This window comes from Sphingomonas fucosidasi, from assembly GCF_036663855.1.
In the GTDB taxonomy this organism is placed as follows: Bacteria; Pseudomonadota; Alphaproteobacteria; order Sphingomonadales; family Sphingomonadaceae; genus Sphingomonas; species Sphingomonas faeni_B.
This window is the reverse complement of the sequence record NZ_JAXOJR010000006.1, coordinates 282,844-339,377: the sequence shown is the minus strand read 5'-3', so window position 1 is coordinate 339,377 and position 56,534 is coordinate 282,844. Positions and strand designations below refer to the sequence as shown.

The 56,534-nt window shown below is 66.5% G+C and carries 57 protein-coding genes (1 of these 57 running past the window's edge); 26 read left to right on the top strand and 31 right to left on the bottom strand.

Annotated features, from left to right (window positions below):
* From U1737_RS13260 to U1737_RS13250, 3 genes are all read right to left on the bottom strand, one after another.
* Positions 1-1,685, bottom strand: the 5' portion of a protein-coding gene (locus U1737_RS13260) for a histidine kinase dimerization/phosphoacceptor domain -containing protein (RefSeq protein ID WP_332797080.1). 475 nt of this gene lie to the left of the window's left edge; 1,685 of the gene's 2,160 nt are visible here — the first part of the coding sequence; the start codon lies at positions 1,683-1,685; the stop codon falls past the left edge of the window.
* Positions 1,686-1,773: 88 nt separating this feature from the next.
* The gene (locus U1737_RS13255; RefSeq protein WP_432715095.1) at positions 1,774-2,748 is read right to left on the bottom strand and encodes a bile acid:sodium symporter family protein; all 975 of its coding nucleotides are present in this window, start codon (positions 2,746-2,748) and stop codon (positions 1,774-1,776) included.
* The gene (locus U1737_RS13250) at positions 2,748-3,758 is read right to left on the bottom strand and encodes an adenosine deaminase (RefSeq protein ID WP_332797079.1); all 1,011 of its coding nucleotides are present in this window, start codon (positions 3,756-3,758) and stop codon (positions 2,748-2,750) included. The genes U1737_RS13255 and U1737_RS13250 overlap by 1 nt, the downstream gene beginning before the upstream one ends.
* Positions 3,759-3,906: 148 nt before the next feature.
* Here U1737_RS13250 and U1737_RS13245 point away from each other — a divergent pair, with 148 nt between their 5' ends.
* The 3 genes from U1737_RS13245 to ppa all read left to right on the top strand — a co-directional run bounded on the left by U1737_RS13245 (position 3,907) and on the right by ppa (position 7,541).
* Positions 3,907-4,842: a DUF808 domain-containing protein gene (locus U1737_RS13245; RefSeq protein WP_332797078.1), complete on the top strand. Its 936-nt coding sequence runs from the start codon at positions 3,907-3,909 to the stop codon at positions 4,840-4,842.
* Positions 4,843-4,962: 120 nt separating this feature from the next.
* A complete protein-coding gene (locus U1737_RS13240) occupies positions 4,963-6,888 on the top strand; it encodes a M61 family metallopeptidase (RefSeq protein ID WP_332797077.1) in 1,926 nt (641 codons plus the stop codon).
* Between the two features lie 74 nt (positions 6,889-6,962).
* A complete protein-coding gene (ppa, locus tag U1737_RS13235; RefSeq protein ID WP_332797076.1) occupies positions 6,963-7,541 on the top strand; it encodes an inorganic diphosphatase in 579 nt (192 codons plus the stop codon).
* Between the two features lie 175 nt (positions 7,542-7,716).
* On the opposite strand, the gene U1737_RS13230 is transcribed toward ppa, so the two are convergent.
* The 3 genes from U1737_RS13230 to ispG all read right to left on the bottom strand — a co-directional run bounded on the left by U1737_RS13230 (position 7,717) and on the right by ispG (position 10,575).
* Positions 7,717-8,193, bottom strand: coding sequence for a GNAT family N-acetyltransferase (locus U1737_RS13230; RefSeq protein ID WP_248523984.1), 477 nt, complete (start codon positions 8,191-8,193; stop codon positions 7,717-7,719).
* Complete coding sequence (locus tag U1737_RS13225) at positions 8,190-9,092, bottom strand: DMT family transporter (protein ID WP_332797075.1); 903 nt, start codon at positions 9,090-9,092, stop codon at positions 8,190-8,192. The genes U1737_RS13230 and U1737_RS13225 overlap by 4 nt, the downstream gene beginning before the upstream one ends.
* 346 nt (positions 9,093-9,438) lie before the next feature.
* Entirely contained in the window at positions 9,439-10,575 is a 1,137-nt protein-coding gene (gene ispG, locus U1737_RS13220) for a flavodoxin-dependent (E)-4-hydroxy-3-methylbut-2-enyl-diphosphate synthase (protein ID WP_332797074.1), read from the bottom strand.
* A 130-nt stretch (positions 10,576-10,705) separates the two neighbouring features.
* Here ispG and U1737_RS13215 point away from each other — a divergent pair, with 130 nt between their 5' ends.
* The 4 genes from U1737_RS13215 to U1737_RS13200 all read left to right on the top strand — a co-directional run bounded on the left by U1737_RS13215 (position 10,706) and on the right by U1737_RS13200 (position 14,381).
* The gene (locus U1737_RS13215) at positions 10,706-11,227 is read left to right on the top strand and encodes a DUF1993 domain-containing protein (protein WP_248523978.1); all 522 of its coding nucleotides are present in this window, start codon (positions 10,706-10,708) and stop codon (positions 11,225-11,227) included.
* Positions 11,228-11,464: 237 nt separating this feature from the next.
* A complete protein-coding gene (locus U1737_RS13210) occupies positions 11,465-12,604 on the top strand; it encodes an acyltransferase family protein (protein ID WP_248523976.1) in 1,140 nt (379 codons plus the stop codon).
* A complete protein-coding gene (locus tag U1737_RS13205) occupies positions 12,601-13,521 on the top strand; it encodes an isoaspartyl peptidase/L-asparaginase family protein (RefSeq protein ID WP_332797073.1) in 921 nt (306 codons plus the stop codon). The genes U1737_RS13210 and U1737_RS13205 overlap by 4 nt, the downstream gene beginning before the upstream one ends.
* Positions 13,518-14,381: a S1/P1 nuclease gene (locus tag U1737_RS13200; protein WP_332797072.1), complete on the top strand. Its 864-nt coding sequence runs from the start codon at positions 13,518-13,520 to the stop codon at positions 14,379-14,381. Before U1737_RS13205 ends, U1737_RS13200 begins: the two co-directional genes overlap by 4 nt.
* A gap of 192 nt (positions 14,382-14,573) precedes the next feature.
* Here the strand turns inward: U1737_RS13200 and pal are convergent, their stop codons facing one another.
* The 9 genes from pal to U1737_RS13155 all read right to left on the bottom strand — a co-directional run bounded on the left by pal (position 14,574) and on the right by U1737_RS13155 (position 23,426).
* Positions 14,574-15,101: a peptidoglycan-associated lipoprotein Pal gene (gene pal, locus U1737_RS13195; protein ID WP_332797071.1), complete on the bottom strand. Its 528-nt coding sequence runs from the start codon at positions 15,099-15,101 to the stop codon at positions 14,574-14,576.
* A gap of 51 nt (positions 15,102-15,152) precedes the next feature.
* A complete protein-coding gene (tolB, locus tag U1737_RS13190; RefSeq protein ID WP_248523968.1) occupies positions 15,153-16,640 on the bottom strand; it encodes a Tol-Pal system beta propeller repeat protein TolB in 1,488 nt (495 codons plus the stop codon).
* Between the two features lie 131 nt (positions 16,641-16,771).
* Positions 16,772-17,806, bottom strand: a complete 1,035-nt coding sequence (gene tolA, locus U1737_RS13185) for a cell envelope integrity protein TolA (protein ID WP_248523966.1) — start codon at positions 17,804-17,806, stop codon at positions 16,772-16,774.
* A gap of 10 nt (positions 17,807-17,816) precedes the next feature.
* A complete protein-coding gene (gene tolR / locus U1737_RS13180) occupies positions 17,817-18,254 on the bottom strand; it encodes a protein TolR (protein ID WP_248523964.1) in 438 nt (145 codons plus the stop codon).
* A 183-nt stretch (positions 18,255-18,437) separates the two neighbouring features.
* Positions 18,438-19,130, bottom strand: coding sequence for a protein TolQ (gene tolQ / locus U1737_RS13175; RefSeq protein WP_332797070.1), 693 nt, complete (start codon positions 19,128-19,130; stop codon positions 18,438-18,440).
* Positions 19,127-19,585, bottom strand: a complete 459-nt coding sequence (locus tag U1737_RS13170; RefSeq protein ID WP_332797069.1) for a YbgC/FadM family acyl-CoA thioesterase — start codon at positions 19,583-19,585, stop codon at positions 19,127-19,129. Before U1737_RS13170 ends, tolQ begins: the two co-directional genes overlap by 4 nt.
* Before the next feature lie 111 nt (positions 19,586-19,696).
* On the bottom strand, positions 19,697-20,455 hold the full coding sequence (locus U1737_RS13165) for a hypothetical protein (protein ID WP_248523958.1): 759 nt from the start codon (positions 20,453-20,455) through the stop codon (positions 19,697-19,699).
* A gap of 420 nt (positions 20,456-20,875) precedes the next feature.
* Positions 20,876-21,895 (bottom strand): NAD(P)H-dependent flavin oxidoreductase, encoded by a 1,020-nt coding sequence (locus U1737_RS13160; protein ID WP_332797068.1) that lies wholly within the window; start codon positions 21,893-21,895, stop codon positions 20,876-20,878.
* A gap of 277 nt (positions 21,896-22,172) precedes the next feature.
* Positions 22,173-23,426 (bottom strand): aspartate kinase, encoded by a 1,254-nt coding sequence (locus tag U1737_RS13155; RefSeq protein ID WP_332797067.1) that lies wholly within the window; start codon positions 23,424-23,426, stop codon positions 22,173-22,175.
* A gap of 52 nt (positions 23,427-23,478) precedes the next feature.
* Between U1737_RS13155 and ubiG the strand changes: the two genes are divergently transcribed.
* Complete coding sequence (gene ubiG / locus U1737_RS13150; RefSeq protein WP_332797066.1) at positions 23,479-24,219, top strand: bifunctional 2-polyprenyl-6-hydroxyphenol methylase/3-demethylubiquinol 3-O-methyltransferase UbiG; 741 nt, start codon at positions 23,479-23,481, stop codon at positions 24,217-24,219.
* Between the two features lie 234 nt (positions 24,220-24,453).
* Positions 24,454-25,878, top strand: coding sequence for a DUF2029 domain-containing protein (locus U1737_RS13145; RefSeq protein ID WP_332797065.1), 1,425 nt, complete (start codon positions 24,454-24,456; stop codon positions 25,876-25,878).
* Here the strand turns inward: U1737_RS13145 and U1737_RS13140 are convergent.
* The 3 genes from U1737_RS13140 to U1737_RS13130 are packed head-to-tail and all read right to left on the bottom strand — an operon-like array spanning position 25,820 to position 28,491.
* The gene (locus tag U1737_RS13140; protein WP_332797064.1) at positions 25,820-27,004 is read right to left on the bottom strand and encodes a glycosyltransferase; all 1,185 of its coding nucleotides are present in this window, start codon (positions 27,002-27,004) and stop codon (positions 25,820-25,822) included. The genes U1737_RS13145 and U1737_RS13140 overlap by 59 nt on opposite strands.
* 51 nt (positions 27,005-27,055) lie before the next feature.
* Complete coding sequence (locus tag U1737_RS13135; protein ID WP_248523945.1) at positions 27,056-27,571, bottom strand: DUF2141 domain-containing protein; 516 nt, start codon at positions 27,569-27,571, stop codon at positions 27,056-27,058.
* Complete coding sequence (locus tag U1737_RS13130) at positions 27,568-28,491, bottom strand: hypothetical protein (RefSeq protein WP_248524043.1); 924 nt, start codon at positions 28,489-28,491, stop codon at positions 27,568-27,570. The genes U1737_RS13135 and U1737_RS13130 overlap by 4 nt, the downstream gene beginning before the upstream one ends.
* A gap of 159 nt (positions 28,492-28,650) precedes the next feature.
* Here U1737_RS13130 and U1737_RS13125 point away from each other — a divergent pair, with 159 nt between their 5' ends.
* Positions 28,651-29,715, top strand: a complete 1,065-nt coding sequence (locus U1737_RS13125; protein ID WP_332797063.1) for a glycosyltransferase — start codon at positions 28,651-28,653, stop codon at positions 29,713-29,715.
* A gap of 146 nt (positions 29,716-29,861) precedes the next feature.
* Here the strand turns inward: U1737_RS13125 and U1737_RS13120 are convergent, their stop codons facing one another.
* The 5 genes from U1737_RS13120 to pyrE form a co-directional block, all read right to left on the bottom strand.
* Positions 29,862-30,893: an AI-2E family transporter gene (locus U1737_RS13120; RefSeq protein WP_332797101.1), complete on the bottom strand. Its 1,032-nt coding sequence runs from the start codon at positions 30,891-30,893 to the stop codon at positions 29,862-29,864.
* Between the two features lie 43 nt (positions 30,894-30,936).
* Positions 30,937-31,932, bottom strand: coding sequence for a signal peptidase I (gene lepB / locus U1737_RS13115; RefSeq protein WP_332797062.1), 996 nt, complete (start codon positions 31,930-31,932; stop codon positions 30,937-30,939).
* Complete coding sequence (acpS, locus tag U1737_RS13110; RefSeq protein WP_332797061.1) at positions 31,929-32,363, bottom strand: holo-ACP synthase; 435 nt, start codon at positions 32,361-32,363, stop codon at positions 31,929-31,931. Before acpS ends, lepB begins: the two co-directional genes overlap by 4 nt.
* A 108-nt stretch (positions 32,364-32,471) precedes the next feature.
* On the bottom strand, positions 32,472-33,212 hold the full coding sequence (locus U1737_RS13105) for a pyridoxine 5'-phosphate synthase (protein WP_332797060.1): 741 nt from the start codon (positions 33,210-33,212) through the stop codon (positions 32,472-32,474).
* The gene (gene pyrE / locus U1737_RS13100) at positions 33,209-33,793 is read right to left on the bottom strand and encodes an orotate phosphoribosyltransferase (protein ID WP_248523934.1); all 585 of its coding nucleotides are present in this window, start codon (positions 33,791-33,793) and stop codon (positions 33,209-33,211) included. Before pyrE ends, U1737_RS13105 begins: the two co-directional genes overlap by 4 nt.
* Before the next feature lie 462 nt (positions 33,794-34,255).
* On the opposite strand from pyrE, the gene coxB reads away from it, so the two are divergent.
* The 10 genes from coxB to U1737_RS13050 all read left to right on the top strand — a co-directional run bounded on the left by coxB (position 34,256) and on the right by U1737_RS13050 (position 43,913).
* Complete coding sequence (gene coxB, locus U1737_RS13095) at positions 34,256-35,419, top strand: cytochrome c oxidase subunit II (protein ID WP_332797059.1); 1,164 nt, start codon at positions 34,256-34,258, stop codon at positions 35,417-35,419.
* A gap of 1 nt (position 35,420) precedes the next feature.
* The gene (gene ctaD / locus U1737_RS13090; protein ID WP_248523930.1) at positions 35,421-37,085 is read left to right on the top strand and encodes a cytochrome c oxidase subunit I; all 1,665 of its coding nucleotides are present in this window, start codon (positions 35,421-35,423) and stop codon (positions 37,083-37,085) included.
* A gap of 538 nt (positions 37,086-37,623) precedes the next feature.
* Positions 37,624-38,523 (top strand): heme o synthase, encoded by a 900-nt coding sequence (locus U1737_RS13085; protein ID WP_332797058.1) that lies wholly within the window; start codon positions 37,624-37,626, stop codon positions 38,521-38,523.
* Positions 38,520-38,669 (top strand): cytochrome c oxidase system small membrane protein, encoded by a 150-nt coding sequence (locus U1737_RS13080; RefSeq protein WP_248523927.1) that lies wholly within the window; start codon positions 38,520-38,522, stop codon positions 38,667-38,669. The genes U1737_RS13085 and U1737_RS13080 overlap by 4 nt, the downstream gene beginning before the upstream one ends.
* Entirely contained in the window at positions 38,669-39,220 is a 552-nt protein-coding gene (locus U1737_RS13075) for a cytochrome c oxidase assembly protein (RefSeq protein ID WP_248523925.1), read from the top strand. The genes U1737_RS13080 and U1737_RS13075 overlap by 1 nt, the downstream gene beginning before the upstream one ends.
* Positions 39,221-39,250: 30 nt before the next feature.
* Positions 39,251-40,177 carry a cytochrome c oxidase subunit 3 gene (locus U1737_RS13070; RefSeq protein WP_248523923.1) on the top strand — a complete coding sequence of 309 codons (927 nt, stop codon included), beginning with the start codon at positions 39,251-39,253 and terminating at the stop codon, positions 40,175-40,177.
* Positions 40,178-40,426: 249 nt separating this feature from the next.
* Positions 40,427-40,810 carry a DUF983 domain-containing protein gene (locus U1737_RS13065; RefSeq protein ID WP_248523921.1) on the top strand — a complete coding sequence of 128 codons (384 nt, stop codon included), beginning with the start codon at positions 40,427-40,429 and terminating at the stop codon, positions 40,808-40,810.
* Entirely contained in the window at positions 40,807-41,427 is a 621-nt protein-coding gene (locus U1737_RS13060) for an SURF1 family cytochrome oxidase biogenesis protein (RefSeq protein WP_332797057.1), read from the top strand. Before U1737_RS13065 ends, U1737_RS13060 begins: the two co-directional genes overlap by 4 nt.
* A 219-nt stretch (positions 41,428-41,646) precedes the next feature.
* A complete protein-coding gene (gene thrC / locus U1737_RS13055; protein ID WP_248523919.1) occupies positions 41,647-43,047 on the top strand; it encodes a threonine synthase in 1,401 nt (466 codons plus the stop codon).
* Positions 43,044-43,913 (top strand): class I SAM-dependent methyltransferase, encoded by an 870-nt coding sequence (locus tag U1737_RS13050; protein WP_248523917.1) that lies wholly within the window; start codon positions 43,044-43,046, stop codon positions 43,911-43,913. The genes thrC and U1737_RS13050 overlap by 4 nt, the downstream gene beginning before the upstream one ends.
* A gap of 244 nt (positions 43,914-44,157) precedes the next feature.
* Here U1737_RS13050 and U1737_RS13045 read toward each other — a convergent pair whose 3' ends face one another.
* On the bottom strand, positions 44,158-45,123 hold the full coding sequence (locus tag U1737_RS13045; RefSeq protein ID WP_332797056.1) for an agmatine deiminase family protein: 966 nt from the start codon (positions 45,121-45,123) through the stop codon (positions 44,158-44,160).
* A 1-nt stretch (position 45,124) separates the two neighbouring features.
* Positions 45,125-46,768 carry a M28 family metallopeptidase gene (locus U1737_RS13040; RefSeq protein ID WP_332797055.1) on the bottom strand — a complete coding sequence of 548 codons (1,644 nt, stop codon included), beginning with the start codon at positions 46,766-46,768 and terminating at the stop codon, positions 45,125-45,127.
* A gap of 178 nt (positions 46,769-46,946) precedes the next feature.
* On the opposite strand from U1737_RS13040, the gene U1737_RS13035 reads away from it, so the two are divergent.
* Positions 46,947-48,899 carry an alpha/beta hydrolase family protein gene (locus U1737_RS13035; RefSeq protein WP_332797054.1) on the top strand — a complete coding sequence of 651 codons (1,953 nt, stop codon included), beginning with the start codon at positions 46,947-46,949 and terminating at the stop codon, positions 48,897-48,899.
* A gap of 116 nt (positions 48,900-49,015) precedes the next feature.
* Here the strand turns inward: U1737_RS13035 and rpsD are convergent, their stop codons facing one another.
* Positions 49,016-49,630, bottom strand: a complete 615-nt coding sequence (gene rpsD, locus U1737_RS13030) for a 30S ribosomal protein S4 (RefSeq protein WP_056017869.1) — start codon at positions 49,628-49,630, stop codon at positions 49,016-49,018.
* A gap of 207 nt (positions 49,631-49,837) precedes the next feature.
* Between rpsD and U1737_RS13025 the strand changes: the two genes are divergently transcribed.
* The gene (locus tag U1737_RS13025; RefSeq protein WP_248523911.1) at positions 49,838-50,137 is read left to right on the top strand and encodes a chorismate mutase; all 300 of its coding nucleotides are present in this window, start codon (positions 49,838-49,840) and stop codon (positions 50,135-50,137) included.
* Positions 50,138-50,270: 133 nt separating this feature from the next.
* Here the strand turns inward: U1737_RS13025 and U1737_RS13020 are convergent, their stop codons facing one another.
* From U1737_RS13020 to rpiB, 5 genes are all read right to left on the bottom strand, one after another.
* Positions 50,271-51,503, bottom strand: coding sequence for a TrmH family RNA methyltransferase (locus tag U1737_RS13020; RefSeq protein ID WP_248523909.1), 1,233 nt, complete (start codon positions 51,501-51,503; stop codon positions 50,271-50,273).
* A 196-nt stretch (positions 51,504-51,699) separates the two neighbouring features.
* Entirely contained in the window at positions 51,700-52,164 is a 465-nt protein-coding gene (gene nrdR / locus U1737_RS13015) for a transcriptional regulator NrdR (protein ID WP_248523907.1), read from the bottom strand.
* Positions 52,165-52,344: a hypothetical protein gene (locus tag U1737_RS13010; protein ID WP_031394946.1), complete on the bottom strand. Its 180-nt coding sequence runs from the start codon at positions 52,342-52,344 to the stop codon at positions 52,165-52,167.
* 3 nt (positions 52,345-52,347) lie between these two features.
* Positions 52,348-53,670, bottom strand: a complete 1,323-nt coding sequence (glyA, locus tag U1737_RS13005; protein ID WP_248523905.1) for a serine hydroxymethyltransferase — start codon at positions 53,668-53,670, stop codon at positions 52,348-52,350.
* Complete coding sequence (gene rpiB / locus U1737_RS13000; RefSeq protein WP_332797053.1) at positions 53,667-54,101, bottom strand: ribose 5-phosphate isomerase B; 435 nt, start codon at positions 54,099-54,101, stop codon at positions 53,667-53,669. The genes glyA and rpiB overlap by 4 nt, the downstream gene beginning before the upstream one ends.
* Before the next feature lie 215 nt (positions 54,102-54,316).
* On the opposite strand from rpiB, the gene U1737_RS12995 reads away from it, so the two are divergent.
* From U1737_RS12995 to U1737_RS12980, 4 genes are read left to right on the top strand one after another with little or no spacing between them, the layout of a single operon-like run.
* Entirely contained in the window at positions 54,317-54,739 is a 423-nt protein-coding gene (locus U1737_RS12995; RefSeq protein ID WP_332797052.1) for a hypothetical protein, read from the top strand.
* A 10-nt stretch (positions 54,740-54,749) separates the two neighbouring features.
* On the top strand, positions 54,750-55,319 hold the full coding sequence (locus U1737_RS12990) for a sigma-70 family RNA polymerase sigma factor (RefSeq protein ID WP_332797051.1): 570 nt from the start codon (positions 54,750-54,752) through the stop codon (positions 55,317-55,319).
* A complete protein-coding gene (locus U1737_RS12985; RefSeq protein ID WP_332797050.1) occupies positions 55,312-56,034 on the top strand; it encodes an anti-sigma factor in 723 nt (240 codons plus the stop codon). The genes U1737_RS12990 and U1737_RS12985 overlap by 8 nt, the downstream gene beginning before the upstream one ends.
* Positions 56,035-56,044: 10 nt before the next feature.
* Positions 56,045-56,509, top strand: coding sequence for a DUF3429 domain-containing protein (locus U1737_RS12980; protein ID WP_332797049.1), 465 nt, complete (start codon positions 56,045-56,047; stop codon positions 56,507-56,509).
* Positions 56,510-56,534: the final 25 nt, after the last annotated feature.

Here is a 56,534-nt window from a genome sequence, read left to right as displayed (position 1 = left end):
AGATGCTCCTTCACCTTGGCATCCTCGGACGCCTTGGCCTGGAGCGACAGGAACGCGGCGACCAGCTGGAGGCTGTTCTGAACGCGGTGATTGACCTCCTTCATCAGGACGTCCTTCTGCGCGATCAACACGTCCTTGTCGGCAAGCGTCCGCTGAAGATCGGCATTGAGGAGCCGGAGCCGCTGGTTGATATGGGCGTCGTGGAACGCGCGGCGCAGGCGGTGTGCGGCCTCGATCTCTTCCAGCGTCCAGCGACGCGAGCGTCCGGACACGGCCTGCGTCCACGAGTCGAACGACGTGCGCGGGGTCAGTACCGCGGTCGGATCGAGCGACACCGCCTTGTGCGGATTGCCCGCCCACTCGACCTCCTCGGCCTGTTCGGCGCGGAACCAGAACAGGATCGCGCCATCGTCGATCAGCGGCATCGCGAGCACGCCGCTGGCACAGGCGCGATAGGCGTCCGCACGCGGCAGCAGCGACGGCAGCTCATGCGTGGCAAGCGGCTCGATCCCGCTGCGTGCGCAAACCCAGGCGGCAAGGTCGCGGATCTCGTCATGCGCCGGGCAGACCCCGTCGGTGTCGACGATCGTCCCCTGCACGAACGCGAACCCGTCGCCGTCGAGCATCCGCCGCAGATCGTCGCGCAGCGTCACGATGATGCTGCGCGGGGCGGGTTCGGCCGCGAGCTTGGGAATCACCGCGTCCTCGGCACCGCGCAGCCGGAGCCGTTCGCGGTAGATCTCGGCCTCTTCCTTCGCGCGGATCTGGCGCGCCAGACCGCTTGCCAGCGTCGCCGACGCGGCACGGATGTCGGGGTTCAGCCTGCGCGGCGTCCGGTGATGGCAGGCGATCAGGCCCCACAACAGCCCGTCCTTGACGATCGAGATCGACGCCGATGCCGCCACCCCCATGTTCGCGAGATAGCGTAGATGGATCGGCGAGACGCTGCGGACCGTCACGTCGCTGAGATCGAGCGTCTCGAACCCGGCCGGGCGCAACACCGCGGGCGCATAGTCGATCCTCGGGATCGTCCGCGTGCGATTGCGGACGTACAGCGCGCGCGCCTGCTTCGGGATGTCCGATGCGGGGAAATGATGGTTAAGGAAGGTGCCGAGCCCCGCCGCCTTGTCCTCCGCCATTACCCGGCCGGCGTCGTCGTCGAGGAAGCGATAGACCATCACCCGGTCGAATCCGGTAAGCTGGCGGAACGCGATCGCGGCGCGGGCGCAGAGTGCGTTCAGATCGGTCGCGCGCTCGAACATCGTGATCATCGGGTTGAGCCGCCCGAGCATCTGCGCGGCGGTCATCGGCGCGGCCTCGACCGGTTCGAGTTCGGCGAGCACATAGGCACCGCTGCGATGGATCGTCACTTCGAAGCGTCCGGCAACACCGTTTACCGACTCGCCGACCAGACCACCTTGCTGCACGTCGTCGGCCCGCACGTCCTGATCGATCAGCTGCGACAGATCCGCGCCAAGCCAGTCCGCTGCCAGCCGACCTTCGATATCGCCGGCACCGGCGACGACCGTCAACGACTCCGCGTCGGCGACCAGCAACAGGCCATGCGGCTGGATCGCGCCGGGAATATGGATCGCCTCGCGATCGCACGCGGTCAGATTCAACCCGCTGTCCTGAGTTTGCGCCTGATCGAGCGCGGCCGTGTCGGTGTCGGTCAGCGCAGTCATGGGCCAGGGCCCTCCATAGCGGAGCGCATGCTTTGCAATGGTCCGCGGAACAAAGCAAATACCGTGACGACAATGGTGCTGATCGCGATCAGTGGGGCGAGATCGGCGGGGCGGACTCGGCATAGCGCCGGGCGATCACTGCGCAGGCGATCAGCTGCAACTGGTGGAACAGCATGACAGGCAACAGGATCACGCCGACCTGCGCGGGTGGAAAGAGCACGCCGGCCATCGGCACGCCCGACGCCAGGCTCTTCTTGGAGCCACAAAACTGGAGCACGATCGCGTCTTCGCGGGGGAGCTTCATCAACCGCGCGACCGCGAAGGTGAGCGCGAGCACGAACGCGAGCAGCGCGGCGCACAGCAGGCCGATCAGGATCAGGTCGCCGAGCGACAATTTGGTCCACAGACCCTCGACCACAGCAGCCCCAAAGGCGCTGTAGACGACCAGCAGGATCGAGCCGCGATCGACCACCGTCAGCAAAGCCTTGCGCCGCGTAACCCACGCGCCGATCCATGGCCGGAGCAGATGCCCGGCGACGAACGGAACGAGCAATTGCAGCACGATCGCCTCGATGCTGTCGATCGAGATCCCGCCGCTGCCCGACGTCTCCATCAGCAGCGCGACCAGGGCGGGCGTGACGAGAATGCCGAGCAGGTTCGAGAACGACGCGCTGCACACCGCCGCCGCGACGTTGCCGCGCGCGATCGCGGTGAAGGCGATCGACGACTGCACGGTCGAGGGGAGCAAGGTCAGGAACAGCAGCCCGGCAGCGAGCGGGCCGTTGACGAACGGCAGCGCGCTGAGCCCGAGGCCGAACAGCGGGAAGGCGACGAACGTCACCGCGAGCACCGCGAGGTGCAGCTTCCAGTTGCGCAGGCCCGACAGGATCGCCTCGCGCGACAGTTTCGCGCCGTGCAGGAAGAACAGCAAGACGATGCCGATATCCGCCGCATAGCCGACGACCGTCGCCATCTCGCCGCGCGCCGGCAACAGGCTCGCAAGCACGACCGTGCCGAGCAGCATCAGGATGAACGGCTCGAAAACCGACAGGAAACGTCCGATCACGGATGCGCTTTCACATAGGCATCGAGCGTTGCGAGATGGCCGCTGAGCGCATCGTCGTCGAGGAAACTGCCGAGGAAGCTGTTGCGCGCGAGCGTCACGACCTGTTCGCGGGAGAGATTGCGGGCGCGCGCGGTCTGGCGGAAATTCTCGCCGATATAGCCGCCGAAATACGCGGGATCGTCCGAATGGATCGTCGCACGCAGACCGAGGTCGAGCATCCGGTCGATCGGGTGATTCTCCAGCGTGTCGACGTTCCGCAAGGCGACGTTCGAGAGCGGGCATACCGTCAGCGTCATTGCATCGCGTGCCAGCCGGGCGACCAGCGCAGGATCCTCCAGCGCGCGGTTGCCGTGGTCGATCCTGTCCACCTGGAGGATGTCGAGCGCCTCGTGGATATACGCGGGCGGGCCCTCCTCGCCGGCATGCGCGCACAGCATCAGCCCGGCATCCGCCGACGCCGCGAACACACGCGCGAACTTCGAGGGCGGATGGCCGACTTCGGACGAATCGAGCCCGACGCCGATGAACTGGTCGAGCCAGGGTTCGGCTTGGGCGAAGGTCTTGAACGCGTCTTCCTCGTCGAGATGGCGCAGGAAACTCATGATCAGGCCGACCGACATGCCGTGCTTTTCCTGCGCCTCGTCGATCCCCGCGAACAACCCGCGCGCGACGACATCGAACGGGATGCCGCGGTGCGTATGCGTCTGCGGATCGAAGAAGATCTCGGCATGGACGACGCCGTCGGCCGCGACGCGGTCGAAATAGGCGACTGCCAGATCGCGGAAGTCCTCCTCGGTCTGGAGCACCGCGGCACCGGCGTAATAGATGTCGAGGAAGGTCTGGAGATTGGTGAAACTGTAGGCCGCGCGGACATCCTCGACGCTTTTGAACGGGATCGCGACGTTGTTGCGCTCGGCCAGCGCGAACATGAGTTCGGGCTCCAGGCTCCCCTCGATATGGAGGTGGAGTTCGGCCTTTGGCAGGTTCGTGATGAAGTCGTCGTTCATGGCTAATCCTGTCGCTTTAGGCGGGGCGGCTGCAACCATTCCGCGCGCCACGCACTACCGCAAGTGCGAAAGGCGTTGCATGACAATCCTGTCACGTTACCGCCTGTCACGTTACCGAACGCCGGTACCCACGCGAAGGACACCATCGATGGCCTCAGGACTGGTCGCACTGCTCGACGACATTGCCGGGATCACCAAGCTCGCCGCTGCCAGCCTCGACGACATCGGCGCGGCGACCAGCAAGGCCGGCAGCAAGGCGATCGGCGTGGTGGTCGACGACGCCGCGGTGACGCCGCGTTACATGGTCGGGTTCGAGCCGAAGCGCGAACTGCCAATGATCGGCAAGATCGCGCTCGGTTCGTTCCGCAACAAGCTGCTGTTCATCCTGCCCGCAGCGCTGGCATTGAGCGCGTTCGCACCATGGTTGCTGACGCCGCTGCTGATGCTGGGCGGGACGTATCTGTGCTTCGAAGGCGCGGAGAAGATTCTCGAGGCGTTCGGCGGCGGGCATGCCGAGGAGGTCGTCGCCGAGCCGGTCGATGCCAAGACGCTCGAGGCCCAGAAGGTATCGGGCGCGATCCGCACCGATTTCATCCTGTCGGCCGAGATCATGGTCATCGCGCTGTCCGACGTCGCGACCAAGCCGATCTGGGAGCAGGCGATCGTGCTCGCGCTGGTCGGCATCGTCATCACGATCATGGTCTATGGCGCGGTCGCGCTGATCGTGAAGATGGACGATATCGGACTGCATCTCGCCCAGCGCAGCAGCCCGGTCGTGCAGAAAATCGGCCGTGGGCTGGTGAAGGGCATGCCGATCGTCATGTCGGCGCTGTCGGTGATCGGCACGGCAGCGATGGTGTGGGTCGGTGGCCAGATCATCGTCCACGGGATCGAGGAATTCGGCCTGACGACGGTCCCGCACTGGATCCACCACACCGCCGAGAGCGCGGCAGCTGCGGTGCCGGTAGCCAAAGGCGCGGTGAACTGGGCGGTGAACGCGTTCTTCTCGGGCGTGGTCGGACTGATCCTGGGCGGTGCGATCGCGTTGGCGTTGCATGCGGTGAAGAAACCCAAGGCGCACTGACGCCATTCGCGGGCGGAGGCGACGACACGACCGGCAAAGGACTGCCGGCAAAGGACTGGACGACTGCCCTTTATCGCGATTACACCTCGGGCCATCGTCTCTTTGCCGGAAGGCCTTTCCTTGATACGCAAGCTTATCGTCGCGTCGCTGCTTACTTCTGTCATGCCCGCCGCAGGCCCCGCCTTCGCGCAGGTCCCCGCGGGCAACACCGCACCGCAGCCGGTGCCGTTCGTCGACACGATCCCCGACGCGGTCGACACGCCCTATCCAGGCACGCTGCTGCTCGACGTCGACGCGACCGATACCGAGCGCGGCATCTTCCGCGTGAAGGAGACGATCTCGGTCGCCAAGGCGGGGCCGATGGCGCTGCTGTATCCGAAGTGGCTGCCCGGCGCGCATTCCCCGCGCGGCGAGATCGAGAAGCTCGCCGGCCTGGTGATCCGCGCGAACGGCAAGATCGTGCCCTGGACGCGCGATCCGGTCGACGTGTTCGCGTTCCATATCGACGTGCCGGCCGGTGTGAAGACCCTGATAGCCGAGTTCCAGTTCATCTCCGCGACCAAGGGCGACCAGGGCCGCATCGTGATGACGCCGACGATGGTCAGCCTCCAGCCGAACCTCGTCAGCCTGTACCCGGCCGGTTATTTCACGCGCCAGATCCCGATCAAGATGACCGCGACCTATCCGGCGGGCTGGACCGCTGCGGGTGCGGTGCCGGCCAAGGTGTCGGGATCGACCTACAGCTACGACACGACCAACTACGAGATCCTCGTCGATTCGCCGACGCTCGCTGGCAAATACGGCAAGGTCTGGCCGCTCAGCCCCCGCGTCGGCCTCAACGTGTTCGCGGACAGCCCCGACCAGCTCGTGGCCAAGCCCGAGCAGATCGACGCGCACAAGCGGCTCGTCGATCAGGCGGTGAAGACGTTCGGCGCGCAGCATTACGATCGCTACGAGTTCCTGCTGTCGATCACCGACCAGCTCGGCGGGATCGGTCTCGAGCATCACCGCAGTTCCGAGAACGGCGTCCGCCCGGGGTATTTCACCGAGTGGGACACGGGCGCCGCCGCACGCAACCTCCTCCCGCATGAGTTCACGCATAGCTGGGACGGCAAGTTCAGGCGCGGTGCCGACCTTTGGACCCCCGATTTCCGCACGCCGATGCGCGATTCGCTGTTGTGGGTGTACGAGGGCCAGACCCAGTTCTGGGGCTATGTGCTGCAGGCGCGCTCGGGGCTGGTCAGCAAGCAGGACACGCTCGACGGCTATGCCTCGATCCTCGGCATCTACGACACCGCGCCGGGCCGCCAGTGGCGTCCGCTGATCGATACCACCAACGATCCCGTCATCTCGGCTCGCAAGCCGAAGGGCTGGACCAGCTGGCAGCGGTCGGAAGATTACTACAACGAGGGCCTGATGGTCTGGATGGAGGTCGACGCGATGCTCCGTCAGAAGTCGAACGGCACCAAGTCGATCGACGATTTCGCCAAGGCGTTCTTCGGCGTCCGCGACGGCGATTACGGTGAGCTTACCTACACCTTCGCCGACGTCACCAAGACGCTGAACGGGATCGTCCCCTATGACTGGGCGACGTTCCTCAACACGCGCCTGACCGAGACGGGCAAGCCTGCGCCGATCAACGGCTTCGCGATGAACGGCTACAAGCTGGTCTACGGCCCCGAGCAGAGCCCGTATCTGAAGCAGGCGGAGAAGACCCGCGGCACCGATGTCAGCTATTCGCTGGGCATGGTGATCAACAAGGAGGGCGTCGTGACCTCGTCGATCTGGGACAGCCCGGCGTTCAAGGCGGGCCTCGACGTCGGTACCGAGATCGAGGCGGTCAACAGCGAGGCCTATTCGTCCGACCGGATCAAGGCGGCGATCCTGGCGGCAAAGGGGACGAAGGTGCCGATTCGCCTCACGGTCAAGAACAATGACCGATTCCGGGATATCACGCTCGATTACCATGACGGGCCGCGCTATCCGCGCCTGCAGAAGGTGGGTACAGGTGACGGCGGGCTCGACAAGCTGCTGACGCCGCGTTGAGCCTTTGAAATCTATCGGTGCCGGCCGCTCCCCACACGAGGAGCGCCGGCACCGTCATATTCGAAAGGACCGCCATGCGTATCGATCTCATCCCGACCGGCAAGAACCCGCCCGAGGACCTGAACGTCATCATCGAAGTGCCGACCGGCGGCGAGCCTGTGAAGTACGAGTTCGACAAGGCCAGTGGCGCGCTGTTCGTCGATCGCATCCTGCACACGCCGATGCGCTATCCCGCGAACTACGGCTTCGTGCCGCACACGCTGAGCCCAGACGGCGATCCGCTCGATGCCCTCGTGATCGCACGTTCGCCGTTCATCCCCGGCTGCGTCGTCCGTGCGCGTCCGATCGCGGTGCTGAACCTGGAAGACGAAGCCGGCGGCGACGAGAAGCTCGTCTGCGTGCCGGTCGATGCGGTGTTCCCGTATTACGCCAACATCGGCGAGCGTGCCGACATGCCCGAGATCGTGTTCGAGCAGATCGAGCATTTCTTCACGCACTATAAGGACCTCGAGAAGACGAAGTGGGTTCGCGTCGGCAAGTGGGGCGACGCCGAGGAAGCCAAGCGCGTCACGGTCGAGGCGATCGAGCGCTATGAGGCCGAGAAGGCGAAGGGCAAGGAGCCGATGAACTCGGACGACGCCGCAGGGCGGTGATCTGACGTCTGACGGTCTATTGCCCAAATCCTCCCCGGCGCAGGCCGGGGTCCAAGTGGGAAGGTCGAAGTAACGGAGCACCATCCGTCGTTACCTTCGTTTCCCAATTGGGCCCCGGCCTGCGCCGGGGAGGTACCATAGGACGCGACCGGTGTTCGCCGCAGCGGTGGCCCTCTTACCGCCCCGCCAGCCTGACTAGCGCATCTCCGGACATACGCTGGATCGTCCAGTCTTCCATCCCGACCGCGCCGACCTTCCGGTAGAACGCGATCGCATCGGCGTTCCAGTCGAGCACCGACCATTCGAACCGCGCGCACCCGCGATCGAGCGCCATGCCGGCGAGATGCGACAGCAGCGCACCGCCGACCCCCTGCCCGCGTGCTTCCGGGGTCACGTACAGATCCTCGAGATACAGCCCGCGCTTGCCCGTCCAGGTCGAGAAATTATGGAAGAACAGCGCGAAGCCGAGCGGGCCGTCAGCGTTTTCCGCGATCAGAGCCTCCGCTGCCGGCCGCTCCCCGAACAGCGCGTCTTCCAGCATCGGCTCGGTCGCCTCGACCGCATCGGGCTCGCGCTCGAACGCGGCGAGTTCGCGAATGAAGCGCAGGATCGTGCCGACATCGACGGCGGTGGCGGAACGGATATGGGTCATGCACTTGCCTCGATCGAACTCTGCGCGATGTCACGCCGCCGCGCCGCGTACAGGCACGCGACGACGATGATCGCCGCGCCTGCCAGCGTGAACGCGGATACCCGCTCGCCGAACACCAGGAAACCCAGCACCGCGGCGTAGACGAACGAGGTGTATTCGGTGGTCGCGAGGAAGCCGGTGTCGCCATGCGCGTACGCCCAGCCGAGCAGCCACAACGACGCGGTCGCGAGCCCTGCGGCAAGCACGAGCTTGGGCCACTGCGCAGCCTCGGGCACCACCGCCAGCCAGGGTGCCGCCAGCGCCAGCGTCGCGGTGATCACGAGCGCCTGGAAGAACGCGATCTCGCCGGGCCGTGCCGCCTGGCTCTGCAACCGCGCGATCACGAGGTTGACCGCATACAACACCGCCGACCCGAGGATCGCCAGCGTGCCATGGAACGTCTCGGGTCCAGGCACCTCCCGCCCTTGCCCGATCATCACCACCAGCACGCCGCCAAGCGCGGCGATCGACGCGACGAACGTCTTCCACCCGACGCGCTCACCCAGCGTAAGCGCCGCGAGCAGCAACGCGAGTATCGGCGCGATGTAGGTCAGCGAAATCGCCTGCGCCATCGGCACGCGGGCCAGCCCCCAGAAGAACAGCACCGCCATCGCGGTCGTCACCAGCCCGCGCGCGCAGTGCAGTTTCAGCGCCCGCTTGCTCGGCCGTCCGCTGTTCCCGAGCTTCCATGCGACCGCGCCGAGCCCGACGCTGATCATCTGCCGCCACAGCAGCGCGTTATAGACGCCGATCGCAAGGACGAGCGACTTCATCACCGCGTCCATCATGGAGAACAGCCCGATGCCAAACGCGGCAACGGCGAAGGCCAATGCGGGGGAGACGGTGCGGGGTTTCGTCACGACGGCAGTTACGCAGGAACGGCTGGGATGGTCATGGAAGCGGCTTAACCGCCATCACGCACCGGCGCTATCGCAGCGTGTATCGATGGCGATCCCCCCTTTGGATCGGCTGACGTCCAAGACCGGGCGTGCCGTTCTCCCGCGAAAGCGGGGGTCCAGGATTACGAACGCTAGCGCTTGAAACCCTGGGCTCCCGCCTTCGCGGGAGAACCGAATATGGTAGGCTGCCCCCTCACCCCGTCATCCTGACGAAAGTCAGGACCCAGGGTAACGACCGGCGCACTTCATGGCTCTGGGTCCTGACTTTCGTCAGGATGACGGAACCGATCGCTCGACCGCGAGCGCGCTACTCCGCCGCCACCGGCACCAGCGCCGCGGCGGCTTCGTCCGCGGCTTCTATCTCAGCCGCCTTGGCCTCGACAAGCCGGACGATGTGGTCGACCATATCGGCGTCCTGGACGTGATGGTCGGTGACGCCCGATAGGTACACCATGTGCTTGCCGTTGCCGCCGCCGGTGATGCCGATGTCGGTCTCGCGCGCCTCGCCAGGGCCGTTGACCACGCAGCCGAGCACCGACAAGGACATCGGCGTGCGGATGTGCTGGAGCCGTTCCTCCAGCGCCTGCACGGTGCGGATCACGTCGAAGCCCTGCCGCGCGCACGATGGGCACGACACGACGCGGACGCCGCGGTTACGGATGCCGAGCGACTTGAGGATCTCGAAGCCGACGCGGACTTCCTCCTCGGGCTCGGCGGAGAGCGACACGCGGATCGTGTCGCCGATGCCGTACCAGAGCAGGCTGCCCATCCCGATCGCGGACTTCACAGTGCCGCCGACGAAGCCGCCCGCCTCGGTGATGCCGAGATGCAGCGGGCAATCGACCTGTTCGGCGAGCTGCTGATAGGCCGCGACCGCAAGGAACAGGTCGGAGGCCTTCACCGCCACCTTGAATTCGTGAAAGTCGTGGTCCTGCAACAGCTTGATATGATCGAGCGCCGACTCGACCAGTGCATCGGGGCAAGGTTCGCCGTATTTCTCGAGCAGATGCCGCTCCAGCGAGCCGCCGTTGACGCCGATCCGGATCGCGCAGCCATTGGACTTGGCCGCGTCGACGACCTCCTTCACGCGCGCCGCCGAGCCGATATTGCCCGGGTTGATGCGCAGGCACGCCGCGCCCGCATCGGCGGCTTCGAGCGCACGCTTGTAGTGGAAATGGATGTCCGCGACGATCGGCACGCGGCTGGCGCGGACGATCTGCTTCAGCGCGGTGGTCGATTCGACGTCGGGGCAGCTGACGCGGATGATGTCGACGCCCGCCTCTTCGCAGCGGCGGATCTGGTCGACGGTCGCGCGCACGTCGTCGGTCGGCGTGTTGGTCATCGTCTGCACGGTGACCGGCGCGTCGCCACCGACGGGGACGTTGCCGACCATGATCTGGCGGCTCTTGCGGCGGGTGATATCGCGCCAGGGACGAAGGGACATGGGGATTCCTCGGGGGGTTCGAGGCGTATATAGCGACTTGCGCGGTGAAACGGAACATCGCCGGCAAGGACGGCGCTGGCGAGCGCGGCCAACGTCGGCCATAGCGGCGCGACACATAGGAGCCCGGTCGATGACGCTTTCCCTCTACGATGCGACGATCCCCTCGAACCTCCAGATTCTCCGCGCGGTCGACGTGTTGCTCGACAAGGCGGAAGCGTTCGCGGTCGAGCGCGGGATCGAGCCCGCGACGCTGATCGACGCGAAGCTCGCCGACGACATGCTGCCGTTCGGGTATCAGGTGAAGTCGTGCGCAGCGCATTCGGTCGGCGGGATCGAAGGCGTCCGCTGCGGCACCTTCTCGCCCGACCGGTCCGCCTGGCCGACCGATTTTGCGGGGCTTCACGCCGTCCTGCGCGACGCGATCGCCACCTTGGAAGCGATCGACCGGGAGGCGTTCGACGTGCTCGCCGACAACGACACCAAGTTCGAGTTCGGGACGTTCGTCATGCCGTTCACCGGCGCGAACTTCCTGCTGTCGTTCTCGCAGCCGAACTTCTATTTCCACGCGACGACGGCCTACGCGATCCTGCGCGCCCAGGGCGTGCCGATCGGCAAGCGCGACTTCATGGGCACGCCGCGCATCAAGGTTTGAACTGGCCGAACACAGGCGCGGGGATACATCGATCCTCCCCCGCCAGGGGGAGGTGGCGCCGAAGGTGACGGAGGGGGCGGGAAGGGAAACCTCTGCTCCGTGTCCTCCCCCTCCGTCTGGCTAGCGCCAGCCACCTCCCCCTTGCGGGGGAGGATTGCAGGGATACCGGTCGGTTCTGCGCACCACCTCGACCGTCCCGCGCTTGCGGCACCGCCCCCCGCCCCGTAGGGCCGCGCGATGAATCGGCATTTCGGCATGGACTGGCTGCGGATCGGCGCGTTCGCCCTGCTGATCGTCTATCATATCGGCATGGTCTTCGTGCCGTGGAATTTCCACGTGAAGTCGCTCCATGTCGAGGACTGGGTACGGCTGCCGATGCTCGCCAGCAACGCGTGGCGCCTCACCTTGCTGTTCGTCGTGTCGGGCTATGCCAGCCGCGCGCTGCTCGCCCGATCGAGCGGCACCGCCGGGTTCTTCGCCAATCGCTGCAACCGGCTGCTCGTGCCGCTGGTCTTCGGAATCGCGGTGATCGTACCGCCGCAACCCTGGGTCGAACTGGTCACCAAGCATGGCTATGCGGGCAGCTATTGGACGTTCTGGACACACGATTATTTCCGCTTCGACACGCTCGCCGGGCTGTCGCTGCCGACCTGGAACCACCTCTGGTTCGTCGTCTATCTCTGGGTCTACACGACCGTCCTGACGCTCGGGGTGATCGTCGTCCGAGGCCAGTGGTTGCAACGCGCGTTCGACCGAGTGTTCGGCGGCTGGGCGGTGGTGCTGCTGCCGGTCGCCTGGCTCGTGTTCGTCCATGCCTGGTGGATGCGCATGGTCGGCGATACGCAGGCTTTGTGGGGCGACTGGATCGCACACGTCACCTATTTCCCCGCCTTCCTGTTCGGCTTCGGCCTTGCGCGGTCCGAGCCCGCGATGGCGGCGATCGCGCGCTGGTGGAAGGCGGGCGCGTTCGCCGCGCTGTTCGGCTATATCGTGATTATCGGCATCGAGCTGCGCTGGCTGGCGGATGTCGTGACGCCGCGCTGGGTCTACACGCCCTACGGCATCGCCCACGCGGTCGAGCAATGGGGTGCGATCGTCGCGCTTATCGGAATCGCCGAGCGGCATTGGAACCGCGACCATCGCTGGCGGCCGATGCTGACCGAGGCGGTGTTCCCGTTCTATCTGATCCACCAGACGATCATCGTCCTCGTCATGTATGCGCTGCTCCCCGCCGGCCTGCCGGGTTGGGTGGAGTTCGCGGGCCTGCTGGCTGCGACGATCTTCGGCTGCGTCGCCTTCTACTGGATCGGTCGCAGCATCGCGCCGCTCCGTCCCCTCATCGGCCTTCGCGCCCTGCCTTCGAAAGACTCAGCATGACCTGGACCCTCGTCATCCACGGCGGCGCCGGCAAACTCGACAGCGAGATGGTTTCGCCCGAGCAGGATGGCGGCGCGCGGGCCGGGCTGTCGAACGCACTCGACGCCGGGTCGAAAGTGCTGGCGGATGGCGGCAGCGCGCTCGATGCGGTCGAAGCCGCCGTGCGCGTGCTGGAGGACGACCCGCACTTCAACTCGGGGCGCGGCGCGGTCTTCACGCATGACGGCACGCTGGAATTGGACGCGGCGATCATGGACGGCCGGACGCGAGCCGCGGGCGCGGTCGCCGCAGCCACCGCGACGCGCAATCCGGTCGGGCTCGCGCGCGCGATCCTTGACGACGGGCGCCACGTGTTTCTTGCCGGAGCCGGTGCCGATGCGTTCTCGCGCGATCGTGGATTGCCGCAGGCGGATGCGGACTGGTTCGCGACCGACGAACGCCGTCGCCAATTCGCCGAGTTCCAGGCGGACGGCGGCGGGTTCGACGTCGACATGAAGTACGGCACGGTCGGCGCGGTCGCCTGCGACACGCACGGCCACGTCGCCGCCGCCACCTCGACCGGCGGGGTAACCGGCAAGCGCTGGGGCCGGATCGGCGATACCCCCGTGATCGGCGCGGGCACCTTCGCCGACGACCGCGCCTGCGCGGTGTCGTGCACCGGCTCGGGCGAGTTCTTCCTCCGCGTCGGCGTCGGCCATGAGATCGCCGCGCGCGTCCGCCTGTCGGGCGAATCGCCGCAAGTCGCCGCCGACGCGGTGCTCGCCGAAGTGAAGGCGCTCGGCGGCACTGGCGGCGTGATCGTCGCGGGGCCGGACGGCGACATGGCCTGGGGGTTCAACACCGTCGGCATGTACCGCGGCACCGCTTCGTCAGCGGGTAGCCGGACGGTCGCGATCTACGCTAACGAAGCGGCATGAAGCGCTATCTCCTCGCCGCCGCATCGTCAGTCCTGGCTGTTACCGGCCTCGCCTCCCCCGCCACCGCGTTCTGGGAATATGGCCACCAGACCGTCGCGCAGATCGCCTATGCCAACGTCACGCCGAAGACCAAGGTCGCGATCCGGAAACTGCTCGCGCAACAGGCGTTGCTCGACACGCCCGAATGCCCGGCGGGCACGATCGAGGAGGCGAGCGTCTGGGCGGATTGCATCAAGCCGCTGAAGACCGCCGACGGCAAATCGCGCTTCGGGTTCGCGTATAGCTGGCACTACCAGAACGCCGACGTCTGCGCGCCATTCGACCTGACGCCGGCGTGCAAGGACGGCGACTGCGTCTCGGCGCAGATCGACCGCGACGTGAAACTGCTGCGGGATCGCGCCACTCCGCAAAGGGACCGCGTCCAGGCGCTGGCGTTCCTGATCCACTTCGTCGGCGACCTCCACCAGCCGCTCCACGCCGGCGACCGCCACGACAAGGGCGGCAACGACGTGAAGGCGGACTACGGGATTTATGGCCCGGCGCGGTTCAACCTGCATTCGATCTGGGACGGGCCGCTGGCGGAGCGCGCGATCTCGACGCCGCCGTCGCTGGTCCGGCGCTATCCGGCGGCGGAGCGGGCGAAGATCGGGGCTGGGACGGTCGTCGACTGGAGCCGGGAGTCGTGGGAGGCGTCACATACGGCGTATGCCGTAGCGCTTGGCGGGGACGCGTGCGGTACGGTTCCGGCGCGGGTGAAGATGGACGACGCGACGATCGCGAAGATGGTGCCGGTATCGCGCGAGGAAATCCGCCGTGGGGGGATCAGGTTGGCGAAATTGCTCGACAGGGCCCTGGGCTAAACCACTACCCTTCTCCCCCGCGGGGAGAGGGAAGGGCCCGCGTGTTCTTGCACGTGGGAGGGTGAGGGGCGTCAGGCTTGGACCGCCCGTCCAAAAAGTTCCGTCATCCTGACTTTCGTCAGGATGACGAAAAATCCTAGCCGCGCGTGCCGGACAGCAACTTTGCCCGGCACGCACCTACCGCTGATAAACCTAGTTCAGCACCACCGTGACCGCACGACGGTTCGCCGCCCAGCTCTGGTCGTCCGAGCCCATCGCCACCGGGCGCTCCTTGCCATAGCTGATCGTCGTCATCCGCGCCGACGACACGCCCTTTGCGGCCAGATAGTTCTTCGTCGCGTTCGCACGGCGATCGCCGAGCGCAAGGTTATACTCGCGCGTGCCACGCTCGTCGGCATGGCCTTCGATCGTGATGCGCTGGTTCGGGAATTTGGCCAGCCACTGCGCCTGGCTGTCGAGGATCGCGCGCGCGGTCGGATCGATGTCATACATGTCGAGACCGAAATTCACCGTGTTCGAGCTGACCGAGCGCTGGAAGTCGGCATCGGACCCCGGCACGATCGCGCCGCCGACGTTACCATTGTTCATGCCCGCATTGGGATCGACGGCTGCGTTGTTGTCGACCGGCGCCGGCGGCAGCACGGCGGGACGCTTCTTCGCACAGCCGGCGACGGCGATCAGCGCGGTACATGCGAGCAAGATGTTGGAAAGCTTCGACATAGACAGTCTCCCGTAGAAAATCATATTCCCCGTTACGCCCCCATAGCAGGTTTAGGGGCGAAGCGGGCCCCAAGCCGGATCCGAACCGTCGAGCGGCGTCGGGATCTTGCGCTCGTTGACGCCGGTCAGGTCGACCGACCAAAGATCCGCCTTGCCGCCGCTGCCGCGTCCCGAGCGATAGAAATTGATCACGCGACCGTTCGGCGACCAGCTCGGCCCCTCGTCCTGCCAGTCGTTTGTCAGCAGTTTCTCGCCGCCGCCGCTCGGGCTCATGATGCCGATCCGGAAGCCGCCACCGAGCTTTGTGAACGCGATCAGGTCGCCGCGCGGGCTCCACACCGGCGTCGCATACCGCCCGCCGCCGAAGCTGATCCGCTGCTGGTTCGATCCGTCGGCGTTCATCACGTAGATCTGCTGGCCACCCGACCGATCGCTCTCGAACACGATCTTCGAACCGTCCGGCGAATAGCTGCCGCCCGTGTCGATCCCCGGCGAGTTGGTCAGGCGCTGCGGCGTACCACCCTGCGACGAGACGCGGTAGACATCGGTGTTGCCGCCCTGCGCCATCGAGAACAAGATGTTGCGGCCATCGGGCGAGAAGCGCGGCGCAAACGTCAGGTTCGCGTTCGCGACCACCAGCCGCTGCTTGCCCGAACCGATGTCGTAGACGTAGATCGCCGGGCGATTGTTGAGATAGCTCATATAGACGATCGACTGCTGGTTCGGCGCGAACCGCGGCGTCAGCACGATCGACTGGCCGTTGGTCAGGAAGCGGTGATTGGCGCCGTCTTGATCCATGATCGCGAGCCGCTTGATGCGGCGACCCTTGGGGCCGGTCTCGGACACATAGACGACGCGGCTGTCGAAATAGGCGCCTTCGCCGGTGAGGCGGGTATAGACCATGTCGGCGCATTTATGACCTGCGCGGCGCCAGTCCGACGGCGACACGACGAAGCCGGTGCGCGTGAGTTCGGCCTTGGACGACACGTCGTAGAGGTAGCAGCCGACCGTCAAATTGCCGTCGCCGTTGGCGCGGATGAAGCCCTGCACCAGCGCCTGTGCGCCGGTGCCGCCCCAATAGTCGAACCCCGGCGCGGTGACTTCGGGGAAGCTGACCGGGCGAAGCTGGCCGGGCGACAGCGGCGTGAACAGGCCGGAATTGCGGAGGTCGTTGGTGACGATTTCGGACAGCTGGCGGCCGAGGACGTCGGTCGAGCCTGCGGGCGTCGACACCACTGCGGCGGTCGGCATGACGGGGATCGCGATCGGCATCGGCGCGGAGATGCCGCCGGTGACGTCGACCACGAGGCCGCCGGACTGGTCGCCGGCCGGGGCGGCGGGTGCTGCGGAATCGGCGGGGGCTTGCTGGGGGGCTGGTGCTGGAGCGGGTGCGTCCTGTGCGTACGCTGCACTACCGGAGACGAACGCGAGCAGCCCAACCGAAGCAAGAACCGCACGAGCCTTACGCCCACCCAACACCACCCCGGCGAAGGCCGGGGCCCAATTGGGGGACGCTGCCGAGGGAGCGTTGCGCATCATTACATCGACCTTCGGAATTGGGCCCCGGCCTGCGCCGGGGTGGTTACCTTGCGTTGAGGGGTCACCCGCAACCGGAAGGGTCTGGCGCGAAGGGAAAAACCCCAGGATCGATCGAGTCATAACGGACATCCTCAGCCGGGAAGTTTGTAGCGCAGGCTGAAATTGCTCCAGCCGTTCTGCACGTCATACAGGTCGTCGGGCAAACCGCGTAGCGGCGAACACCCGACGAAGGTCGCGATCGCCAGATCGTCGACTCGGTCGACATAGCGCCGGTTGTCGTCGTCGACGCCGGCATGACCGCTGATCGTCGGCCGCGACTTGAGCGTGCCGTCGCGGTTGAGCTTCAGGTTGATCGTCACGCGGATGCGCTCGGCGCCCGGCCCCGGCGTGACCTGACGGTTCGCGCAGGGCTGCACCTGCCGCAGGATCGCCGAGCCGATATTCGCCGCTGCCTGTGCCCCGAGCTTGGCGGCCTTGGGCGCCTCGGACTTGCTGGGCGACGGATCGGCCGACAGCCCCTTCAGGAAATTATCGCCGAGCCGCGAGCCGCGCGGGCGCGAGGTCTTGGCCTCCGCAGTCGAGCCACTGCCCTTGGTCGAAGACGGCTTGGCGGGCTTGGCCGAACTCGACGACGACTTGGCGGCCGTATCCTTCGATTTCGCCGCGGTTTTCGCCGGCGCAGATTTCGCCGGCGCAGCCTTGGTCGGCTTGGCCTTGGTCGGCTTGGGCTGCGGCTTTACCACGGGCTTCGCGACCGGGGCCGGCTTGGCGGCGGGCTTCGGTGGCGCGGGCTTGGGTTTGGGCTGGGGCCTGGGCGCGGGTTCCGGCGTCGGTTGCGGCTTCGGTGCCGGTTTCGGCGGCGCGGGCTTGGGCTGCGGCGCGGGCGGTGTGGGATCGGGCTGCGGCTCGGGTTCGGCCTCTTGCGGCGCGGGTGGCGCCGCATCCTCGGGCGCACCCTCGTCCGGCGCGATCGATTGCGCAGGCGCCTCGGTCGATTGCGGCGCCGTCGCCTCAAGCGCGACATCGGGCACGAGGCTCACGTCGATCGGCTGCTGGGTGATCTTCGGCGGTTCGGGCGCGCTGAGAAAACCGAGCGACAGCAAGCCGAACAGCACCGCATGCCCGACGACGGCAACACCTAAGCCGATCTTCTCCGAACGATCCATCAGCCAGCCATCAGTTCTGGTTGCCCTCGACGGTCACCAGCGCGACGCGGTTCAGCCCGGCGCGGTTGAGTTCGCCCATCACCCGCATCACGCGGCCGTAATCGAGCTTCCGGTCCGCGCGCAGCAGCACCTGAGGTTCGTCGCCGACCGCGCGGCTTGCGGCGATCGATGCGAGCCGGATCGGCAGCGCGTCGTCGGCGACCTGATCCTGGTCGATGAACAGCGCGCCGGTCTCGTCCATCGAGATCTCGACGGGCTTCTGCTCCTGGTCGAGCGCTTTCGCGCGCGCGTCGGGCAGGTTCACCGGCACGCCCGCGGTCATCAGCGGCGCGGTCACCATGAAGATGATCAGCAGCACCAGCATCACGTCGACCAGCGGCGTGACGTTGATATCCGCCATCGGCGCGCGGCGGCCACGCCCGCGGGAGGAAGGAAGGTTCATCGCCACGCTAAAATCCTCCCCGCTCGCGGGGAGAGGGACCAGCGAAGCTGGTGGTGGGGGCGTGCGTCAAACGCTGCGCTGCGTGGAGTACCTCGTTCCACACATGCTCCGCTGCGTGGAGAACCCCCTCCACCACGCCGCTGCGCGTCGCGGTCCCCCTCCCCGTGCCGGGGAGGATTTGCGTCGCGCTCATCGCGAGCCGTCCAGTTGGCGCGACAGGGTCGTGTGGAAGCCGTCGGCGAACCGGTTCAGGCTCGCCTCGATCCGGTTGATGCCGTGCGAAAACCGGTTGTACGCGATCACCGCGGGGATCGCCGCGAACAGCCCGATCGCCGTCGCGAACAGCGCCTCCGCGATCCCCGGTGCCACCACCGCCAGCGACGTGTTCTGCGCCGCCGCGATGCTGGTGAAGCTCCGCATGATGCCCCACACCGTGCCGAACAGCCCGACGAACGGCGCGACCGAGCCGACCGTCGCCAGCACGTTCAGCCGGTCCGACAGCGTGTCGATCTCGCTCGCGACCGCTGCGCCCATCGTCGTCGCCAGTCGCTCGCGCGTGCCGCTCTTGTCAATCGTGCCGCCCGCGGTCGAGCGCCGCCACTCGGTCACGCCCGCCGCGAACACGCGCGCGGACGGCAAGGCGCTCTCGCCCTCCGCCTTGTAGAAGACGTCGATATCCTCGGCCTTCCAGAAATCGCGCTCGAACCGCACCATGTTCTTGCGCGTCTTGCCGATCCGCCGCCAGAACGCGACGATCAGCGCCCAGGTCCAGATGCTGGCGAGCAGCAGCCCGACCATCACGCCCTTCACGACCCAGTCGGCCTGCAGGAACAAGTGGATCGGCGACAGCGTCGCGCTATCCATAGTCAACACCGGATTCATGCTTCCCCCTGCCAGACTAGGCGTTCGTAGATATCGATCCATGCGCGTGGCTGACGGCGTGGGCGACCGTTGGGAGCGACCAATGCCGCCACAATGTCCGCCTCGGCCAAGACAAGCCCGTCGCGCATGACCCTTTGATGAATGGCGACGCCCGCGGCGCGGACTTGTGTGATCCGTGAGACGACCAGCAGCGCGTCGTCGAGCTTGGCGGGCGCGGCATAGCGGATGGTGGCGCTGGCGATCGCGTAGGAGCCCTCGCCGGCCTCGAACGCCGCGCGCTGGTCGATCCCGCCGACCCGCAGCATGTCCGACCGCGCGCGTTCCATGTAGCGCAGATAGTTGGCGTGATAGACCGCGCCCGACAGATCGGTGTCCTCGAAATACACGCGCACCGGAAACCGGTGCTCGCGCCCTTCGAAGCGGCCTTCCGCCGGACGATCTGAAACATCAGCCATTCCCGCGGCTGTTAACCCAGTCTTCGCAGGGAAGCCAACCATTGCCTGCAAGATGTTCGCGGTAACGCCACTCTACTATCCTCCCCCTGGCGGGGGAGGATCGCAACGTGGTTACTGGAAGACGCTGGCGTCGAGCTTCAGGCGAGGCTGCGCGGGAGGCACCGGCTGGGAGATCGGCTGGAGCCGGGCCTGCGTGATCGTCTGCACCGGCATGTTCGATGCATATTGGCGCGAGGCGACCAGCTGCGGCTGGACCGGACGCACCGTGCGACCGCGCCACGCATCGACCGCGCGGTAGAAATCGGTGAACGGCCGCTCGAGCAAGGGCAGGTTCTGCGCGGCGAACGCTGGCAGTGCCTCGGCGGTAAGACCCGTGCTCTGCGCGAGGACGGCCCCTGCCGCCGCGCAGAACTCGTCGCGCGCGGGGGACTGCGAGAAGAAGTTGTACAGGCGCGTCATCGAATCGTCGTAGCGATCCTGCCAGTCGCCGCCGCCCGCCTTGTACTCGCTGGCATAGGTCGCCTCGGCCTTGGCGAGCACCGGCTTCTGCGCCGACAACAGCGCGTTATAGCCCGCGACGATCGTCAACTCCTGCGGCCCCCGGCACGCAAGCGCGGCGACGTTGAGCGCGGCGCGGAGATGCCAGACCTTGGCGGACGTCGTCAGGTTGCGATTCGGCGTAGGATAGGTGCCATCGGCCAGCGCGACGGGGATGACGATGGTCGGCGACGCGCCCTTCGGCATCGTCGGCGCGGGCACCGGCACCATGATCACGGGCGGCGCGACCTGCGCCACGGTCCGCGGCTTCGACGTGCAGCCGGCCAGCAGGCCCAGCGCGGTAACGGACAGCAAAGCAAACCGACGACTCATCGCAACACCTCGTAACGTCCCCCGACGGGACACTGTATGCAGGGATTAGGTTAACGAGACGTAAGCCGTACGTGGTTTGCGGTGAGTGGAGAGGGGGCGGCGTTGGGGTTTGGGTTTCCCGGATCGCTTCCACCCCGGCGTAGGCCGGGGCCAGTTGGAAAGGTTGCAGTAACGGAGCGTAACCTCAGTCAGCGACGTCCCCCAACTGGGCCCCGGCCTCCGCCGTGGTGGTGCTTGGTGGAAGCCGGTGGGAGTATTGGCCGTTAAGAGGGAGCGCCCTCTCGATCCTCCCCCGCAAGGGGGAGGTGGCGCCCTTAGGCGACGGAGGGGGAGGACACGGAACAGAAGTCGGCGCTAACCTCCCCCTCCGTCAGGCAAGAGCCTGCCACCTCCCCCTTGCGGGGGAGGATCAGAACCGCCTTAAACCGCGCGTGCTTCCAGCGCCGCCGCGGCCTGCGCCATCAGCCCGGCGATGATGTCCGCGACGGGCTCCTCGCGCTTGACCATGCCGACCGACTGGCCTGCCATCACCGAGCCGTGCTCGACATCGCCGTCGATCACCGCGCGGCGCAGCGCACCCGCCCAGTAATGCTCGATCTGCAACTGCGCCTCGGCCACCTCGACCCGACCACCATCCAGATGCCCGGCAACCTCACGCTGCTTCGCCGTGAACAACTCGCTCGACGCGTTCTTCAGCGCGCGGACCGGGATCACCGGAAGCCGCGCATCGATCTGCACACTGGCGATCGCATCGCGCGCCGAGGCGCGGATGAACGCTTTCTTGAAATTGGCGTGCGCGATCGATTCGGTCGCGCACACGAACAGCGTGCCGAGCTGGACGCCCGCCGCACCCATGTCGAGATACCCGGCGATCGCTTCGCCGCGACCGATCCCGCCCGCGACGAACACGGGAACTTGCTCGGCGATCTCGGGCAGCATTTCCTGCGCGAGCACGCTGGTCGAGACCGGGCCGATATGGCCGCCGGCCTCCATGCCCTCGATCACCAGCGCGTCGACACCCGAGCGAATCAGCTTCTTCGCGAGCGCCAGCGCAGGCGAGAACGCGATCAGCTTCGCGCCGGTTTCCTTGATCGCCTCGATGCTGCCCTTGGGCGGCAGGCCACCCGCGAGCACGACGTGGCCGACCTTGTGCTTCGCGCAGACCGCGATCAGCTCGAACAGGTCGGGGTGCATCGTGATGAGGTTTACGCCGAACGGCTTGTCGGTCATCGCCTTGGTCGCGGCGATCTCGGTATCGAGCAGCGCGGGCGTCATCGCCCCGCACGCGATCACGCCAAACCCGCCCGCGTTCGAGATCGCGGAGACGAGATGACGTTCGCTCACCCAGGACATCGCGCCGCCGAGGATCGCAACCTCCGACCCGAGGAATGCGGCGCCGCGCGCCATCCGGCGGGCCAGCCGCTCAGTACCGATCGTCATGCATCCATCCCCGTCGTCGCAACCCTGCCGATATTCGCAAATCTGCCGGCCTTTGCAAATCTGCCGGCCTTTGCGAATCTATCCGTCATCCCAACCACATCCGTCATCCCAGCGAAAGCTGGGATCTCCCGGTGATAGCGCGCGCCCTTGCCGCGGGAGACCCCAGCTTTCGCTGGGGTGACGGCGTGGGCTGAGATGACGGCGTAGGCTGGGATGGTGGCGTGGGTTGGGGTGACGGATCGGGCAGAGGCGACCACTTCCAGGACGGCGTTCAAACTCAAGCCGCATCCTCGGCATCGAGCCCGTACGCGGTGTGCAGCACGCGCACCGCCAGCTCGGTATAATCCTCTTCGATCAGCACGCTGACCTTGATCTCCGAGGTCGCGATCGCCTGGATGTTGATCCCGCGTTCGCCGAGCGTGGTGAACATCGTCGAGGCGACACCTGCATGGCTGCGCATCCCGACGCCGACCACCGATACCTTGGCGACGCGCGTGTCGTGGACGATCGTCGCATAGCCGATCGCGTCCTTCGCCTTGTCGAGCACGTCGAGCGAGCGCGCCAGATCGGCCGCTGGCACCGTAAAGGTCACGTCGGTCGAGCCGGTCGAATGCGCGACGTTCTGCACGATCATGTCGACGTTGATCCCCGCCTCGGCGAGCGGCGCGAAGATCGCCGCGACCGAACCCGGCCGATCGCTGACCTGCGTCAGGGTGATCTTCGCCTCGTTCTTGTCGTGCGCGATGCCGGTGATGAGCTGGCGTTCCATATCGTCGATTTCCTCTTCGCCCACGATCAACGTGCCACGATGTCCGTCATTGGTATCCCCGTCTTCGAACGAAGACAGCACGCGCACGCGCACATTCTCTTTCATCGCCAGGCCGACAGACCGCGTCTGCAGCACCTTGGCACCGACGCTGGCGAGTTCCAGCATCTCTTCGTACGTCACCTTGCTCAGTTTCCGCGCGCGGGGCACGATCCTGGGATCGGTCGTGTAGACGCCGTCGACGTCGGTATAGATGTCGCAGCGGTCGGCTTTCATCGCCGCCGCCATCGCGACCGCCGACGTATCCGAGCCGCCGCGGCCCAACGTCGTGACGCGGTTACCGTCCGCGACGCCCTGGAAGCCGGGGATCACGGCGACGACACCGTCCGCAAGGCTCGCGTCGAGCGCGGCCGTGTCGATCTCGCCGATGCGGGCCGATCCGTGCGCGTCGGACGTGTTGATCGGCAACTGCCAGCCGAGCCACGAGCGCGCCTTGCAGCCGGCCGCCTGGAGCGCGATCGCGAGCAGGCCGCTCGTGATCTGCTCGCCGGCCGAGACGACGACGTCATATTCCTTCGCGTCGTACAGCGACGACGCCTCGCGGCAGAAGCCGACCAGCCGATCGGTCTCGCCGGCCATCGCGGAGACGACGACAGCGACTTGGTTGCCGGCATCGACTTCGCGCTTCACGCGCGCGGCGACGTTGCGGATACGCTCGATCCCAGCCATCGACGTCCCGCCGAATTTCATCACGATACGGGCCATTGGCAGCGCAAATCCCTTTGGGTCGAAGCGGCGGCCCTGATAGGTAGCGCGCATGATACTGGCAAGTGACACCGTAAACGGCGCAACAATCGATCCGCGCGAGGCTGCGCATTTCGGCACGATGGCGAAGGACTGGTGGGATCCGAAGGGCTCGTCGGCGCCGCTCCACAAGCTCAACCCGCCACGGCTGCGCTACATCCGCGAGCAGGTCGACGCGCATTGGGGTGGGGATGGGGCTAGCTTCACGCCGCTGGAGGGGAAGACCGCGCTCGACGTCGGCTGTGGCGCGGGGTTGCTGTGCGAGCCGTTGGCGCGGCTTGGGGCGACGGTGACGGGGATCGATGCGGCACCCGAGAATATCGCGGTGGCGGAGATCCATGCGGCGCAGAGCGGCTTGGCGATCGATTACCGCGCGGGGGGTGTCGAGGGGCTAGGCGGGCAGTTCGATCTCGTCACCAGCCTTGAGGTGATCGAGCATGTCAGCGATCCTGCTGGCTTCGTCCGAGGCTTGGCGCGGACGCTGGCGGAGGGCGGGTTGCTGATCCTGTCGACGCCTAATCGCACGCCTTTGTCGCGATTGGCGATGATCACCGTGGCGGAAGGTGCTGGGGTCATTCCCAAGGGCACGCACGACTGGAACAAGTTCCTGACGCCCGAGGAACTGACCGCGCTGCTGAAGGATGCGGGGCTGCGCGTGACGGATACGCGCGGGCTGAGCTTCTCGCCGGCGACCGGGTTCACGCTGAGCGATTCGACGAGCCTCGACTATTTCCTGACCGCGGTAAAAGCCTGACCTTGCCCCCTTACCCTCCACCCCGGCGAAGGCCGGGGCCCAATTGGGAAGGCCGCGGTAACGGAGCGCCGTCCTCAATCATAACCGTCCCCCAATTGGGCCCCGGCCTCCGCCGGGGTGGCGGGAAGCGAGGCGGTGGCATTCGTGGTTGAGCACACCCCTCCCCAACCATGTTCACCCGCGAAGGCGGGTGCCCAGTCTGTGCACCCGCCTTCGCGAGTGAACACACTTCTGATGCTCGCAGGGCTAGCGATCCTCTTCGTCACCCTCGCCCTCCTCCGCCCGGTAGACCACGACGAATCCCAATACGTCGCCGCCGCCGCGCTAACCGCCCACGGCCTCCTCCCGTACCGAGACTTCGCCTACCTCCAGACCCCGCTCCAGCCCTACCTGTTCGCCCCCATCGCAGCCCTGGCCCAAAGCTGGACCTGGCCAGCCCTCCGCATCCTCAACGCCCTCCTCGGCGTCGCGACGATAGCCTTCGTCCACACCGCAGCCCGAACCCTCGGCGCAAAACCCAAAGCCGCGCTCACCTGCGCAGCCCTGTTCGCCACCTGCGACATCCTCCTCTTCAGCATCGGCACGGCCCGCAACGACGCGCTCCCCGCGGCCCTGCTAGCCGCAGCCCTCCCCCTGATCGTCCGCCCTGCAACCACGCGAAAAACCGCGGCGCTAGCCGGCCTCCTCCTCGCCAGCGCCGCCGCCGCGAAGATCTCCTACGCGTTCCCCGCGCTAGCCTACGGCCTCTACGCGCTGGTCGACCGCCGCCACCGCCCCATCGCGATCCTGCTCGGCACGCTCCCGGTCGTCGCCTTCGTCACCTGGACCTATGCCACCAGCCCGGCCGGCTTCGTATTCGGCACCTTCACCTTCCCGGCCCGCGGCCCCGCCGAATATTACGCGCTACGCCCGTGGAAGATGTCGCTGCCCGCCAAGGCGATCGACACGCTCAAGTTCCTCGCACTCGGCGCAGCCCTGCCCGCGCTAGCCCTGATCGCGCGCGACGCATGGCACCGCCGCACAATGGGATTGCTCGACTGGCTGATCCTCGCCGGCCTGATCGCCGCACTGCTGCCGTTCCCGACCTGGCGCCAATATCTCCTCCCCGCCCTGCCCGCGCTGTTCGTCCGCCTGTCGCTGATCCCGCCCCCAAGCCCCGCGTGGCGGATCGCCGTCGCGATATTCGCCACCGCCGGCCTCGCCCCCTCGGTCGCAGCGCTGGCGGACTCGGATAGCCTGTCGCTCACCCAAGCCCTCCGCGAAGGCCGGGCGGTCGGCCGCATGCTGGACCGACACGGAGTCGAAGGCCCGATCGCGACGCTATCCCCGCAAATCCTCCCCGCAGCGAATCGCCTGCCGGACCCCGCCTTCGCCACCGGCCCCTTCTATTTCCGCAGCACGACCCTGCTAGCCGCATCCCAGGAACGCGCGCTCCACCTGATCTCACGAGCGCGCATGAAACTCGACGGATCGACGATCCTAACCGGCGGCGAAGGCCCCGCGACCAGCGGCGACGCCAGCCTCGACCAAGCCCTCGCCACCGGCGCGCTCAAGGCCGGTTACAATCCGATCCCGATCCCCGGCACGCGCTTCACCGCGTTCAGGCCGCCAGCCCGCGCCCCTGCTTCGCCGCGACCAGCCCCGCATAATAGTCCATGAGTTCGACCGCATGCTCGCGGTCGCTACGGACATGCCGCGCCGCCACCGCCGCCGCCCGCCGGAGCATAGCCGGATCCCGCGCAAACAGCCGCCCGATCGCCGCCGCCGCACTCTCCGCATCGCGCGCCGCATAGAGTTCGCTGGCGTGGCGGTCGGCCACTTCCGCGCACCCGCCCGTATCCGGCACGATCAGCGGCAGGCCTGACGCCATCGCCTCCGACGCGACCAGCCCGAACGGCTCCGCCTCCGACCCGTGGATCAGCGCATCGCAACTCGCCATGATCCGCGCAAGCCGCTCGCGGTCATAGACGGGCGCGAACATCCGGATATGCGGCGACCCGCCGATCCGCCGCTGGATCGCCTTGGTCTGCGCACCCGCGCCGATCAGGACCAGCCCGACCGGCAAAGTCGCCCCCGCGCACGCCACCGCATCGACCACCAAGGGCCAGCGCTTCTCGCCGTGGTGCCGCCCGAGCCCGAGCAACAGCATGCCGTCCTCGGGCAACCCGCACTGCTGCAGCAACGCCGCACGCAGCCGCGTGTCACGCAGCTCGGGCGAGAAATGCCCGCGCTCGATCCCCAATGGCATCGCCGCATCGATCCGGACGCCGCGCGCGCGCAATCGCTTTTCCAGCGCCGGGCCGTTGGTGACGACGACGTCGTATTTCTCGAGGAAGCGGTTCATGTACCGGCTGTACCAGGCGAACCCGCGCTCGATCTGGTCATGGCTCGCGACGCCCGCGAACCAGCGCTGCGCATAGGCCGCGATATTGTCGTTGTGCATGAAGAACGACTTCACCGCCCGTCCCTGCCAGTCGCCGACGAACCACGCCGGGCGCCACGGCGAACAGCACTCGACCACGTCGGGATCGAGATCGTCGAGCACGCGGTGGATCGCACCCTCATCCCAGAACAGCCCGTAGTTGCGATCGAACGGCATGCCCGGCGACTTGAGGTAGAGGATCCGCCCGCCGCCCGGTCGCTCCTCGACGCGGTCCTCCCTGCCGGGCGCGACGACGATCAGTTCATGGCCCATGTCCGCCATGATCCCCATCTTGCGGTCGACATAGGTCCGCACGCCGCCGCCGGTCGGCGAGTAGAATTCGTTGACGTCGACAATTCTCACGGGACGATTCTCACGGGACGATTCTCGCAGCCGGGTCTCACAGCCGGGCCCTCATGGCGTGACGGGCCCGAAGCCGCCGAGCCCGCGCAGATACTGCACGGTGATCCGCACCGTCGTCACCCCCGCACCGACCTCGACCAGCGCCTGCTCGACCTTGGGCCGCGATCGCCCGAGCTTCAAATTGCTCGCGAACCCGGCGCCGTCGGTCCAGAAACTGAACTTGTTCTTCCCATCGCGATTATGCGTCAGCAACAGCGCATAACGGCCCAGCCGCGGCACCCGTATGCACAGCATCGGCACGCCCTTCGCAGGCGTCGGCACCACCACCCGCCGGAACGTCTTGCCTGCCGCGATCAGAACGCGGTCGTCCTTCAGAAAATCGGCTTCATCCCCGGGATAGAGCTCGAGCTTCAACTCGCCGATGCGATCCTTCAGTCCGGTGACTTCGACTGCGATCGCCGGACCTTCGCCCGGCCGACACGCCGCCGCATCGCTGCCGAGCAGCTGCGCCCCGGCGGGTCCTGCAAATGCGGCTATCGCGGCCAGCGCGACACAGGCGCGGATCATGCGCGCAGCCGGGTGAGCCCGGCATGGATGCCGAACAGGATGATCAGCGCGACATGCACCAGCAAGGTCAGCGCAGCGGTGAACGCGATCAGCTCGGACAAGGCCTGGTCCTGCCCGATCAACAGGATCGCGGCGTTGGCGAACAGCAGGTCCTTGTTCGGCACCAGCGGCAGGCGCGATACCAGCAGGCGCCCGGCGGCGAGGAACAGCCACATGCCCACCGGCACGCCCGGCAGCGCGAAATGCCACGCGAACGCGATCAGCACCGATCCGCACAGCAGCCGGATGCAGTGGATCCCGAACACCCACCACAGCTTCGCGCGCGGCAGGGAGAACACGCGGCGCGAGAAGATCAGGAACGGCAGCGAGATCGCCAGCGTCACGCCTGCCGATGCCAACACCGTCCGGAACTGGTCGTGCGTCAGCAGATGCCGGCCGAGCGGCAAGGCGATCGCCACCAGCAGCAATGTCACCGCATTGCCCGCGATCGCCGACAGGATCGTGACGTCCTTCACCGCGCCGAACGGCGACGCCACCATTCGCGCCTTCGCTCGCGCCCAGGCGTAGAAATACGCGTCGCCAGAATAGCCGAACACGACTTCGTTCGCGATCCGCTTCTTGATCAGCGCGACCAGCCCGCCGAGCGGAATCCCCCAGAGTCGGCGGAAGATCACGTAATCCCCGGTCGGCGGCGACATGTAGAGCAGGCCGAAGCACAGATAGAAGCGCGGATCCTGCGGCACCGAGCGCGAAAGCCCCGCAAGACCATGCCCGAGCAGTTCGCGGCCCAGCCCGACGATCATCGCCAGCGTCAGCAGCGCGCCGATGATCGCCGGCCAGCGGCTGCCGAGCGTCTTCAGCGGCTCGAGCCCGGCGCGCGCGATATCCGCATAGCCCTCGGACTCGCCTGTCTTCGCCATACGCGTAATCACTCGCCGTTCCTCAAGCCATTGCCCTCATAGCCGTTTCGGCGCTGGCCGCCCGGCACAATAGCCGTCCGGCACCGCCTGTGCACGCAAAGTCGGTTTCAATCGGTCGCGATCTCCGCTTTACCCATCGCGCATTATGATGACCCCGATATGTCAGTCCTGATCGGACCGCCGAACGCGCGGCACATCCTGACCTATGCGAAGGATCTGCGCGGTGGCGGCGTCGAGCGCGCGCAACTGCGTCTCGCGCGGGGCTGGCTGGCGGCGGGGCGGCGGGTGACGCTGGCGATCGAGGATGTTGCCGGGCCGCTGGCGACGGAGTTGCCGGAGGGGCTGGAGATCGTGACGCCCTCGCGGTTGCTGGCATTGCCGGGCGTCGTCCGCCGCCTGTCGCCGGACGTGATCTTCTGTCCCGGCAATTTCTACACGGGGATCGCGGCGTGGACCCGGCTGCGGCTCGGCAAGACCTGTCCGCCGATCGTCGCCAAGATGTCCAACGCGCCTGCACGGGCGGATCATAGCCGGCTGATGCACGCGGCGCACCAGGTCTGGCTGGCGCGGCACGGCAGCTTCCTCGATCACCTCGTGGCGATGACTCCGGCGACTGCGGAGGAGGCGGCGCGGGCGACGCGGATGGTCGGGCGGACGAGCGTCATTCCGAACCCGCCGGCGGTGCCGATTCCGGGAAAAGTGCCGGACCTGCCTGATCGTTTCATTCTCGGCGTCGGTCGGCTCGAACTGCAGAAGCGCTGGGACCGGCTGATCGCCGCGCTGCCGCTGCTGGCGGACCGGACGATACCGCTGGTTATCCTCGGCGAAGGGAGCGAGCGGGGCGCGATCAAGGCTCAGGTTCGAGAACTTGCCTTGGGGGACCGCGTCCTCCTGCTCGGCCACAGCGGCGATCCCCTCCCGGTGATGGCCCGCGCGACTGTGCTGGCGCTGACCTCCGATTACGAAGGCGTGCCGGGGGTGTTGCGCGAGGCGCTGTCGGTCGGGACGCCGGTGGTCTCGACCGATTCGAGCGCGGCGGTCGCGGAGATCGTCGACCGGCCCGATCGCGGCACGGTTGTCGCGAGGAACAACGCCGCTGCGCTGGTCGCTGCGCTGGACGTGTGGCTTGCGCCGACCGTGCAGCGGCCGGAGCCGGTCCCGCAACCGGGTGCCGACTCGGCGGAGCGCTACCTTGCTCTCTTCGATCAGTTGGTAAGGCGGTAGCGCCCTACTTCTTTCCCCGCCTCATAACGTTCGGGGGCCCCACCTTCCGTCATCCCCGCGGACGCGGGGACCCATATCCTCAGGGGTTTGCCAGTATGGGTCCCCGCGTCCGCGGGGATGACGGGCGGTGGATAAGCTAAATCGAGTCAGGCCGTAGCCTCACCAACCGCCTCAGCCTTCTCCTCTTCCCGCGCCGAACGCCGCTCCAAGGCCGTCTTCAGCATAGCGGTCATCGGATCGGCCAGCGCCAGCCCCAAGATCCCGAACAGCGCGCTTGCCAATATCTGCGCACCCAAGGTCAACGCCGGTGGCAGATCCACCGTACGCTTCGCCACCATCGGCACGATCACATACCCGTCGATCGTCTGCACCACGAGATACGTGCCGATCGCCCAATAGCCCGTATCGACGCCCGCGCTGAACCCGACTGCTACCATCAGCACGCCGGTCACGATCGCGCCGACGTTCGGGATGAACGCGAGGATGCCCGCGATAATGCCGAGCAGCATCGCCATCGGCACGCCACCGATCGTCAGCGCGATACCCGTCGCGACACCCTCGACCGCCATGCCCAGCAGGCGCCCGGCGAGCAGCTTGCGCAGCGTGTCGCCCATCTTGACCAGCGTCCTGGCGAACTCGGGGCGGAGGTCGATCGGCACCATCCACTGGAGCCCGCGCGAATACGTCCCCGGATCCATCGCGATGAACAGTCCGAGGATCAGGATCATGAACATGCTGGTCAGCGCGCCGATCGCGCTGCCGACCCACGACGTCACCCGTCCGACCGAGCCGAGCGCCTGCTTGGCGATGCCGTTGACGTCCGACGCGCCCGGCATCAGCCCCTGCGCACTTAGATAGCTCGTGAAGCGATTGGCCTGCGATTCCAGCGTCGAGCGCAACTGCATGACCTGCTCGGTCACCTGCACGCCCGTCAGGACGAAGGTGCCGACCAGGAACGCGAACGTCAGCAGCACGACGATCAGCAACCGCCAGCCGCGCCCGATCGGCAGCACCCGCCCGAGCAGCCGCACGCCGCCATCGAGCAGGGCCGCGAACACGACGCCGGCAAAGATGATCAGCAACGGCTGCACCAGCACGATCAGCAGCGCGATCAGACAGGCGAGCCCGAGCCAGATGATCGCGCGCTTCAGTTCCTTGCGCAGGAACGGATCGCGCATCTCGACCGGGCTGAGTTCGGTGACGGCTTTGTCGTCGGCCACCTCAGCTGGCCTTGGCGGGATGCAGCGACGTACCGGCGCGATCCGGGCGCAGCGATCCCCACCAGGTCAGCGGATTGAACGTCGCATCGCCGTCGAGGCTGAAGGTGATGAACTCCGCACGCCCGCCGAGATTCTCGTACGGCACCGGTCCGCCGAGTCCGAGCTGGCTCAGCGCGAACCGGCTGTCGGCGGAGCGGTCGCGATTGTCGCCCATCAGGAAGACATGGTTCGCGGGGATCGTAACTTCCGCGAAATTGTCGCCCTGGCTGTCCGATTCGAGATCGATCGTCTCGTAGCGGCGGCCATTGGGCAGAGTCTCGGTATAGGTCGGCAGGCGACACATCTGGCGACCGTCGGGCAGCGTCTCGCGCGCGCCGGGATAGTCGATCTCGCTGCACGGGCTGTTCGTGTCGACCGGGATCAGCGTGTCGTGGAGCGGGCCCCGCTTCACCGCGACGCCGTTGAGGAACACGATCCCGCCGCGCACGGCCAGTCTGTCGCCCGACAGGCCGATGACGCGCTTGATATAGTCGTTATGCGTCCCCGGGGGCGTCACGATCACCACGTCGCCGCGCGTCGGCAGCGAGCCGAACAGCCGGCCGTGGATGAACGGCAGCGAGACGCTCCAGCTGTCTTCCTGCTGGCGCAACACGACGCCCTTGAAGATCGCGACCGGGTTCGGGATCGTCGGCGAGACGAACGACCAGCCATAGGCGAACTTGGTCACCACCAGACGGTCGCCGATGCGAAGGCCCGGCAGCATCGATTCGCTGGGGATATAGAAGGGCTTGGCGATGAAGCTGTGGAAGCCGAGCACGACCAGGATCAGCCAGAAAATGCCCTTCACCTCGCCCCACCAGTCGGTGCCGCGGCGACGTGTCGTTTCGGGGGTGGCAGTGGCCGAGGGCGCGGGATCGACCGCGCTGGTCTGCGCTAGGGGGGCCTGCGCGAGGGGCTTTTCCTGGAACTCGTTGCCGTCCAACGCCGCGTCCTTCATCGATTCATATCCAGGCTCGTGTCCGGGGATATCAGAGGTATAGCTTCGATGATCACGAAGGCCTGCGCCCACGGATGATCATCCGTCATCGTCAAATGCACGCGCGCGGCGTGGCCTTCGGGGGTCAACGCGTCAAGCCTGGCTTTGGCGCCCCCGGTCAACGCCAGCGTCGGCGCGCCGCTGCGTGCGTTGACCACGCCGATATCGCGCATGAACACGCCCGCGCGAAACCCGGTCCCGACCGCCTTCGAAAACGCCTCCTTGGCCGCAAACCGCTTCGCCAGCGTCCCCGCCTTGGTGAACGGCCGCCGCGCCGCCTTCGCCCGCTCGACATCGGTAAACACCCGCTGCTCGAACCGCTCCCCGAACCGCTCGACCGACGCAGCGATCCGCTCGATGTTGCACAGGTCGGACCCGAGCCCGATGATCACGGCCGCACCCCAACCCCATCATCCCAGCGAAAGCTGGGATCTCGTGCCGCAAGGGGACGCTTCGTCACCATGATATCCCAGCTTTCGCTGGGATGACGGCTGCGGCTTCTACCGCGCCGCATCCATAGCCTCACGCATCAGTCGAACCGCTTCGCCGAGCCCGACGAACAGTGCCTCCCCGACCAGGAAATGCCCGATGTTCAGCTCCCGAACCTGCCGGATAGCCGCGATCGGCGCGACGTTGTCGTAGGTCAGGCCGTGCCCCGCATGCACCTCGATACCGTTCTTCGCCGCCAGCGCCGCCGCATCGGTCAGCCGGCGCAGTTCCACCGTCCGCGCCTCGCCAGACAGTTCCGCGTAGAGCCCGGTGTGCAGTTCGATCACCGGCACCTTGAGCCGCACCGCCGCCTCGATCTGCCGCGCGTCCGGTTCGATGAACAGCGACACGCGGATCCCCGCTCCCGCGAGTGTGTCGACCAGCCGCGCCATCCGGTCGTAATGCCCGGCGACGTCGAGCCCGCCCTCGGTGGTGAGTTCCTCGCGCTTTTCCGGCACGATGCACGCGGCGTGCGGCTTGTGGCGCAGCGCGATCCCGAGCATCTCGTCGGTCGCTGCCATCTCAAGGTTGAGCGGGATCGTCAGTTCGGCCGACAGCCGCGCGATGTCGTCGTCAGTGATGTGCCGACGATCCTCGCGCAGATGCGCGGTGATTCCGTCCGCCCCCGCCGCCGCCGCGACCAGCGCCGCGCGTACCGGATCCGGATAGCCAGCCCCTCGCGCATTCCGCACGGTCGCGACGTGGTCGATGTTGACGCCGAAGCGGAGGTGGTCGTTGCCGGCGGGGCTCATGCCGCCGCCCTGCTGCCGGGCTTGATCGCGGGGATCGCGGCCAGTTCGGGTGGCAACGCATTCGCCGGATAGGTCGGCACGTCGAGCCGGATCAGCGGGAAGAACGGCACGCCGAGATCCGCCGTTCCGTTCGAGCGATCCACCAGCGATGCCGCCGCGACGGTCACGCCGCCCGCGCGCCCGATCGCCGCGATCGCCTCGCGAGACGACAGTCCGGTGGTGACGACGTCTTCCATCATAAGCACGCGCTGGCCGGGCGCGAGCCGGAACCCACGGCGGAGCTCGAATACGCCGTCGGGCCGCTCGAGGAATACCGCCTCGACACCGAGCGCGCGGCCCATCTCGTGTCCGGCGATTACGCCGCCCATCGCCGGCGACACCACGATATCGATCTGCGCGCGCAAGTCCGCCGGGATCGACGCCACCAGCGCCTCCGACAACCGGGCGCCTCGCGCCGGGTCCATCAAAACCCGCGCGCATTGCAGGTAGCGCGAACTGCGCAGGCCCGAGGACAGGATGAAATGCCCTTCGAGCAACGCTTCGGCAGCGCGGAATTCGGCGAGCACGTCGTCTTCGGTCATCGCGGGTCATCGCTCCAAATGGTCTGCCCGCGCTGATACGAGCGCGGGAATGGCCGTGCAACGAGAACCGGCGCTTCGGGCATCACACGTCACCACAGCTCGCCATCACCCTCCGCCCGTTATCACCCCGGCCCGTCAACCTGACGAAAGTCAGGACCCAGCATACCGAACGCCACCCCCGTGGCTCTGGGTCCTGACTTCCGTCAGGATGACGGAGTGTGGTGCCAGGATGACGGAGTATGGCATCAGGACGCCGGAGCGTGGCTTCAGGACGGCGGAGCGTGGCGCCGGGATGACGGGGGGGGTGAAGCGATGGTTAGAGACAATGCTTGAGGCAAGCCCCCCTGCCGGGTATAGCCGTGAACAAATTATAAGCAGACATCCGCGCGTCCGTGATATCGGGTTCGCTATAAACCGGGGTCAAGAATAACGATGCGCAAGATGGGGATGAGAGGATTTGCGATGGCAGCGGGGCTCGCACTGGCGAGTCTCGGTGGTGTCGCCGGGCATGCGGCCCAGCCTGCAAGCACGCCGACGAACACGCCAGCAGCGGCACCTGCACCGCAGGCTGCCGCGGCGCCGGGTAGTGTCTCCAACACCGCGCCGACCACATCGGCCGCGACGCCGACCGCCAACCCGTCCAGCCCCGAACTTGCGATGGACGGTGCGCCGGCGATGACGGCCAAGCCGATGATCGGCCAGCCGACCGACGGCCTGTTCGGCCTCCAGCCCCAGGTGACCAAGAACGGCCAGTTCGCGCACTGGATGCACAATTCGATCCTCGTGCCGACGATCACGATCATCTCGCTGTTCGTGCTCGCGCTGCTGTTCTGGGTGTCGTTCCGCTATCGCAAGGCCCGCAATCCGGTCGCGTCGAAGACCAGCCACAACACTTTCATCGAGATCATCTGGACACTCGCGCCGGTCGTGATCCTGGTGCTGATCGCGGTCCCCTCGATCGGGCTGCTCCAGGCGCAGTTCAAGCCGGCGCCATCGGGCGCGGTGACGCTCAAGGCGATCGGCAACCAATGGTATTGGACCTATCAGTATCCGGACAATGGCGGCTTCGAGATTACCGCCAACATGCTGAAGGAGAAGGGTGAGGTCGCTGCCGGCGAGCGCGCCCGTGTCGATGCCGACGGTCCCAAGCTGCTTGCCACCGACAACCGCATCGTCCTGCCTGTGGGCGTGCCGATCCGCCTGATCACGACGTCGAACGACGTGATCCACAGCTGGGCGGTTCCGGCGTTCTGGATCAAGCTCGACGCGATCCCCGGTCGCCTGAACGAGACGAGCTTCACGATCGACAAGCCCGGCCTGTATTTCGGCCAGTGCTCGGAACTGTGCGGCGCGCGCCACGGCTATATGCCGATCGCGGTCGAGGCGGTTCCGCCTGCCGAATACGCGGCGTGGGTCCGCGCCAAGGGCGGCACGATGCCGACCCCGGGCAAGGCCTCCGACAAGGTCATTCCGCAGCCCGGCGCCGACGGCTCCGCGGCGAAGGTCGAGGAGGCTGCGGAAACCGCCAACGCCACCGGCCCGGTCGAGAACGTGACCACCGCAGCGCCCGCAACGACGCAGGGCGCCACCTCAAACCCGGCCGGCGCCGGCAACGCGGGACTGTAAGATGACCGACATCGCTCTCCATCCGTCGGCGTTCGTAAGCCACGAAGCGCACGACCATCACCACGATACCGATCACAAACCGGGCTTCTTCGCGCGTTGGTTCATGTCGACCAACCACAAGGACATCGGCACGCTGTACCTGATCTTCGCGATCGTCGCGGGGATCATCGGCGGCTCGGTCTCGGGGCTCATGCGCGCCGAGCTTGCGCATCCCGGCATCCAGTATCTCCAGGGCTGGGCGTCGATGCTCCATGGCGGCAGCGCGAGCCTCGATGAATCGCTTCATCTGTGGAACGTGCTCATCACCGCGCATGGCCTGATCATGGTGTTCTTCATGGTCATGCCCGCCATGGTCGGTGGCTTCGGCAACTGGTTCGTGCCGATCATGATCGGCGCGCCGGACATGGCGTTCCCGCGCATGAACAACGTGTCGTTCTGGCTGCTGATCCCCGCCTTCACGCTGCTGCTGGCCTCACCGTTCTTTGGTGGCGCTGGTAACGGCTGGACGCTCTACGCACCGCTCTCGACGTACGGCGAGCCCGGACCGTCGACCGACATGGCGATCCTCGCGCTACATCTGGCCGGCGCATCGTCGATCCTCGGTGCGATCAACTTCATCACGACGATCTTCAACATGCGTGCGCCGGGCATGACGCTGCACAAGATGCCGCTGTTCGTGTGGTCGATGCTCGTCACCGCGTTCCTGCTGCTGCTGGCGCTCCCAGTCCTCGCCGCCGCGATCACGATGCTGCTGACCGATCGCAATTTCGGCACGACGTTCTTCGATCCGGCCGGCGGCGGCGATCCCGTCCTGTACCAGCATCTGTTCTGGTTCTTCGGCCATCCCGAAGTCTACATCATGATCCTGCCGGGCTTCGGCATCGTCAGCCAGATCATCTCGACGTTCAGCCGCAAGCCGGTCTTCGGCTATCTCGGCATGGCGTATGCGATGGTCGCGATCGGCGTGGTCGGGTTCGTCGTGTGGGCGCACCACATGTTCACCACTGGCCTCAGCGTGAACACCAAGATGTACTTCACCGCGGCGACGATGGTCATCGCGGTGCCGACCGGCATCAAGATCTTCTCGTGGATCGCGACGATGTGGGGCGGTTCGCTCACCTTCAAGACGCCGATGGTGTGGTCGATCGGCTTCATCTTCATGTTCACCGTCGGCGGCGTGACCGGCGTGGTGCTCGCCAATGGCGGCATCGACGATTACATGCAGGACACCTACTACGTGGTGGCGCATTTCCACTATGTGCTGTCGCTGGGTGCGGTGTTCTCGCTGTTCGCCGGGTTCTATTACTGGTTCCCGAAGATGTCGGGGAAGATGTACAACGAGTTCCTCGGCCAGCTGCACTTCTGGGTGTTCTTCATCGGCGTGAACGTGATGTTCTTCCCGATGCATTTCCTGGGTCTCCAGGGCATGCCGCGCCGCATTCCGGACTACACGCCGGAATACGAGCATTGGAACACGGTCGCTTCGGTGGGCTACATGATCATGGGCGCAGGTATGGCGGTGTTCTTCGTCAACCTGATCTGGTCGATGATCGCGGGCAAGCCGGCGGGCGACAACCCCTGGGGCGACGGCGCGACGACGCTGGAGTGGACGATCTCCTCGCCGCCACCGTACCACCAGTTCGAGACCCTGCCGAAGATCGATTAGGACGGAGAAAGGGCCATCAGGCCCCCGCCCGGCCGGCGCGGCAACGCCGCGTCCGACGACACGGGATTTACTCCCGTGTCAGGGCCAGCCAAGAAAGAGAACGCCTCGGGGAAACCCGGGGCGTTTTTCGTTGGGCCGAGGCAGCACCACACGCGAACGCTTGCCGCCGCGCCACGTCATCCTGACGAAAGTCAGGACCCAGGGTAAAAAGCGTCGCCCTCCATGGCTCTGGGTCCTGACTTTCGTCAGGATGACGGTGTGGATGGGTCGGCCGCTCGCCGATCTGGCAGGGTCCTGCTATTGGACTATTGGGTTAAAGAGCCGCGAGCGAGCCCATCAGCTAGCGCGCGAAAGAGCCAGCGTCCCAGCCTGCACGCGTCACCCCAGCGAAAGCTGGGGTATCATCCTGAGACTACCGTCACGACAGACGCGGGAGACCCCAGCTTTCGTTGGGGTGACGGTCGTGGGAAGCGCCCGATCCTCGCGCACTAGCACCGCTTTCCCCGAAGCCTTTCAACGCGTATAGCGTACCCGAACCATGACTTCCGCAACTCCCCTCCTGCCACCGGCGCATTGGCGCGACTTCCTGGCGCTCACCAAGCCGCGGGTGATGACGCTCGTCGTCTTCACCGGGCTTTGCGGCATGCTCGCCGCGCCGACCTCGGTGCATCCGGTGATCGGCTTCACCGCGATCCTCTGCATCGCGCTCGGCGCGGGCGCGGCGGGGGCGCTCAACCAATGGTACGAGTCGGACATCGACGCGGTCATGCGCCGCACGCAGAAGCGCCCCCTCCCCGATGGCCGGATGGACCGCCAGGCCGCGCTCCATTTCGGCGTCGGGCTCGGCGCGTTCTCGGTGCTGTTCATGGGGTTCGCGGTCAACGCGGTCGCTGCCGCGATCCTGACCGTCTCGATCCTGTTCTACGTGCTGATCTACACCGTCTGGCTGAAGCGCCGCACGCCGCAGAACATCGTCATCGGTGGTGCTGCCGGCGCGTTCCCGCCGCTGATCGGCTGGGCCGCGGCAACCGGCGACATCGCGCTGCTCCCCGTGCTGCTGTTCCTGTTCGTGTTCCTGTGGACCCCCCCCCATTTCTGGGCGCTCGCGCTGTTCATGAAGAGCGATTACGCCGCCGCGGGCGTGCCGATGCTCCCCGTCGTGTCGGGCGAGCGCACCACGCGGACGCAGATCGGGCTCTATACGATCCCGATGGCGGCGGTCTCGATCCTGCCCTGGCCGCTGGGGCTGACGGGTGCGATCTACGGCATCGCCGCCGTCCTGCTCACCGGCTGGTTCGCGCTGCTCGCGATCCGTGTCGCCAAGCGCACAACCCACGCCGACGATGCGATGAAACCGGAGAAGGCCTTGTTCAAATACTCGATCCTGTATCTGTTCGTAATGTTCGGTGCGTTGGTCGTAGACCGGTGGTTCGCATGAGCATCCCCGATCCCGTCCGCGAGGAAGACCTGATCCGTAGCCGCCAGCGCGGTCGTGCGCGCGTGATGGCCGTCCTGCTCGGCGCCTTCGTCATCCTCGTCTTCGCAATCTCGATCGCCAAGATTCGCGCCGGGATGCCGCACTGATGGCACTCCTGAAAGGCATGTCGCGCACCAACCGCACCGCGGCGCTCGCGGTGCTCTTCATTTGCTTCATGACCGGGCTCGCCTGGGCCAGCGTCCCGCTCTACCGCCTGTTCTGCTCGGTCACCGGACTCAACGGCACGACGCAGCGCGGGCTGGTCGCACCCGGCGCGGTCGACCACAAGATCACGGTCGACTTCGATACCAACGTCAGCCCCAAGCTGCCGTGGAAGTTCGTGCCCGAGAATCGCTCCGACACGATCGACATCGGGGCGCGCGACATGGCGTTCTTCAAGGCCACCAACACCTCGACCAAGCCGCTGACCGGCACCGCGACCTTCAACGTCCAGCCCGCGCAGGCCGGCAAGTATTTCACCAAGATCCAGTGTTTCTGCTTCACGCAGCAGACGTTGAAGCCCGGCGAGACGGTGCGGATGCCGGTGATCTTCTTCGTCGATCCGAAGATCCTGACGGACCCGGATGCGGCCGATATCCAGACGATCACGCTGAGCTACACGTTTTACCCGGTGGATTCTGCCAAAACAGCCAGCTAGAACGCTGCGAAAGAACATAGGGGAGTACCGATGGCCGGCGCCAAGAACCATGATTACCATATCCTGCCGCCGAGCGTGTGGCCGCTGGTCGGCTCGTTCTCGGCGCTGATCATGGCGGTGGGCGGCATCATGTGGATGCATGGCGGGCATATCGACAAGCCCAATGGCGGCGGCTGGATCTTCTTCATCGGCCTCGCCGGGCTGCTCTTCACCTTCTACAGCTGGTGGGCGCAGGTCATCCAGGAGGCACGCGCGGGCGATCATACGCCGGTCGTGCAGCTTCATTTCCGCTACGGCATGATCCTGTTCATCGCCTCCGAAGTGATGTTCTTCGTCGGCTGGTTCTGGGCGTTCTTCGACTTCTCGCTGTTCCCGACGGCGATGACCTATGCCGACGGCAGCGTCACGCGTGCGGTCGAAGGCGGCGCGGCGATCGTGGCGCAGTGGCCTCCGAAGGGCCTGACGGTCATCAACCCGTTCGAACTGCCGCTGCTCAACACGCTGATCCTGCTGACCTCGGGCACCACGGTGACGTGGGCGCACCACGCGCTGATCCACAACCAGCGCGGCGGCGAGAAGACCGGCGCATGGGGCCTGATCGGCGTCGGCAACCGCGACGGCGTGCTCAAGGGCCTGTGGTTGACCGTGATCCTCGGCGCGCTGTTCAGCGCAATCCAGGCGTATGAGTACGTCCACGCGCCTTTCCCGTTCAAGGGCATCAACTACGGCGCGGCATTCTTCATGGCGACCGGTTTCCATGGCTTCCACGTGCTGATCGGCACGATCTTCCTGATCGTCTGCCTGGTCCGCGCGTACCGCGGCGACTTCACCCCGAAGCAGCATTTCGGCTTCGAGGCGGCGGCGTGGTACTGGCATTTCGTCGACGTCGTGTGGCTGTTCCTGTTCGTCACCGTCTACGTCTGGGGCGGCTGGGGCGCACCCGTCCACGGGGGTTGAGCTTTTACCACCCCATCTTCGGCCGCCACCCCGACCTCGGCAACCACCCCGGCGAAGGCCGGGGCCCAGTTGGCAAGGTCGCAGTAACGAAGCGCGGGACTCTGTCAGCAACGTCCCCCAACTGGGCCCCGGCCTCCGCCGGGGTGGTGGCGAATAAGCCGGCCGTCTCCCTCCCCTTGTTCTCCCGCGAAGGCGGGAGCCCAGTCTGGATCCCCGCCTTCGCGGGGAAACAAGGGGAGCGCTGACCGCATGACCGAAGACCCCTACCCCCTCGCCACAGCCCCCTCGATCGCCCAGGTCGCGCTGAAAGGCCTGTGCCCCCGCTGCGGCAAGCGCACGCTCTTCGCCAAATGGTCCAACTTCGCCGACCGCTGCCCGAACTGCGGCCTCGACTTCTCTAAGTTCAACGTCGGCGACGGCCCTGCCGCCTTCCTCACGCTGATCCTCGGCGCCCTCGTCGTGACCCTAGCGATCACTTTGGAACTCAAGGTCCACCCGCCGCTCTGGCTGCACATGCTGATCTGGATCCCCTTCACCGCCGCCGGAGTCGTGCTGTCCCTACGCGCCGCCAAGGGCGCGCTAATGTCCGCCGAATACCGCAACGCAGCCCGCGAAGGCCGAATCGACCCGTGACCAAGCGCATACCCGTCGTCCCGACCATCCTCGTCACGCTCGCGATCGCGGCGATGATCGGCCTCGGCCTGTGGCAACTGCTCGACCGCCTCCCAAAAAAGGAAGCATTCCTGGCGCAGCTCGCCGCCAACCCCGCCAAGCCGACCATGGCCTTCCCGCGCTTCCCCGACGAAACGCTCCTGTTCCGCCGCGCGTCGGGCCTGTGCCTCCAGCCGACCGAGATCAAACTCGCCGGCGCCGGCAAATCCGGGTTCCGCGCGATCGCCGAGTGCAGCACCGGCGCGGAAGGTCCGGGGATGGTCGTCCAGCTCGGCACCACGCGCGATCCGATGACCAAGGTGAACTGGCCCGGCGGCGAAGTCTCAGGCTTCATCAGCCACGCGCCCGACGGCCGATCACTGATCGGATCGCTGTTCGATCACACCCCGCAGCGCCTGATGCTGGTCGCGGACACGCCGCAGGCCGGCCTCAATCCCAACGGCAAGCCCGACCTCGCCTCCGTCCCCAACAACCACCTCGCTTATGCCGGCCAATGGTTCTTCTTCGCCGCCATCGCCGCGATCATCTACACCTTGGCGCTGCGCCGCCGGTCACGACCGGACTCGGACGCACGATAGATCAAACACCGTCATCCCAGCGAAAGCTGGGATATCCCCGTTTGGCTCGCTTCATCTGCCTCGTGAGATACCCCAGCTTTCGCTGGGGTGACGGAACGGGGTTAGGGGCAACGGACTGCCGCTGACGTAAGGGACTGGGAACTGGGGACCGACGGGATCACACACCGCGCGCGCCCGAAAGCTTGTCGCCTTCCCGCCCATTCGCTAACCGGCTTGGCCATGCGTTACATCAGCACCCGCGGCTCGGCGCCAATCCTCGATTTCGAAGCGGCGACGCTTACCGGCCTCGCGTCCGATGGTGGCCTCTACCTCCCCGAGGGGTGGCCGACGATGACCCGCGACGAGATCGTTGCGCTCGCCGGGCTCTCGTATGTCGACACCGCGGTCGCCGTGATGACCCCATTCGTCGGCGATGCGATGTCCCGCGACGAGCTGAAGGCCCTCTGCGAACAGGCATACGGCCGCTTCTCGCACGCAGCGGTGACCCCGCTGGTCCAGCTCGACCATGACCAGTGGCTGCTCGAACTGTTCCACGGCCCGACGCTCGCGTTCAAGGACGTCGCGCTCCAGCTGCTCGGCCTGTTCTTCGAGCGCTTCCTCGCCGGTACGACCAAGCGCCTGACGATCGTCGGCGCGACCAGCGGCGACACCGGCTCGGCGGCGATCGACGCGGTCGCCGGACGCGAGGGCATCGACATCTTCATGCTCCACCCGGTCAGCCGCATCTCCGACGTGCAGCGCCGCCAGATGACCACGGTGCTCAGCCCCAATGTCTACAACATCGCGATCGAGGGCAGCTTCGACGATGCGCAGGCGCTCGTAAAGGCGATGTTCAACGACCGCGCCTTCTCCGACCGGTTCGCGCTGTCGGCGGTCAACTCGATCAACTGGGCCCGGCTGATGGCGCAGGTAGTCTACTTCTTCTACGCCGCCGTCCGCCTCGGCGCGCCCGAGCGCGAAGTCGCATTCTCGGTGCCGACCGGCAATTTCGGCGACGTATTCGCCGGCTATGTCGCGGCGAAGATGGGGCTTCCGGTGGCCAAGCTGGTCGTTGCGACCAACGTCAACGACATCCTCCACCGCGCGCTCAGCACCGGCGATTACTCGAAGGGCGGCGTCCAGCAGACCCCGACCCCGTCGATGGACATCCAGGTGAGCTCGAATTTCGAGCGCCTGTTGTTCGACCTCGGCGATCGTGACGGTGCCGCGCTGGCCGCACAGATGGCCGGCTTCGAAGCTTCGGGAGCGATGCGCCTTACCAACGCGCAGTCGCAAGGCGCCTCCGCCCTCTTCCAGAGCGAGCGCATCGACCTCGACGACATGACGCTGGCGATGCGCTGGGCACACGAGCATGCCGGCCAAGTGATCGACCCGCATACCGCGATCGGCCTCGCCGCAGCGCTGCGTACCGAAGTCCCCGCCGGCGTGCCGATCGTGACGCTCGCCACCGCGCACCCGGCCAAGTTCGGCGACGCGGTCGAGCGCGCCACGGGCGTCCGTCCGTCGCTCCCCGCCCGCGTCGGCGACCTGTTCCAGCGTGAGGAGCGCTACGCAACTCTGCCGGCGACGTTCGAGGCGATCACCGCCTACATCACCGAGCGGGCAAAGCCGTCGGCATGAATCTCGAAACCCTCATCGGCGAACCCTGGGCGGATTACGGCCTGATCGACTCCGGCCACGGCAAGAAGCTCGAACGCTATGGCCGCTTCCGCTTCATCCGGCCCGAGCCACAGGCGATGTGGGCGCCCGCCTTGACCGACTGGCAGGCGCAGGGCGAATTCGTCCCCGGCTCCGACGAGGACGGCGGCGGTCGCTGGGAATTCTCCGAACCCGTGCCCCGCGAAGGTTGGACGCTAAAGTGGAACGAGGTGTCGTACACCGCGCAGACCACGCCGTTCCGCCACCTCGGATTCTTCCCCGACATGGCGCCGGTGTGGAGCTGGATGCGCGAGCGCGTCGCGGGGCTCGACAGCCCCGAATGCATGAACCTGTTCGGCTATACCGGCGTCGGCACGCTGGCGATGGCGACCAAGGGCGTCCGCATGGTGCACGTCGATGCGTCGAAGAAGTCGGTCGAGGCGGCCAAGGCCAACGCGAAACTGTCGGGCATGGCCGACGCGCCGATCCGCTGGATGACCGACGACGCCGCGAAGTTCGTCGCGCGCGAAGTGCGCCGGGGGCGGCGGTATGACGGGATTCTGCTCGATCCGCCGAAATATGGGCGTGGGCCGGAGGGCGAGGTCTGGCGGCTGGAGGAAGATCTGCCGAAGCTGATCGCCGACTGCCGCAGGCTGCTCGACGAGAATTCGCGGTTTCTGTTCCTGACCGTCTACGCGGTGCGGATGTCCGCGCTGGCGATCGGGGAGTTGCTGAACCAGGTCTTCGCGGATCTCCCCGGCAAGGTCGAAGTCGGCGAGTTGGGCGTCCGCGAAGAAGCGCGCGGGCTGACGCTCCCGACGGCAATCTGGGCCCGCTGGAGCCGCTGAGCTCACCCGCCTAGCACCCCCGGCGAAGGCCGGGGCCCAATTGGAAAGGTTGGCGTAACGAAGGCCAGTCTTCCGTTGGCTACGTCCCCCAATTGGGCCCCGGCCTTCGCCGGGGTGGTGCTTTTAATTCAAGAGCTGAGCGCACCTCGAAGGCCGTTCCCCCGCGAAGGTGGGGGTCCAGGAGCCAGGAACGACATCGCTTATAACCCTGGGCCCCCGCCTCCGCGGGGGAACGAGACAGAAGTCAGCCCGGAATCTGCTGCGAGATGCAGTGGAAGCTCCCGCCCCCCGTCAGGATATGATCCGCACGCTGCCCGACCACCTCGCGGTCCGGGAACAGCGCCTGGATCGCCACCACCGCCGCAGCGTCGTTCTCCGTCCCATATAACGGCACCACCACTGCGGCATTGCCGATGTAGAAGTTCATGTAGCTCGCGGGCACGACCTCCTCATCGCGCAGCACGCGGCCCGGCGACGGGATCGTCACGACCTCCAGCCCCGCCGCCCGCGCGTCTCGCGCCGCGTTCTGGTACACCTGCCAGTTCGGATCGTTATCGGTCGGCTTCGGGATCGCTACGCGCCCCTCGCCGACGAACCGCGCGAGGTTGTCGACATGACCGTCGGTATGATCGTTGACCAATCCGTCACCCAGCCACACCACGCGGGTATAGCCCAGATCCGACGCCAGCCGCGCCTCGATATCCGCCTTGCTGAGGGACGGATTGCGGTTGCGGTTGAGCAGGCACTGTTGTGTCGTCACGACCGTCCCGGTGCCGTCGCCATCGATCGCGCCGCCTTCGAGCACCCAGTCGCACGTCTCGACCCGCTTGTGCCGGCTCGCCGCCAGCCGCTGCCCGATCGTGTCGTCACCCGGCAGATCGTATTTCCCGCCCCAGCCGTTGAACCGGAAGTCGCGCGCGCTGCCGTCGCCGACGATGATCGGCGCGGTATCGCGCAGCCAGATATCGCCGAACGGCTCGACCACCACCTGCGCGAACGGCGCCAGCTTCTTGGCGGTGGTCGCCGACCCGACGTCCGCCGCAACCAGGATAACCGTCTCGCCCCGGCCCTCGGCATGCACCGCCTTGGCGAACGCAACGACCTCGTCCCGCGCCGGCTCCAGATCCTCCAGCCATAGGTCCGCATGGCTAGGAAAGCCGATCCAGACGGCTTTATGATGCGCCCATTCGGCGGGGGTGGTCGTCGTCACTTCACTTGGCTCCTGCGCGGTCGCGGTCACGAATGCCGCGGAATTCGGCGGTCTTATACCAGTTCGGCCACAGACTGGTATCGTCCGCAAGCTTCCGCCCGAGGCCGTAATAGATCGTCAGGTCGTCGACCACGCCCGACCAGTCCCACTTCGCGTCATATTCGTCCGCGGGCTTGTGATAGCGGTGCGCGACATAATCCTCGCGCTTGGCATGCCCCGCCGCGGTGCCACCGACGACGAGGTCCTCGCCGCTGCCGCCATCGAGCATCGGCACGCCCAATTTGGCAAAACTGAAGTGATCCGACCGGTAATAGCCGCCCCGCTCCGGGTTCGCCTCGACGCCGATCACGCGGCCCTCGGCAGCGACGAACGGCTTCACCAGATCCTCGATCTCGGATTTCCCTGCGCCGACCAGGACGAAGTCCTTGGCGCGGCCATCGGTGTTGAGCACGTCCATGTTCACCCCGCCGACGGTGTGCGCCAGCGGATAGATCGGGTGCTCGGCATAATAACGCGACCCGAGCAGCCCGGACTCCTCCGCAGTCACCGCCAGGAACGCGATCGAGCGCTTGGCCGGGCCCGCCTTGGCCTGCGCCTCGGCCAGCGAGATCAGTCCGGCGACACCCGTCGCGTTATCCGCAGCCCCGTTGCAGATGTCGTCGCCATCGACCGGATCGCAGCGCCCGAGATGATCCCAATGCGCCGAATACATCACGTAATCGTCGGGTTTCGCAGTCCCCGGCAGCACGCCGATGACGTTCTTCGACGCCTGGCGCTTGATGGTGTTGGTGAACCCGCCCGACAGCTTCAGCCCGAGCGGCACCGCCTTGAACCCTTTCACCTTCGCCGCCGCGGCGAGCGTCGCGTAATCCTTGCCCGCGCTCGCGAACACGCGCTCGGCCGACGCGCGCTGCATCCAGCCGACGATCTGCGACTGGTCGAGATGATCGCCCTTCTCGTCCAGTTCCAGCTGCGGCCCGGTCCAGGACGACTGCACCACCGCCCACGGATACGCCGCCGGCTCGGTATCATGGACGATGATCGCCGCCGCGGCGCCGTGCTTGGCGGCGTTCTCGAACTTGTACGGCCAGCGCCCGTACCACGTCATCGCGCGCCCCTCGAACGGCCCCTCACGCGACATCGTCTGCCAGTCGGCGTCGTTGATGAGGATGACGACCGTCTTCCCGTTCACGTCGACGCCGGCATAATCGTCCCAGCCCTTTTCGGGTGCGGTTATGCCATAGCCGACGAACACCACGTCGCTGTTCGCCACCGATACCTTCGGCACTACGCGATAGGTGCCCGCGACCATTTCGGTACGATAGGCGAGGCTTACGGGCGTCTTGCCACCTGTGAAGACATAGGGCTGCACGGCGGTCGCGGTGATCTCAACCATCGGCACGTCCTGCGTCCATGCGCCCTTGTTGCCGGGCTTGAGCCCCGCCGCTTTCATCCGCTCCACGATATAGCCAACCGTCTTCGCCTCGGCGGGGGTGGTCGGCGCGCGGCCTTCATACGCGTCCGACGACAGCACCTGCGTGACGGTCTTCAACGTCTCGACCGAGATCGCGGGAGCGGGTGTCGACGACGTCTGAGCGGACGCGGCGGTCCCGAGCAGCAAAAAAGGCAAGATAGCGGCGCGCATGATCGTCTCCCCCGATACGTTGGCGGGCGTTCTGGCAGCGCCTCCTGCACCACGCAAGCACCGCTATGCTTGCCGTCCTCCCCATCGTCGATAGGATCGCGCTCAGGGACCTTATCGGGGGAAGATGATGATGATGCGGTTGCTGAGGAGAGCAGGCGCTGGTGTCGCGATCGGGGGCATGCTGACCGTTCCAGCGGCGCAGGCCGCGGTCGACCCCGCCGGCCCAGTGGCGGCCGCATTCGGCGCACGCGAGCTCCAGCAGATGAGCATGTCGCCCGACGGCGCGCGCATCGCGATCCTCATCCCGACCCGTGGCCGTGGTGCCGCGCTGCGCATCTTCGACATGGCCAGCGGCAAGATCGGCGACGCGATCCTCATGTCGTCCGGCGATCCCGAGAGCCTGCGCGATTGTCACTGGTCGACGAACACCCGACTGATCTGCCGCATCTCAACCACCGCGCAAAGCGGGGCCGGACTGCTTGGTTTCAGCCGGGCGTTGGCGGTCGACAGCGACGGCGGCAACATGAAGATGCTCAGCGCACGCACCAACGACCGTTCGCTCGACATCATGCAGGACGGCGGCGCAGTCATCGACTGGACCGCCGACGGCGTGAATGGCGCGGTCCTGATGACGCGCAAGTTCGTTCCTGAAAGCACAATCGGCACCCATCTCGCCAGCAGCGCGGATGGTCTGGGCGTCGAACGGATCGATACCCTCACGCTGTCGCGTCGAACCGTCGAACCAGCCCGCAATTCTGCCGCCGAATATATCAGCGACGGTCGTGGCACGATCCGGATCATGGGGACACGTGAGAAATCCAGTTCGGGCTATGATCGCGGCAAGATCGTCTATTCCTACCGCAAGCCCGACGATCGTAACTGGCTGCCGCTCAGCCAAGTCGTCGCGCAACCGAGCGGTGGGTCCATCGGCTTTGATCCCTATGCAGTCGATCACGACCTGAACGTCGTCTATGGTTTCGACGATGCGGACGGACGCCAGGCGCTGTACAGCATCACGCTCGACGGCAGCCTGAAGCGAAACCTCGTTCTCGCGCGACCCGATGTCGATGTCGACACACTGATCCGGATCGGCCGGCAGAATCGCGTCGTCGGCGCGTCCTACGCCACCGATCGACGCGAAGTGGCGTTCTTCGATCCTGCCCTGAAGACACTTGCGGCATCGCTGCACCGGGCGCTGCCGGGCCAGCCGATCATCACCTTCGTCGATGCCAGCGCGGACGAGACCAAGCTGTTGCTATTCGCCGGCAGCGATGTCGATCCCGGCCGCTATTACCTGCTCGACCGCACCACCAAGAAAATGGGCGAAGTTCTGCCTGCGCGGCAGGAGTTGGCGAAGACGACGCTTGCCCCCGTCAAAGCGATCACCTTCCAGGCCGCCGACGGCACGATGATCCCCGGCTACCTAACGCTACCCGCGGGACGCGACGGCAAGGGCCTGCCCGCGATCGTGATGCCGCATGGCGGACCGGGCGCACGCGATGAATGGGGCTTCGACTGGCTGTCGCAGTATTTCGCCGCACGCGGGTTCGCGGTGCTCCAGCCCAACTTCCGCGGCTCGACCGGCTATGGCTCCGCCTGGTTCCAGAAAAATGGCTTCCAGTCGTGGCGGACCGCAATCGCCGATGTCGATGATGCCGGCCGCTGGCTGGTGTCGCAGGGGATCGCCGCGCCGGACAAGCTGGCGATCGTCGGCTGGTCTTATGGCGGCTATGCGGCGTTGCAATCTGCGGTGCTCGATCCTGGGCTATTCAAGGCGATCGTCGCGATCGCGCCGGTGACCGATCTCGAGGCGCTGCGATCAGAAGCCCGCAATTTCAGCAACTACACCATGGTCGACGCCTTTATCGGCCACGGACCACATATCCAGGCAGGGTCGCCCGCGCGCCATGCCGACAAGATCAAGGTGCCCGTGCTGCTGTTCCACGGCGACCAGGATCGCAACGTCGGCATCGGCGAGTCCCGATTGATGGCGTCGAAACTAAAGGGCGCCGGCGGCGAGGTCGAACTGGTCGAGTTTACGGGACTCGATCACCAACTCGATGACGACGTCGCGCGGACCGCGATGCTGACGAAGGCAGATGCCTTCCTGCGGGCTTTCTTGGGGATGTGACACGAAAAAAGGGCGGCCCCAACGGGACCGCCCTTTTCTGTTCCAAACCGCGCCGTGGCGAAGCCACGTCGTCGGACGGTGCCTGAGCACCGCCGGCCGGTCTCGTTATACTCAACTCAGCGCGAGTAGAACTCGACGACCAGATTCGGCTCCATCTTCACCGGATAAGGCACTTCGTCGAGCGTCGGGACGCGCGTGAAGGTAACCTTGGCCGCACCGTCGGGAGCGACGTAGTCGGGGATCTCGCGCTCGGCGAGGCTCTGCGCTTCCATGACAAGCGCCATTTCCTGCGCCTTCGAACCCAGCGTGATCTCGTCGCCGACGAAGCAGCGACGCGAGGCGATGTTGCACTTCACGCCGTTGACGCGGATGTGGCCGTGCGAGACGATCTGGCGAGCGGCGAAGATCGTCGGCGCGAACTTTGCGCGGTAGACGATCATGTCGAGGCGCTGCTCGAGCAGGCCGATCAGGTTCTGCGAGGTATCGCCCTTCAGACGCGCAGCCTCATGGTAGCACGCACGGAACTGCTTCTCGGTCACGTCGCCGTAATAGCCCTTGAGCTTCTGCTTGGCGCGCAGCTGGATACCGAAATCGCTGACCTTGCCCTTGCGGCGCTGGCCGTGCTGGCCCGGGCCGTATTCGCGCTTGTTGACCGGCGACTTGGGACGACCCCAGATGTTCTCGCCCATACGGCGATCGAGTTTGTACTTCGCGCTTTGACGCTTCGACATAGTATAACCTTTGCAAATGCAAACAACGTTGGTCCCGGTATCGCTCTGCTGGTCGTCGTTAAGACCCAAAGGTCCGGACAAGGCAGGGCCACCGCTTCACCGGGGTGCAGGGCCATTGCGAAGGCGGGCGCCTAGACGGAGGGGGCGCCAGAGTCAAGCTCGGCGGTCATGCTGGACAGGGTGCGAGAGGGTCGGCAAGAGACCGCGATGACTATCCTATCCGGCCCCGATTGCACCACCATGACCGAGGTCCGCGCAGGCGTCGACGCGCTCGACCGCGACTTGGTTGCGCTGCTCGCCAAGCGCTTCGCATACATGGACGCCGCCGCGCGCATCAAGCCGGAGCGCGGGCATGTGCGCGACGAGGCGCGGAAGACTCAGGTGATCGAGAATGCGCGGGCGGAGGCGGTAAGGTTGGGGCTGCCGGACGCGGTCATAGCGGACTTGTGGGAGGTCTTGGTCGAAGCCTCGATCGCGTATGAGCTAGCTGCGTTCGACCGGCGCTAAAACGTCCGACAAGCCCCAAACCCCACCCCGTCCACCCACCCCGTTCGTGCTGAGCGAAGTCGAAGCACCTTCGCTTGGGGCACACCCTTCGACTTCGCTCAGGGCGAACGGAGGCTGGTGGGTCAGTCGGGGATCAGACCCGCGGCCTCTTCCCCGCCAGCGACGACAGCACCCCGCGGAGGGTCCGGATCTCCTGGCTCGACCAGCCCGGCTTGGTCAGCAGCGTGCGGAGAGTCCGCCGCGTCGACTGCATCTTGTCGGGCAGGTGGAAGAACCCCGCCCTCATCAGCATAGCATCGAGCTGCCCGATCATCCCGTCGAGCTCCTCCTGCGGTGCGGGCGGCATGATCGGGTTGATCGACGGCTGCGACAGTTCGCGCTCGGCGGTGAGGCCTTTCGACCATTCATAGGCGACCAGGATCACCGCCTGGGCGAGGTTGAGCGATCCGAATTCCGGATTGATCGGCACGGTGATGATCGTCCGCGCCACCGCGACGTCGTCGGTTTCGAGGCCCGAGCGCTCGGGCCCGAACAGGATCGCGGAGCGGCCGGGGGCGGCGTGGATCTCGGTCGCGGCCTGTTCGGGGGTCACGACCGGCTTGGTCACGCCGCGCTTGCGGACCGTCGTGGCATACACCTGCGCGCAGTCGGCGGTGGCGGCGGCGACGCTGTCGTACACCTGCGCGTCCTGGAGAACGATGTCGGCACCGCTGGCGGCGGGGCCGGCGGAGGGGTTGGGCCAGCCGTCCCGCGGGGAGACGAGACGCATTTCGGTGAGCCCGAAGTTGAGCATGGCGCGCGCGGCCTTGCCGATGTTCTCGCCGAGCTGGGGGCGGACGAGGACGATGACGGGGGGTGGAGTCAAAGCGCCAGCCATGCTTGCCCCATCCGGGAGCACTTCGCTGCCGCCAGCCGCGTCCGTACCAATCATGTATTCGTCAATCACGTCGCCAAATCCACCAATCTCGCCAAGCTCATCAAATTCGTCGTGCTCGGCCAATCCATCGTGCTCGGCCAAACCATCCCGCTCACCCACCCCACCCCGTTCGTCCTGAGTAGGGGCTGAGCGAAGCCGAAGACCCGTATCGAAGGATTTGCGCGCGAGAAAGCGCACCGCCTCCCAATCGCCCGCCGCCAATGCTTCTTTCTTCGCGCGGCTCCATCCCTTTAGCTGGCGTTCCGCCTCAAGTGCTTCGATCCGGCTCGGAAAATCCTGCGCCCATATCAGCGTCACCGGGCGCCGGTTGTGGGTGTATCCCGGCAACTCACCGTGCTGGTGCTGCGCGATCCGGCGTTCAAGCGCGTCGGTGTGGCCGATGTAGTAGCTGCCGTCGGAACAGCGGAGCATGTAGGCGTAAAAGCTCATGCAACCTGTCCTTCGATACGGGCCTTCGCCGGGCTCAGTCCCTACTCAGAACGAACGGAAGGGGATGGACCACAGGTACAGGAAGGGTGGCCTACCTGCCAGGGGCGTCGCGAAAGGCTCGGACTTCCCCCCCTTCCGTTCGTCCCGAGTAGCGATCGAGCGAAGTCGAGAGCGTGTATCGAAGGACAGCCCCAGATCACTCCGCCCGCCCAACCTCCTCGACACTCCCGGCAAAAGCCTCGAAGTCCTTAGCCTCGCTAAAATCCCGATACACACTCGCAAACCGGATATACGCGACCGAATCGAGCCCCTTGAGCCCGTCCATCACCATCTCGCCGATCCGCTTCGACGTGACATCATTCTCCCCCAGCGTCTCCAGCCGACGCTGGATCCCGCTCACGAGTTTCTCGATCCGCCCGGCCTCGATCGCTCGCTTCCGCATCGCAATCGACAACGACCGCAGCAGCTTCTCCCGGTCGAACGGCTCCCTGCGCCCCTCACTCTTCAACACGAACAGCTCGCGCAACTGGATACGCTCGAACGTCGTGAAACGCGCGGCGCACCCCTCGCACTGGCGCCGGCGTCGGATCGCCGCCCCATCTTCGGTGGGGCGGCTGTCCTTTACCTGGCTGTCTTCATGTCCGCAGAAGGGGCAGCGCATTCAGACCTTCTTCTTGCCCTTGTAATAGGCGTAGCCCGCGCCCGCGAGCGCGCCGAAGATCGGGCCGATCACCGGCACCGGGATCGCCACGACCGCGCCGAGTGCGCTCCACTTGGCCATGCTCTTGCCGAGGCCGGGGGTCGCCTTGATGTCGTTCTGGATGTCATCGATCTTCGACATGTCTTATCCTTGATAGATCGGGAAGCGTGCACACAGGGCCCGCACGCGGGTCCGAACGTCCGCCTCGACTTCCGGGTCCCCATGCTCGCCCTTTTTCGCAAGGCCGTCCAGCACGTCGGCGACCATGTTGCCGATCTCGCGGAACTCCGCCGGGCCGAACCCACGCGTCGTCCCCGCGGGCGAACCGACGCGGATGCCGCTGGTCTTGACGGGTGGCAGCGGATCGTTGGGGATGCCGTTCTTGTTGCAGGTGATCCCCGCCCGCTCCAGCGCCTCGTCCGCATCGCGTCCGGTGATACCGAGCGGCGTAAGGTCGATCAGCGCGAGATGCGTGTCGGTGCCGCCCGAGACGACGTCCGAGCCGCGCTCCTTCAGCGTCGCCGCCAGCACCTTGGCATTTTCGACGACCGCCGCGATGTAGCTCTTGAAGTCGGGCTGCAGCGCCTCGCCGAATGCGACCGCCTTCGCCGCGATCACGTGCATCAGCGGCCCGCCCTGAAGCCCCGGGAACACCGCCGAGTTGAACTTCTTCGCCAGCGCCTCGTCGTTGGTCATGATCATGCCGCCGCGCGGGCCCCGCAGCGTCTTGTGCGTGGTCGTCGTCACAACATGCGCGTGGCCGAACGGCGTCGGGTGCAGGCCGGCTGCGACGATCCCGGCGAAATGCGCCATGTCGACCATGAAATACGCGCCGACCTTGTCCGCGATCGCCCGGAAGCGCGCGAAGTCGATCGTCCGCGGATAGGCCGAGCCGCCCGCGATGATCAGTTTGGGCTGGTGCTCGACCGCGAGCGCCTCGACCTGGTCGTAGTCGATCAGGTGCGTGGTCGCGTCGACACCGTACTGAATGGCGTTGAACCACTTGCCCGACATCGCCGGCTTGGCGCCATGCGTCAGGTGACCGCCCGCATCGAGGCTCATGCCGAGGATCGTGTCGCCCGGCTTGACCAGCGCGAGCATCACCGCGCCGTTCGCCTGTGCGCCCGAATGCGGCTGCACGTTGACGAACCCGCAGCCGAAGATCTGCTTGGCCCGCTCGATCGCGAGTGTCTCGACAACGTCCGACGGCGCGCAGCCCTGGTAGTAACGCTTGCCCGGATAGCCCTCGGCGTACTTGTTCGTGAACACCGAGCCCTGCGCCTCGAGCACCGCCTTCGAGACGATGTTCTCGGACGCGATCAGCTCGATCTGTGTCTGCTCACGTTCGAGTTCGGCCTCGACGCCGGCGAACACGGCGGCATCCGCATCGGCGAGAGTGCGCGTGAAAAAGCCGTCCGGCTGGACGTCGTGGAGTTCGCGCTGGAGGGTTTCGGGCTGGGTGCTCATGCGGGGACCTTTAACTTGTCGACACGGAGTTGATGACGGCCGCCGGCAAAATCGGCGGTCAGAAACGCTTCGACGCACGCCTTGGCCATTTCCTCGCCGATCAGGCGCGCGCCCATCGCGATGGCGTTGGCGTCGTTATGCACGCGCGCTAGGCTCGCCGACAGCGGTTCGGAGACGAGCGCGCAGCGGCAGGCGGGGTTGCGGTTGGCGGCGATCGAGATGCCGATCCCGGAGCCGCACAGCGCGATGCCGCGTTCCGCGCGACCATCGGCGATCGCCGAAGCGAGCTTGTAACCATAATCGGGGTAGTCGACGCTGGCGGAGCCTTCGGGACCGAGATCGAGCACATCGTGCCCCGCCTCGCGCAGCCAAGCGGCAAGTACCGCTTTCAACGAAACGGCGGCGTGATCGGACGCGATGGCGATGCGCACCTGGCGTGTTCCTGTGACGGGAGATCGGGTGCCCAGCCCCATACCGGCGTGAGCCGGGATTTGCCACACCTGTTCGCAGCGGCTTCGTCATCCTGACGATTGTCAGGACGCAGAGTAACATAGCGCATTACCCGTGGCTCTGGGTCCTGACTTTCGTCAGGATGACGCGCTAAGGTCGGCATCCACGCTGAACGCCGACCGTGAAGGAGACGTCCATGAAAGCCCTCACTCTGCTCGCAACCGTAGCGCTCGCCGCCTGCTCGGGCCCCGCCCCCGACACCAGCAGCGACGGCAACATGACGTCGGCAGGGTCGGTCGAGCGAAACGCCACCGTGTCCGCACCGGCACCGCGCGACTATGCCGGCCGATGGGTCGGCGTGGAGGGCATGGTCCTCGATATCGCCCATGCCGGCGCACCTGGTCACTACGACCTCACGATGCAATGGGACCTCGACCACAAGGGCACATTCGACGGCACCGCGAACGGCAGAACCATCACGTTCATCCGCAACGACATTCCCGAAACCCTCCGCCCGACCGACGGCGATGCGACCGGGCTCAAATATCTGTCCGGCAAATCCGACTGCCTCACCGTAAAGCCCGGCGAAGGCTATTGCCGCGACCGACTTAGCCGCTAGGTTCGCCGTCGTGACAACCGCACATCTGAACGCAGACGCCGCCCGCGCACACCTCTCCGAAGTGCTGCTGCGTACCGGCCAGGAGGATCGCGAGGCATTTCGCGAACTCTATACGCTGACCAGCGCGAAGCTTTTCGGCATCACCCACCGTATCTGTGGCAACGCCCAAGCCGCGGAGGATGTGCTGCACGAGGTCTATCTCACGATCTGGAAACGCGCCGGTGCCTGGGAACCCGGCCGCGCGAGCCCGATAACCTGGTTGGCGACGATCGCGCGCAACCGCGCCATCGACTGGCAGCGCGCGCAGGGCGTCCGCCGCACCAGCCCGCTCGACGACGCACCTGACATCGCCGATCCCGGCGAGGGTGCCGAGGCGACGTTGCTTGCCAGCGAATCGTCACGCGAACTGATCGAATGCCTCGACGGTCTCGAACCCCAACAGCGCGACGCGATCCGCACCGCGTTCTTCGACGGCGTCACCTACGCCGAACTGGCGATCAAGCGCGCCGTGCCGCTGGGCACGATGAAGAGCTGGGTCCGCCGCGGTCTCGCGCGCCTGAAGGACTGTCTCGATGGCTGATTCGACCACCGATACTGGCGTGCCCCAAGATGTGGCGGCCGCCGAACTCGCGCTCGGGCTGCTCGAAGGCGAAGAGCGGAGCGTGGCTCTGCGTCGCGTACTTGCCGAACCCGGTTTTGCCGCACAGGTCGAATGGTGGCGGTCGCGCCTGGCAGCGCTGTTCGACCTGTGGCCCGAACGCGCCCCGCCCTCGCATATCGCCGAGCGGATCGAAGCCAGTCTGGACGGCGCGGCGATCGGCACGACGACACCCGCCAAGGCCAGCCGCTTCCCGTGGCCCGCGCTAACCGCCTTCACCAGCGCGATCGCGGCGTGCCTGCTGCTGTTCGTCATGCTCCGTCCTGAGCCGACCGTACCGGTGTCGCAACCGATTCCGGTCCCGCGACCGACCAGCGTGCTCGTTGCGATGCTGGGCGATGCGAAGTCGCCGATCGCGGCGATCTACGATCCTGCCAACGGCGCGCTCCGGGTCGCGGCGGGCCCCGGCGTCCCGCAGGCTCGAGTCGCAGAGCTCTGGGTGATCGGCGGTGACGGCGTGCCGCATTCGCTCGGCCTGCTGTCGGGCCAGCCGACCGTACTGGCACCAAGGGGTGTCGACCGCGGTCGCATAGCCACCGGCGCTACGCTCGCCATCTCGGTCGAACCGATTGGCGGCTCGCCGACCGGCTTGCCGACCGGCCCGGTCGTCGCGACCGGCGTGGTCGCCCGCGTCTGATGCCCGTCTGATGACCACGCGACCTGCCGCGACCGGCGGCATCCCGCCGATCGCGCGCCTGCTGGGATTGAGTGGCCTGCTCCCGCAACTCGGGGCAGTCGCGCTGCTGCTGAGCGGCGATCCGCAAAGTCGCTATTCCGCGCTGGCGATCACCTACGCCTATGCCGCGATCATCCTGAGCTTCCTCGGCGGCCTCTGGTGGGGCCTCGCCGCGCGCACCGATTCACCGCCCCGCTGGCTCTGGTTCGCCGGCGTCGCGCCCTCGCTGATCGCGCTGGTCACCGCCTGGCCCTGGATGGTCGGCCTCCGCTGGCCCGGCCCGTCGCTGGTGGTGCTCGGTATCAGCTTGATCGGTGCATTGCTTGTCGACCGCGCGCTGGTCCGCGCCGGCCTCGCTCCGCCCGGCTGGATGGCCTTGCGCGTGCCCTTGTCGCTCGGCCTCGGCGTCCTGACGATGCTCGCCGCCGCGCTTTAAGGCCACGCCGCACGATTCGCTGGTT

Coding starts and splice junctions, on each gene's coding strand:
- pal (WP_332797071.1), bottom strand. CDS start 15,101: ATGTCGAAGCTTTCCAACATCTTGCTCGCATGTACCGCGCTGATCGCC.
- U1737_RS13020 (WP_248523909.1), bottom strand. CDS start 51,503: ATGAGCTTTTACGCCTACATGCTCCGCTGTTCCGACGGCAGCTACTAC.
- ispG (WP_332797074.1), bottom strand. CDS start 10,575: ATGTCCCTTCGTCCCTGGCGCGATATCACCCGCCGCAAGAGCCGCCAG.
- tolB (WP_248523968.1), bottom strand. CDS start 16,640: ATGATGCGCAACGCTCCCTCGGCAGCGTCCCCCAATTGGGCCCCGGCC.
- U1737_RS12980 (WP_332797049.1), top strand. CDS start 56,045: ATGACCACGCGACCTGCCGCGACCGGCGGCATCCCGCCGATCGCGCGC.
- pyrE (WP_248523934.1), bottom strand. CDS start 33,793: ATGACCGAAGACGACGTGCTCGCCGAATTCCGCGCTGCCGAAGCGTTG.
- U1737_RS12995 (WP_332797052.1), top strand. CDS start 54,317: ATGAAAGCCCTCACTCTGCTCGCAACCGTAGCGCTCGCCGCCTGCTCG.
- U1737_RS13215 (WP_248523978.1), top strand. CDS start 10,706: ATGACGCTTTCCCTCTACGATGCGACGATCCCCTCGAACCTCCAGATT.
- U1737_RS13200 (WP_332797072.1), top strand. CDS start 13,518: ATGAAGCGCTATCTCCTCGCCGCCGCATCGTCAGTCCTGGCTGTTACC.
- U1737_RS13125 (WP_332797063.1), top strand. CDS start 28,651: ATGTCAGTCCTGATCGGACCGCCGAACGCGCGGCACATCCTGACCTAT.
- U1737_RS13155 (WP_332797067.1), bottom strand. CDS start 23,426: ATGGCCCGTATCGTGATGAAATTCGGCGGGACGTCGATGGCTGGGATC.
- U1737_RS13135 (WP_248523945.1), bottom strand. CDS start 27,571: ATGATCCGCGCCTGTGTCGCGCTGGCCGCGATAGCCGCATTTGCAGGA.
- U1737_RS13070 (WP_248523923.1), top strand. CDS start 39,251: ATGGCCGGCGCCAAGAACCATGATTACCATATCCTGCCGCCGAGCGTG.
- glyA (WP_248523905.1), bottom strand. CDS start 53,670: ATGAGCACCCAGCCCGAAACCCTCCAGCGCGAACTCCACGACGTCCAG.
- U1737_RS13250 (WP_332797079.1), bottom strand. CDS start 3,758: ATGAACGACGACTTCATCACGAACCTGCCAAAGGCCGAACTCCACCTC.
- coxB (WP_332797059.1), top strand. CDS start 34,256: ATGGCAGCGGGGCTCGCACTGGCGAGTCTCGGTGGTGTCGCCGGGCAT.
- tolQ (WP_332797070.1), bottom strand. CDS start 19,130: ATGAATCCGGTGTTGACTATGGATAGCGCGACGCTGTCGCCGATCCAC.
- U1737_RS13105 (WP_332797060.1), bottom strand. CDS start 33,212: ATGAGCCCCGCCGGCAACGACCACCTCCGCTTCGGCGTCAACATCGAC.
- U1737_RS12985 (WP_332797050.1), top strand. CDS start 55,312: ATGGCTGATTCGACCACCGATACTGGCGTGCCCCAAGATGTGGCGGCC.
- tolA (WP_248523966.1), bottom strand. CDS start 17,806: ATGGATCGTTCGGAGAAGATCGGCTTAGGTGTTGCCGTCGTCGGGCAT.
- U1737_RS13210 (WP_248523976.1), top strand. CDS start 11,465: ATGAATCGGCATTTCGGCATGGACTGGCTGCGGATCGGCGCGTTCGCC.
- U1737_RS13130 (WP_248524043.1), bottom strand. CDS start 28,491: ATGGCGAAGACAGGCGAGTCCGAGGGCTATGCGGATATCGCGCGCGCC.
- lepB (WP_332797062.1), bottom strand. CDS start 31,932: ATGAAGGACGCGGCGTTGGACGGCAACGAGTTCCAGGAAAAGCCCCTC.
- U1737_RS13145 (WP_332797065.1), top strand. CDS start 24,454: ATGCTCGCAGGGCTAGCGATCCTCTTCGTCACCCTCGCCCTCCTCCGC.
- U1737_RS13065 (WP_248523921.1), top strand. CDS start 40,427: ATGACCGAAGACCCCTACCCCCTCGCCACAGCCCCCTCGATCGCCCAG.
- U1737_RS13050 (WP_248523917.1), top strand. CDS start 43,044: ATGAATCTCGAAACCCTCATCGGCGAACCCTGGGCGGATTACGGCCTG.
- U1737_RS13230 (WP_248523984.1), bottom strand. CDS start 8,193: ATGACCCATATCCGTTCCGCCACCGCCGTCGATGTCGGCACGATCCTG.
- U1737_RS13245 (WP_332797078.1), top strand. CDS start 3,907: ATGGCCTCAGGACTGGTCGCACTGCTCGACGACATTGCCGGGATCACC.
- nrdR (WP_248523907.1), bottom strand. CDS start 52,164: ATGCGCTGCCCCTTCTGCGGACATGAAGACAGCCAGGTAAAGGACAGC.
- rpsD (WP_056017869.1), bottom strand. CDS start 49,630: ATGTCGAAGCGTCAAAGCGCGAAGTACAAACTCGATCGCCGTATGGGC.
- thrC (WP_248523919.1), top strand. CDS start 41,647: ATGCGTTACATCAGCACCCGCGGCTCGGCGCCAATCCTCGATTTCGAA.
- ppa (WP_332797076.1), top strand. CDS start 6,963: ATGCGTATCGATCTCATCCCGACCGGCAAGAACCCGCCCGAGGACCTG.
- U1737_RS13205 (WP_332797073.1), top strand. CDS start 12,601: ATGACCTGGACCCTCGTCATCCACGGCGGCGCCGGCAAACTCGACAGC.
- U1737_RS13085 (WP_332797058.1), top strand. CDS start 37,624: ATGACTTCCGCAACTCCCCTCCTGCCACCGGCGCATTGGCGCGACTTC.
- U1737_RS13165 (WP_248523958.1), bottom strand. CDS start 20,455: ATGAGTCGTCGGTTTGCTTTGCTGTCCGTTACCGCGCTGGGCCTGCTG.
- U1737_RS13040 (WP_332797055.1), bottom strand. CDS start 46,768: ATGCGCGCCGCTATCTTGCCTTTTTTGCTGCTCGGGACCGCCGCGTCC.
- U1737_RS13075 (WP_248523925.1), top strand. CDS start 38,669: ATGGCACTCCTGAAAGGCATGTCGCGCACCAACCGCACCGCGGCGCTC.
- U1737_RS13080 (WP_248523927.1), top strand. CDS start 38,520: ATGAGCATCCCCGATCCCGTCCGCGAGGAAGACCTGATCCGTAGCCGC.
- U1737_RS13120 (WP_332797101.1), bottom strand. CDS start 30,893: ATGCGCGATCCGTTCCTGCGCAAGGAACTGAAGCGCGCGATCATCTGG.
- U1737_RS13170 (WP_332797069.1), bottom strand. CDS start 19,585: ATGGCTGATGTTTCAGATCGTCCGGCGGAAGGCCGCTTCGAAGGGCGC.
- ubiG (WP_332797066.1), top strand. CDS start 23,479: ATGATACTGGCAAGTGACACCGTAAACGGCGCAACAATCGATCCGCGC.
- ctaD (WP_248523930.1), top strand. CDS start 35,421: ATGACCGACATCGCTCTCCATCCGTCGGCGTTCGTAAGCCACGAAGCG.
- U1737_RS13010 (WP_031394946.1), bottom strand. CDS start 52,344: ATGTCGAAGATCGATGACATCCAGAACGACATCAAGGCGACCCCCGGC.
- U1737_RS13035 (WP_332797054.1), top strand. CDS start 46,947: ATGCTGACCGTTCCAGCGGCGCAGGCCGCGGTCGACCCCGCCGGCCCA.
- U1737_RS13160 (WP_332797068.1), bottom strand. CDS start 21,895: ATGACGATCGGTACTGAGCGGCTGGCCCGCCGGATGGCGCGCGGCGCC.
- U1737_RS13025 (WP_248523911.1), top strand. CDS start 49,838: ATGACTATCCTATCCGGCCCCGATTGCACCACCATGACCGAGGTCCGC.